This window comes from Photorhabdus sp. S10-54 (assembly GCF_963878145.1).
Classification (GTDB): Bacteria; Pseudomonadota; Gammaproteobacteria; order Enterobacterales; family Enterobacteriaceae; genus Photorhabdus; species Photorhabdus kayaii.
This window is the reverse complement of record NZ_CAWNXG010000001.1, coordinates 115,343-173,013: the sequence shown is the minus strand read 5'-3', so window position 1 is coordinate 173,013 and position 57,671 is coordinate 115,343. Positions and strand designations below refer to the sequence as shown.

Sequence of the window (57,671 nt, the reverse complement as noted above, 5' to 3'; positions counted from 1 at the left end):
GCACTACGTTGGCTGGCGCGGTCCAGATATCTTGCTGATTATCATTACGCTGGATAACAGCCGCCACCGCAGCGGTAGGCGAAAGGATGATATGTTTACCACTTTCTTGGTATGTGGTTTTCAATCCCGGCCAATATACCGCGCCCCATTGCCGATCACTTGAGGAAAACTGCTCTAAACATGTAGCGGCCAGTACCGGATCATCCGGGGCATCCAGCAATCCCATGATGCCGCGCCGACTCTTGCAAAGGTTGAGTACTGATTGCCAAAACTGTAGCCAAAGATCTATGTTGGCACCGGATTCACTCATCTGACTAAAGCGGACAACATCAGGGACTACAATCAGCGTGATAGCACTCTCTGCGGCAATCACCTGTTTAAGCCAATCCTGTTGCAGTGCGGTGATCAATGATTGAAAATCGTTCAGTGGAGAGTCTAGCGACAATACATAGGTTTGTTGGCCGCCATTTTCAAAAAAGTGACGTACAGAGTAGTACATTAATCCTGACTCTCGAAATGTTAGGGTAAAATCGGTCAGGCTGTTCAATTTAACCGCGGTTTTATTGCCCGCCCTTCTTGGAATATAACCAATAAAAACCGGTATACCAACAAATGCATCATCTGGCTTCTGGGATATTAGGTTCTCCGTTACTGTGACGCCAGGCTGTTTTATTTCCATTATCGTTTCCTCTACAGGACAGGCGCGGCAAACCGCGCCCCAGTATGGTTACTGTGCTACTTTTTGCGAAAATTGCAGGATAATAAATTCAGCCGGACAGACCGCCGCCATCCCAACCTTGACGATCATTCTTCCTTGCCTAATATCGCTCTCGGACATGGTGATACCTTGGCCAATTTGCACAAAATAGGCTTCCTGTGGACTATTGCCAACCAGTGCCCCTTGCTGCCAGAGTTGGTGGAGATAGTTGTCAATGGCTGACCTTACTCGCTCCCAAGTCGGTTGGCTATTGGGCTCAAAGACGGCAAATCGCATGGCCTGTTTGATATCCCGTTCCGCCGCATTAAATAGACGCCGTACCGGAATATAGCGCCAGTTGTCATCATCTTTCAGGGTACGTGAGCCCCACACGACAAACCCTCGATTATTGAAATAGCGGATAGCATTGATACCTTTTTGATTCATGGTACCTTGCTCATCTTCGGTGAGCCGTTCTTCTACATCACTAATGCCATTCAAAACAACATTAGCCGGCGCTTTCCAGACACCACGACGGGTATCAATGGCACAATAAACACCAGCCATCACTGCACTGGCGGGAATCATTCTATTTATATTTTGTATTGCATAAATAGCTTGCTGATAAACATCCGGGTTTTTCTCTTTGAGTTCCGTCAGATTGGTAACCCTGTTTTTTTCTGCATCCTGATAACCTGAAACAACTACAAGACTCTCTTCCGTTTGCATAGGCTGTGAGACTTTCACCGCTGGATAATACGTTGCGGTTTGTGAAGGCGAGTTAACACTGATGGCGGTTGCTTTATCTTGGTTATCAGCGATAAGGAAATAGCCGGCATTCAATAATGAAGATGTCAGGCTGTTATATATCTGACTCTGATAACCAGAATCCTGTTCAGAACAGACGATCAAGGTAATTTCTAAAGCCTGCTCAATTAACTCAGGGATTAAAGCCAGAGTTTTAGCATCTTTTGAATCAGCAATTGGCAAGATATAGCAAGGTCCACCGCCATTTTGGAAATAAAGTTTTAAAGCATCACTGCTTGTCGTGTAGTTAACTTCCACCTTGTAAGTGTAATCGGTTTTTTCTTCTTCTTTTCCATTTGTATCGTCATTAACTACTTCATTATTTTCAACTGATATATCACCTTCAACTTTTTTAGATTTTTTAGGGACAGGCGGAGGGGGAGATGGAGGTGTTGATTTGATAGCTATCGACATAACACAACCTACATGAAATAGGTTAGTGAAATCCAACCAGCTACTAACCCGTGTCACTTGTGGCGTTGAGCTGGTTTTCTTAGGTGAGAAGCGGCCAATAAAAACAGGGATTGCCGTGTTCCCTTGACTAATAGAAAGCGCCAGTGATGCATCTTCTTCAATATAGACGCCCGGATAAGTTGGTGTTATTGGCATATGGCCTCCAATTATTGTGCGACGCTCTGCGTAAACTGCAAGATAATAAACTCGGCTGGACGAACCGCCGCCATACCCACTTTGACAATCATTTTGCCCTGTTTAATCTCGTCATCAGTCATAGTGATATTTTTACCTATTTGAACAAAATAAGCCTGATCAGCTTTATTTCCTACCAATCCACCTTGTTGCCAAAGAGAATAAAGATAATTATCAATAGCCCGACGCACAGCTTCCCAAGTAGGTTGGCTATTAGGTTCAAAAACCGCAAAACTCATAGCATTTTTAATGTCTCGCTCCGCACTGTTAAACAGGCGGCGAACCGGGATGTAACGCCAATTATCGCTGTCCTCAAGCGTGCGAGCTCCCCAAACCAATGTGCCGCTTTTAGGGAAGTTACGGATCATATTCAGTGCCTTACCTTGGTTATATTGTCCTTGCAGGTCGTCTGTCACCGGGTATTTAGGCTGTAGTCCTCCTTGAATAGCTACGTTAGCAGGTGCTTGCCAAACACCTCGGTTGTTATCAACACTGGCATAAATACCGGCCATCACCGCACTGGGTGGAATATCAACAAGCGTTTTATTTTCCCCCCATTCAGCGGTCAGCCAAGGATAGTAAACCGCGCCATAGGGGGTAGAAGGATAAGAGTCGAGTATATTTTCTGGTTCTTTTATGTTAGTGGTATCGTTTCGGTGTTTAGGTTTAGAAGCGCCATCTTCTTTCTCTTTCGCGATATCAACGTCTGGACCATCAAAAATAGCAAATAATCCTTTACCCGGTTTGCAAAGTTCCGCTACAGCGGTAGTAATATTTTCTCCAGCAGCAACCAACAATGTGACATCATCCAGTGTTGGAACTTGGCCTACTAAGTCTTTAATTTTCACGAGATAGCAATATCCACCACCGTTAATAAAATAGGCCCGTAGTGAAATATCAAGCTTATCATCAGGATTAAATTGCTCACCTTTTCGTGTCAAATAATCCAGCCAACTACTGATACGAAGATGAGCATCTGTGAATAAAAATTTATTAGTATCTGCAACCGCAAAAATAGGAACCGCCGTTGCACTTGTACGAACAGAAAGCGCCAATGAAGCATCTTCTTCAATATAGACACCCGGATAAGTTGTACTAATTGTCATAATATTCGCCTTTAAACAGTACTGCATTGAATTGATATGTCAGATTATTCCTGACACCAAACAGTATATTAATGAAATTCAACAGTCACCCGATCGGCTTTCAAACTCATTTCCTGCACCGCAACTTCATTACTGGTAGCATCAAAACTGGGTGCCGTCAGTTTTTCTGGGAAAGCATTAGCAATATTCCAAGTAATTAGCAAATTTGAACCTGTTTCATCGGTGAGACTAATAGAAATATCTTTCTTCTCTATCTGATTAAGCGAAATAGAATTAATCCAATCGTACAATTTAGATTGCCCTTTAAAAATACCGCGCTTCAAGGTAATTGTTGGCCTCTGACGCTGACCGGGCATTTGTAACCAATTACCAATTCCATCACGATATTCAATGGTGTCATAGCTAATATCTAATCCCGATACACTTTGGAAAGACATTTGCTCATCACCAACGGTCACGACAAAACGGTGAGTTGGAATGGGGTATTGAACAGCAATTTGATCGGCAGTTGTAGACATTGTTATTTCCTTAAGAGTTAAATTCATAACCGGGTTAGAATACACATCATTTTAGGTACGCTACCGCCCTTAGGTATCATGCCTAATGCCTTACTTGTGTATTCACCGTGCTTTAATATCCAAACCCTCATTCAAGAATGAGGCGATCTGACTACTGACTAACGTAAGTTAATACGTGATAAACATCACACTGTTGGAGCTTTAAACTATTCATCGAAACAGTAATACCTCAATACCGCCAAATAAAAGTTAAAAATAAAAAATAATTATTTTTATCTCTATTTTTACTTATAATTCAATATGATAAATAATATCATTCAACTAATAGGGTTATTGTTTGTAGACACCTATTTATCAATTTTCACAAAACGAGTTTATAAACCACAAATAATACCTAAAAATATTTTATCTATATTTCTAAATCTTCCATCACGTCATGGACAATAGAGTTAGAATCATTGCAAGTATAAATAAAACTAATAGTTAGTTATTATTAGTTTTACTTCTTAATAAAAAACAGAAAAATAACCCATATGAAAAAATAAAATAAAAATTTTTAAATCATTTATTTTCTTGCATTACTCATGCAGAAGCTATATAAATTCTAACAGGCATAAGCCTAATTGAGCCCTCCTGGCTATAGAGAATAGACAAACACTAAACAGAGGCAGAGAATGCGTTATGTTGAAAATAACTAGAGATGTTTATTTAGACTGTGACTCAAACAAAATAATTCATGGTAAAAATATATTTATCATTACAGAAAAAGAGAAACGCCTGCTACTCGCACTGTGGGAACATGCCTCACAAGGGAATACATTAAACCGGGAACAACTTATCCCTCTGGTTTGGCCTGAACGCAAAAATGGAGTAGCAGAAACCAATTTATTGCAATTAATCTGTAAGTTACGCCGCACATTACGCTATTGTGATCTAGGTGAAGCCATACACACAGTATACCGACAAGGTTATCGTTTTATCCTGCCATTTCAAGATAACGAACCAGATAATCGTCAACCCCAAAATACTAAATTACCTATTCCCACTGATATACCTCCAAAGCCATTTTATTGGCGTTTCACCAGAATGATTGTTATGTTTATCACCGCAATCATCTGGATATCAACTATCCTATATACAGCCCCTTTTCTGGCTAAGAAATAATGATGGCTTTTATTTACAAAACGGTTAAATCCCCGTCAATGGAGGTCCATTAAATTAAACAGCATATAATCTGGTTATCCACTTCTTCTTTGCGGCTCATTTCAGCAAGTTATGGGCCGCTTTGTCGCTATTATCCCAATGAATATTATACTCATTTGTTTTTAATAAGATTTTATTCCCAAATTATAGAGATAAATGAGTACCAAGAGGCGGGAAATAATTACCAATTAATCAATAAAATAACGTTGTGATGTTAAATAAATTCATAAAGCAATGGAACTATCTGCCTTGTTAAGTGGTCATAAGCCTGTTGCTCATTCCCCTACAATTAAGGATGGAAATAATAATGGTGCTAAAACAACTCATCCCAGTTACTCTGATTTTTAGTTTATTGCCAACCGCAGCCCTCGCAGGAAAACCACAAAACTATCTCTACACTTCATCCGATGAGCTCGATCAATTACGTCCTCTGTTAGCACGTCAAGATATTGACGGTGTACAAGTTGTTTATAGCTGGAAACAATTGGAGGGTGCATCAGGGAAATATGATTTTTCCGCAATCGAAAAAGATTTGTCGTTGCTTGACAGAATAAAAAAGAAGCTGTTTATTCAGATCCAGGATCGCTTTTTTGAGAAAAATGCCCGCTATATTCCATTTTATCTCCAACAAGGCACAAAATACCAAGGCGGTTTAGTTGCTCAAGTTGATAATCCCGGTGAAGGCAAAGCACAAGGTTATGGTTGGGTTGCTATTCAGTGGAATACAGCGTTGCGCAAACGCTATCAGGATCTGCTTTCTGAGCTGGCAAAAGAGCTTGATGGTCGTATTACCGGGATTAATCTACCAGAAACCGCCGTTGATATTGACATGAAACAGGATAAGACCGGTTTTAGCTGTGACCGCTATTTTGCCGCCGAACTTGATAATATCAAATTTGCCCGCCAGGTATTTAAAAAATCCTACGTAGTACAATATGTTAATTTCTGGCCATGTGAATGGGATAACGATCATCAGTATATGTCTCGCTTTTTTAATTTCGCGTCGAAAAATAAGATCGGTCTCGGTGGCCCCGATATCGTGCCATATCAATCTGCTCAGATGAAAAACGCTTATCCCTTTTTCAATCGTTACAAAGGCAAACTGGATTTGGTGACAATGGCAGTTCAAGAACCAACACTGACCTACACCAACCCAAAAACTAAAAAACCCTTCACTAAGGAGGAGTTTACTAATTTTGCTGAAAACTACTTGGGGGCTAACATTATTTTTTGGAGTACCACAACACCATGGCTAAAGCAGTAAAGCAAAGGCCATGCAGATTTGTGCATGCACAATGGGCTGTGCCAAACACCAGACGAGGATGAATAGATAATGTCGAGCTTGTAGTACAAGTTGCTCCAAAAGGCGAGGAACAGTCCATTTTTCCTCACCACGACCAAACATTCACTCGGAATATTCAAATAAGAATTATATACCCGTTATCTTTCAAGTTGCCTCTTTGTTGGCTGCACTCACTCACCCCGGTCACATAGTTATCTATGCTCCCGGGGATTCGCTCCCTTGCCGTCGCGATGCATCTTGAAATCCATAGGGTATAAATATAAATTTATCATTTAGGTACAGTGAAAAATCTTTATGATTATCTCCACATAATAACAACGCGGAGCTTACAATAATCCTCTCCGCGTAGATAAATTTTAACTCATGTCATTAACTGAATCGATAAAACGATTAAGAACACTTGAGTGTGATTTAGACTTATAAATATAACATTGATTTGCTGCACCAGGTTTTTCAATGGGAACAAAACTCAAAGCATCTCCTCCTTCCAATTCATCAGGATGAGAATCTGTAATAAATATATAATCTCTGGAATAAATGAAATTCATGCAGCATCCCATATTATCCATCTGACGCATATTTACTTTTCCACCACTTTGAATAACTTCTTCTTCCAAGTTTTTAATGAAGCTACTTTTATAAAGTACAGGATCGCATAGCCAAGTATTACTCTTTAGTAATTGCATCACATCGCCATTAGCAATATCTAATAACTCTTTTCGGCAGCAAATTCCCAATTCAGGCCCTTTTATTTTGCGAATGAGAAGAAAACGGTCACTTAGTATCTTTTCTGAGCTCAGAATGAGCGTATTGCCGTCATAATCCACTATTTCTTCAATGTTATCATAACTAAACCGGAATATATTTACCTGTGAGCTATTTCTGTCAGCTGCCTTATATAAATAAATAAGATGTTTGTTTTTCCCCCAATCGTAATAAATATTAACTATGTTACATATACTACCACTGATATGTTTTTTAGTTATTTCTTTTTCTTGTAAATAAAGATCTTTAAGATCATTATATAATTCTAAACCATCTTTAGTCAGACTCATCCCAAATTTCTCCCTTTTGAAAAGGCGCTTCCCTAATGTTGCTTCGAAGTCTTTGATTGATTTAGCTACTGGAGGAGTTGTACGGTTCATCACTCTTGCCGCTTTACTTAAAGAACCATTTTCCACCACTGCCATGAATGCTTCTAATTTACGAGAAAAAAACATAATTCACCGTTCCTATATAACTTGTGGCTAAAATAATTTCTTTGAAATAGCCTTCACCAAATGACAGCTAAATCAAGTTTGATACTGTGAAGGCATAAATTTTGTACAAAAAAACAAATACTTCTCAAACATATACCACATAAAAAAAGCGTATGTTCAATACATAGGTGGCTCAATAAACTCTATTATTCATGTTTATCATGGTTCAAAAATTAATCTCAACCAATCAACCATTAGAAAATATAAACATTACTAACGAGCTCAATTTTCTATCAAAGATTAGGATAGGGTTCTACATTTTTCAGTAATCAATTTTTGTAACACTAGAGATAAAAACGGTCTAACAGAGGCTCTTTCTCACTACAAATTATTATATTTTTCACAACAAATTATAATATTAGGGGATCCGTTACTATTTCGTGCTGACCATTGTCAATAGTTACTTTTTAAGATCCATCTGTTATTATTGTTCCTGTGTCTTTTTACTGGATGGCTGTAAAAGATGAAATTTATCTCTTTTAATATTAATGGATTACGTGCCCGCCCCCATCAGTTAGCTGCGATCATCGAGCAACATCAACCCGACGTTATCGGTCTACAGGAAACAAAAGTCCATGATGACGCGTTTCCTTTAGGAGAGGTTGGGGAGCTTGGCTATCATGTATTTTATTACGGCCAGAAAGCCCATTACGGCGTTGCTCTGTTAACGCGCCAGAAGCCTCTTGCGGTGTATCGTGGTTTTCCAGGGGATGATGAAGATGCTCAACGCCGTGTTATCATGGCAGAAATGGAAACCCCACACGGGTTATTGACCGTTATTAATGGCTATTTCCCACAGGGAGAAAATCGTGAACATCCAGTGAAATTTCCGGCAAAAGAGAAATTTTATCAGGATCTGCAAAACTACCTGGAGCAAAACTTAACCCCTCAATCACAAGTGATTATCATGGGTGATATGAATATCAGCCCGACAGATATGGATATCGGAATTGGTGAAAACAACCAAAAACGCTGGTTAAAAACAGGTAAATGTTCTTTTCTGCCAGAAGAGAGAGATTGGATGGATCGCCTGAAAAATTGGGGTCTGGTTGATACATTCCGGCATCTCAATCCTGAATGTAATGACCAATTTTCCTGGTTTGATTATCGATCCAAAGGGTTTGATGATAACCGCGGATTGCGGATTGATTTACTGCTTGCAAGTAAACCCTTGGCAGAGCGCTGTATCGCAACAGGCATTGATTACAAAATCCGTGAGATGGAAAAACCGTCAGATCATGCCCCAGTTTGGGCAGAATTTGAAATTTGATATTCCGTTAACACCGAATATCAATCGTTTTTTTAAAATAATGCAATAATTGCTGCGCTCTATGGCGCAGCTGTTTTGGCATTTTTCGTTGCTTTTATTTTTTTCCCCTTTTTATCTTTCACTGGAAGTGGTGGTAAGTCACGAAAAGCAGTTAAATTACGGTTCTGTTTGGCCTGCAAAATTAATTGCTGCAATGTCTCCTCAAGTGGCCCCATGAAATCTTGATAGCGGAACTGTTTTTCACTGATTTGCGTTAACCGAGACTCCCAATGGGCGGTCATATCCGGTAAAGCGGCCATATCAGGCAATACATGGATCAATGCCCTACCCGCAGGTGTTGCATGAATATGACGCCCTTTTTTATAAAGAAACTCCCGTTTAAACAACAGTTCGATAATGCCAGCCCGCGTTGCTTCCGTTCCCAACCCATCTGTTGCACGAAGGACTTTTTTCAGCTCTTTATCCTGTACAAAACGGGCAATTCCGGTCATAGCAGAAAGGATAGACGCATCAGTAAATGGCTTTGGCGGTTGGGTTTGGCGCTCTACCACCTCTCCTCTTTCACACAATAATTCATCACCTTTAGCAACAACGGGTAATGGCGTTCCGTCATTCTCTTCATCACGCTCTTTATTACCAAGTAACGTTCTCCAACCTGCCTCAGCAAGAAAACGGGCTTTAGCAATAAATTTTCCACCCGCAATTTCCAATTCAATAACACATTTACGGAATATGGCATCCGGGAAAAATTGCATCAAATATTGTCGGGCAATCAAACCATAAATATTAGCCTCGTTATCCGTCAGATTTATATGGCTACTTCGAGCTGTAGGAATAATTGCATGGTGAGCATCAACCTTTTTATCGTCCCAACAACGATTCTTTCTATCTATTTCCAGTAACTCTTGTGGCAACAGATTTGTTGCGTGAATAGATATCGCATTAAGCACTGCATGACGACCAGCAAAGTGTTCATCCGGCAAATAACGGCAATCAGAACGGGGATAAGTAATTAGCTTATGTGTTTCATACAATCGCTGACAAATATCCAACACTTGCTGCGCATTTAGGCCAAAACGTTTAGCGGCTTCAATTTGCAAAGAAGATAATGAAAAGGGCAAAGGAGCGACTTCAGATTCCCGTTTATCCTGATAAGAGATCACATAGGCTGGTTGACCGGTTATTCTGGCAACAACATGTTCAGCCAGAGGCCGGTGTATCAATCGTCCTTCTTCATCTAAAAAATCGATACAAGATTCACTTGGTTGCCAGATAGCGATAAAACGTTCATCTTTCGGCGTAACAATATGCGCTTTTACCTCAAAAAAATCTTTGGGTACGAAATGCTCAATCTCTTCATCCCGGCGAACCACTAAACCCAAAACCGGCGTCTGAACTCGCCCAACTGATAATACCCCCTGATACCCCGCATTGCGGCCAAGCAAGGTATAAGCACGGGTCATATTAATGCCATAAAGCCAATCAGCCCTAGCTCTGGCGAGAGCTGAAACACATAGCGGAATAAAATCCCGGTTATCTCTTAACCGATCAACAGCTCTGGTTACCGCTTGTGGATTTAGATCACTTATCAAGCAGCGGCGAACATTTTTCCGCCTCACAGCATCCAGTTTCAAAAAATCCAAAACCTCATCCACCAACAGTTGCCCTTCCCGATCTGGGTCACCGGCATGCACTATTTCATCGGCTTTTTCCAACAATGTCTGGACAATGTTGAGCTGTTTCTCAACAGAAGGTCGCGGTTTTAACTGCCATTTTTCAGGAATGATTGGAAGATCAACCAATGACCAACGAGCAAAACGACTGTCATAGGCATCAGGTTCCGCCTGTTCCAGTAAGTGCCCAATACACCAAGTAACAAACTGGTTATCTCCACAAGCGATAAAGCCATCGCCACGGCGATGCGGTTTTGGTAGAACATCGGCAATCGCCCTGGCTAGACTTGGTTTTTCTGCAATAAAAAGCCGCATGGATATTATTCATTAACCTCAATGAGTACTCTGCCTGACTGTTGCTCAGACAATTCACCAATCGCGGTCAGTTCGATGCCATGACATTGTGCAATCGCTTTCACTTCATCTATAGCTTCTGGTAGAACAGCCAACAGCAGGCCACCGGATGTTTGCGGATCACATAACAGTTTGCGCTGAAGTTCTGTCATTTCACCAATAAGATGACCGTAACTATCAAAGTTACGCCCAGTTCCCCCCGGAACACAACCCTTTTCAATATAGGATCCTACTTCCGGCAGTTTAGGCACTTTTGCAAAATGGAGAGTTGCCTGAACCCCCGATCCTACACAAATTTCACTTAAATGCCCTAAAAGACCAAACCCGGTTACATCGGTCATTGCTGTAACGCCAGCCACCTCGGCAAAATCCATCCCCAAGTTATTTAAGCGGCACATGGTTTCTATCGCAATTCCCTGATGTTCAGGTAACAGCAAGCCTTTTTTCTCCGCCGTGGCCAATACGCCAATTCCAAGTGGCTTTGTCAGAAATAGCTGGCTTCCCGCTTTCGCGGCACTGTTCTGTTTCACTCGGCCAATATTAACGATACCGGTTACAGCCAAACCAAAAATAGGTTCAGGCGCATCAATAGAGTGCCCTCCCGCCAGTACAATCCCAGCCTCTTTACACGCAGCCCGGCCACCTTCAATCACCTTACGGGCAATTTCCGGCGCCAATTTATCAATAGGCCATGCCAAAATAGCTATCGCCATAATAGGTTTACCGCCCATCGCATAAATATCGCTGATAGCATTTGTGGCAGCAATGCGCCCAAAATCAAATGGATCATCGACAATCGGCATGAAAAAATCTGTCGTACTGATAATGCCGGTACCATTGCCAATATCATAAACCGCAGCATCATCACGGGTTTCATTACCAACCAGTAAGTGAGGATCAAGAAATTTTTCCTGCTCACTATGCAGAATGGTTTCCAAAACTTTTGGTGAAATTTTACAACCGCATCCAGCACCGTGGCTGTATTGGGTAAGACGAACTTCTGTTGACATAACAGACCCCGGTTACAAGTAGCTGACAAAATTGGTCATATCAGGCGCAGTAACCTTATTTGGTGCTTTTAGCGCAGGCGTTCCAAGGTAGAGAAAACCCACTATTTTGTCATGTTCATGACAACCCAAACCGGCACGCACGGTATTATCATCAGTCCATGAACCCGTACGCCAGATACCACCAAACCCTTGAGCCACAGCAGCCATTTGCATCGCATGCACCGCACAACCAGCTGAAACCACCTGCTCCCATTCAGGTATTTTGGAATTCTCAGCCACTTTTGCAATAACAGCGATGATTAATGGTGCACGATAAGGCGCATTTTTCGCTTTTTCTTCCGCCTCAGCACCAAGCTGACTATCAATGGCTGCTTGATGGAGTAATCGACTGAATCGCTCAATTCCTTCATCCTGCATGACAATAAAGTGCCACGGACGTAATGCGCCATGATCAGGTGCTCTCATTGCCGCCGCCAGAATATGCTGTAATGCTTCACCTTGAGGTGCGGGGGTTGTTAAACGTGATACTGAACGTCTGTTCAACAAAAGTTCTAGTGCATCCATCTTTTCTCTCCTAAGTAATGTATTTTGGTATAAGCTAACATTTTCTGTTTATTTGTTAACAAATAAAAGCCCTAAAGCCGTCTTTTCAGGCAATATGCCACTATTTGAAGCTGACATTTACATGCCTGATCATTAGGATAGCTTCACTTGATCCTATTTTTGGAGATGATATGCGTATTTTATGGAAGTTGATCGCAAGATTATTTAAATGGAGTTGGCGACTATTAAATTTTATTCGAGAAGTCATTTCAAACCTGATTTTTATCATGCTAATTCTGATTGTGGTTGGTGGTTTTCTGATTTACCAACAGACAAACAAAACGGCAGATAGTTATCAAGGAGCATTATATGTCAATCTCACCGGTATCATTGTGGATCAGGTCTCCAGCCGTACTCCATTGACTCAATTAGGCCGTGAGTTGTTTGGTACATCCAGCAATAAATTCCAGGAAAACTCCCTGTTTGATATTATTGATAGCATTCGCCAAGCAAAAACCGATAACAAAATCACCGGTCTGGTGCTGAAACTTGATGATTTCATCGGCGCCGACCAGCCATCTATGCAGTATATCGGTAAGGCAATTAATGAGTTTAAAGCTTCCGGTAAACCGGTTTATGCTATCAGTGATAGTTATAATCAATCACAATATTATCTGGCTACCTTTGCCGATAAAATCTATCTATCGCCACAAGGAACGGTTGGCCTTTATGGCTATTCAACCAATAACCTGTATTACAAATCCCTGTTGGATTCACTGAAAGTCACCGCGCATATTTTCCGCGTCGGGACGTATAAATCAGCCGTTGAACCGGTTATGCGTGATGATATGTCTCCCGCTGCCCGCGAAGCTGATAGCCGTTGGATCAACGGTCTGTGGGATAACTACCTCAATACTGTCGCTGCCAACCGCAAGCTTTCTGTTCATCAAGTATTCCCAGGCGCTGATGAGATGATTGCTAACTTACGTGCTGTTGGCGGAGACAATGCGCAATATGCACTTAAATACAAACTGGTCGATTATGTTGCGCCACGCAATGTCATTGAAAATGATATGACAAAAGCCTTTGGTTGGGACGAGAAAAACCGTCACTTCAATGCTATCAGCATTTATGATTATGCACCGCAATTAGTAGAAGGCAGGTTATCATCTAAAGGTAATATCGCCGTTATTGTCGCACAAGGTGCAATCATCGATGGGCAGCAGACTCAAGGTATGGTTGGCGGTGACACGACCGCCGCGCAAATCCGTCAAGCTCGTCTGGATGATAATATCAAAGCCGTTATTCTGCGGGTAAACAGCCCTGGTGGCAGTGTGAGTGCTTCTGATGTTATCCGCACTGAACTGGCTGCGCTACGTGCAACGAATAAACCTGTGGTGGTTTCTATGGGGGGAATGGCCGCGTCCGGTGGCTATTGGATCTCTACCCCGGCTAATTACATCATCGCAAACCAAAGTACGTTGACGGGTTCTATCGGTATCTTCGGTGTCATTACCACTTATGAAAACAGTCTGGAACATATTGGTATCCACACCGATGGCGTTTCTACCACACCACTCGCGGGCATTTCTGTTACTAAAGGACTCAGCAAAGAGTTCTCAGCACTGATGCAACTTAATATTGAGAACGGCTATAACAACTTTATTGGCCTTGTTGCTGCTTCACGCCATAAAACACGTGAAGAAGTCGATAAAATTGCTCAGGGGCATGTGTGGACGGGTAATGATGCGAAAACCAATGGATTGGTCGACCAATTAGGGGATTTCGATGATGCGGTCACCAAAGCGGCTGAATTGGCGAAATTGGATAACCCTGAGCTTGACTGGATGCAACCTGAAATGTCATTCAGTGAGTTGCTGATGAACCAGTTGACAACAACCGCACAGGCTATCGTGCCGGAAGCAGTTCAAGCCTGGCTACCCGCTCCATTGGTGCAGGTAGCTCAGGAAGTGAAACAACAGAGTGAGTTCTATCGCCATCTGAATGATCCACAAAATCGTTATGCATTCTGTTTAAATTGCGGAGATGTTCGCTAAACAACCTATACCCAATGGATTTCAAGATGCATCGCGACGGCAAGGGAGTGAATCCCCGGGAGCATAGGTAACTATGTGACCGGGGTGAGCGAGTGCAGCCAACAAAGAGGCAACTTGAAAGATAACAGGTATAACAATGCATGATTCTAGTAATAACTCGATTAATTTAGCCTGACAGATGCCCTGTCAGGCTTTTTTTATTCTGCAATACTCCTATAATCCTGCTGATCTTTTTATGAGGTACAGTCATGCAGAAGAAATCTATTTATGTCGTCTATACTGGTGGAACCATTGGGATGCAACGCTCATCTCAGGGATACATCCCCGTTTCCGGGCATTTACAACGCCAATTAACAAAGATGCCCGAATTTCATCGACCGGAGATGCCGACATTCACCATCCGTGAACATCAACCATTGATCGATTCTTCTGATATGACTCCAGAAGACTGGCAATTTATCGCTGATGATATCCGAGAAAATTACCATGATTATGATGGGTTCGTGATCCTGCATGGCACGGATACAATGGCATTTACGGCATCGGCCCTCTCCTTTATGTTTGAGAATCTGGGTAAACCAGTCATTGTCACCGGGTCACAAATCCCATTGGAAGCACTGCGCTCTGATGGGCAGACAAACTTGTTGAATGCGCTTTATCTTGCCGCTAATTACCCGGTTAACGAGGTCAGCCTGTTTTTCAATAATAAACTGTTTCGTGGGAACCGGACCGTCAAAGCACATGCCGACGGTTTCGATGCTTTTGCTTCACCAAACTGTTCTCCATTAATGGAAGCCGGTATTAATATTAAAACCTTCAATACAGATTCCACCTTTGCTAGTCACGGTAAATTTATTACCCATCAGATTACCCCTCAGCCCATTGGCGTAATCACCATTTATCCCGGCCTTTCCAGTCAGATTGTGAATAATATTTTGATGCAACCAGTTAAGGCTCTCATCCTGCGCTCATATGGCGTCGGAAACGCACCTCAACACCCTGAATTATTAAAAGAGCTAAAACAGGCAACAGAGAGAGGGATCGTGGTCGTTAATTTGACTCAATGCATTTCTGGCCGAGTAAATATGGAAGGGTATGCAACGGGCCATGCTCTGGCTGAAGCGGGGGTGATAAGCGGCTACGATATGACTTTTGAAGCAACTTTAACCAAGTTGCACTATTTACTCAGTCAACCCTATGGCAATGAAAAAATTCGTTATTTAATGCAACAAAATTTACGTGGTGAATTAAGTTATGCTGATAAATAATCAAGGAAAGAGATGAAAACGACCCTATTACTTATTGATCTACAGAACGACTTCTGTACCGGCGGTGCTTTAGCCGTAGAAGAGAGTGAACAAGTCATTGCTGCGGCAAATCAGGCGATTGCTATTTGTCTGAAACACAATATCAGCATTATTGCCAGCCAAGACTGGCATCCTGCTGAACATATGAGCTTTGCCGTAAATTCCGGCCAGAAGATCGGCAATATCGGTCTATTAAACGGTATTCCACAAGTATGGTGGCCGGTACACTGCGTTCAAAGTCAGCATGGCGCTGATTTCCATCCACAGCTAAACAAGCAAGCAATTGTTGAAATTTTCCACAAAGGAGAAAATCCACAGATCGATAGTTACAGTGCTTTCTTTGACAACGGCCATCAGAATAAAACCCGACTTGATGACTGGTTACAAACACAGCAAATTGAACGCCTGTTTATTATTGGGATTGCCACTGACTATTGTGTGAAATTTACCGCGCTAGATGCGCTGGCATTAGGTTATGAAACCTGGGTCATTACGGATGGCTGTCGAGGGGTTAACCTTAGTCCAAATGATAGCCAATCAGCCTTCAAAGAGCTAAAAGAGCAAGGCGCTATATTGATAGAACTTGATCAACTAGAAGATGCTCTTCTCTGATATCAATCCAAGGTCAGGCTGAGTCTTACACACTCAGCCTTTTCATATCTAATTTGCCAAAGATTATGGCTTGAATGTTGCCACCATTTTAGACTGAAAGATCGCTTTCAGTTCTTGTTTACTCTTCATCACCAACTGACCATCAGTACCAATCGTCATATGCTGCGGATCATGGTTATGCCTTGATTGCCATAGCATAATCATTTGCAAACTATGCTCTTTCTGTTCTACCGTTAAAGGCACACCATCCTGCCATTTACCCAGTTCTACTGCCTGAACCAGGCGTTGATATATTTCTGGTGTCATTACAGATAACAGATCATCCAGTTCCATTGATATTTCCTCATTATTTTCCAGAATTAGCTGAAACGATTTTTTACGTAAACTAAGATTATGTCCGCAATAATAAAAACGATTAACCTACTGTTTTTTCGCCTGTATTTTCATCAGTAAAGCTTAATGCAACCGAGTTGATACAAAAACGCTCTCCTGTCGGCTGCGGTCCATCAGGGAACACATGCCCCAAATGAGCATTACAATGACCGCAACGAACCTCAATACGATGCATATTGTGACTATCATCATCAAGATACTGCACTGCATCATGAGTGGCAGGCTGGTAAAAACTCGGCCAGCCACAACCAGAATCAAATTTAGTGTCGGACATAAATAACGGCTGCTCGCAGCACAAACAATGATACACGCCACTTTTCTTATTATGTAGCAATTTCCCTGAAAATGGCGGCTCTGTCCCGGCATTCTGGGTTACGTGACGCTGAATATCAGTTAGTTCTTTATAAAGGGAAACATCAGGATTCTTAGTCATAACGACCACCTTAATAATAAGACTCATGTTCTCAATAAAATTGATTAATAATAACAAAAAATTAACATTACATCAGTGGAATTTATTTTAAGTGGTTAACTGAATCTGTCTATACCCTATGGATTTCAAGATGGATCGCGACGGCAAGGGAGCGAATCCCCGGGAGTATAGGTAACTATGTGACTGGGGTGAGTGAATGCAGCCAACAAAGAGGCAACTTGAAAGATAACGGGTATATCCTACTATTTGTGATGTGACTCGCATATCTAACCAATTAACTTTCAATATCTGTCTGCACCTTGATAATGATGGGCGGCTCGATTGCCAGTACCCTATAGCAAGCGTCTAAATGATGAACTCAAAGCTAATGTTTTTCAGCTATTGACACGATTCCGCTTGACGGCTGGCAAGGTTTTGGTAACTTTAGTAATAATTTTTAATTCACTAAAAAATAGCTGGTGGAACACTATGACTATCAAAGTAGGTATCAACGGTTTTGGTCGTATTGGCCGTATTGTTTTCCGTGCTGCACAAGAACGTTCAGACATCGAAATCGTTGCAATCAACGATTTGCTCGACGCCGAATACATGGCTTACATGCTGAAATACGATTCAACTCACGGTCGCTTCAACGGCACTGTTGAAGTAAAAGACGGCCGCCTGATTGTTAACGGCAAAGCTATCCGCGTTACAGCAGAAAGAGATCCAGCTAACCTGAAATGGAATGAAGTAGGTGTTGATGTTGTTGCAGAAGCAACAGGTATCTTCCTGACTGACGAAACTGCACGTAAGCACATTGCCGCTGGTGCGAAAAAAGTTGTTCTGACCGGCCCATCCAAAGATGACACGCCTATGTTTGTTATGGGAGTTAATCACAAAACTTATGCAGGCCAAGAGATCGTTTCCAATGCTTCCTGTACCACTAACTGTCTGGCACCGCTGGCTAAAGTTATCAATGATAAATTCCGCATTGTTGAAGGTCTGATGACCACTGTTCACGCAACAACGGCAACTCAGAAAACAGTTGACGGTCCTTCTGCGAAAGATTGGCGTGGTGGTCGTGGCGCTGCTCAGAATATTATCCCATCATCTACCGGCGCAGCTAAAGCTGTGGGTAAAGTTATCCCTGAACTAAATGGTAAGCTGACTGGCATGGCTTTCCGCGTTCCTACTCCTAACGTATCTGTTGTTGACCTGACTGTACGTCTGGAAAAACCAGCGACTTATCAACAAATCTGCGATGCAATCAAAGATGCGGCTGAAGGTGAACTGAAAGGCGTTCTGGGTTACACCGAAGATGATGTCGTATCTAACGATTTCAATGGCGAAAAACTGACTTCTGTATTTGACGCAAAAGCAGGTATCGCTCTGAACGACAACTTTGTAAAACTGGTTTCCTGGTACGACAACGAAACCGGTTACTCTAACAAAGTTCTGGATCTGATTGCTCATATCTCCAAATAACTGAGTAATTACTTTGTCTGAAAAGAGCTGCCTTCCCCCGGCAGCTCTTTTGTTTCAATCTGTGTACAACATGCGTTATTCTTGGGCTATTGCCATTAGCCCGGCTTTGGTTCTACAAGGTTATACGGATGAACGATAAAATCTTTTCATTACCGGTTGCAGAACAGATTTCTCCTGCTATTAGTCAACGAAATATAGATGGCTTTCCACTGATAGTCGTCTCTCATCCTAAAGTTCGTGGTGCAATCAGCTTACAAGGGGCGCACCTTATCGCCTGGCAACCCAGTGGTGAAGAACCGGGGTTATGGCTGAGCAAGAAAACCGCATTTGCAGCAGGTACCGCTATCCGCGGTGGTATACCTATTTGTTGGCCTTGGTTTGGTGTCTCAAGAGCACCAAGTCATGGCTTTGCCAGAATTCTTCCTTGGGAATTTAGCGCACATAATGAACATGAAAATGGCGTCATATTAACTTTCACACTGAAAGACAATGAATATACCCATAAATTGTGGCCTTATGACTTTACCTTGATTGCCCGTTTCAAACTGTGTGAAACCTGTGAAGTGGAGCTAGAAACCTATGGTGATTATCAAGCAACTTGTGCCCTGCACACTTATCTAAATATAGGCGATATTAATCAGGTTTCGATTAGCGGTTTAGGTAAACATTTTATTGATACGGTTGCTGACAAAGAGCAACACATCACAGCAGAGCATCTTATTTTCAATGGTCGCACTGATCGCATTTATACCGAGCCGGAAGATTTCAATTTGATAAGGGATAAATCGCTGAAACGGACTATTGAAATTCACCATTATCATCACAGTGATGTTGTATGCTGGAATCCAGGTGCCCAATTGTCAAACAGTATGAAAGATATGTGCAATGAAGGTTATAAAAATATGATTTGTGTAGAAACAGCTCGCATCAATAAGCCACTAATCTCTAAAGATGATAGCCCAGCCCATATTTCGGTGTTAATCCGTTGCCGGAAAGACTACCAATAAATATATCACTCATTCACATTAAAAAGACTGAATACTATCCCATGAATTCAGTCTCTATTCGATATTATCGCCGTGAGTAATTAAAAACTATATGTAACACCTGTCCAAACAATACTTGAATATGACTTATTAACCATTGGGCTATCTTTAATTTCACTCGGTAAACGCTCAACGCGCCCCATCATAAATACAGACCATTCCTGGTTAAATTTATAATTAGCAGATAATTCCAGATAGGGAGTCCAACTATCATCTGGCGTATATTTTTCTAGTCCGCTATGGCGTGATTCACTATCTTTAATACCATATTCATAACGATTTTGTTTTTTACTATTCCAAACCACACCTAATCCTGGTTGTAATGACCAATCATCACTTTTAAATTCATATAAATAAGCCAGGTCAATCGTTATGCCTTTACTTTTACCCAAAGTATCCGCAGCAAAAGTGCTACGCAACGTTCCCCAATCTTCAATATGACGATAGCTAAAACCCCCCATCATGGTATCATCGCGACGATCCAGCTTTTTCATCTGCTTATCTTCATTATCTTTTGGGCGAAAATTTTGAGGATAGTAATAGACATCTAAAGATAGCTGATCTTTTGGTTCATTCCACAAATAATACCCAGCGGCTAAAGTATGAAAATAGAAATTGTCACTTTCATAATTAACCATTGGAACAAACAACACTTTATCTTTATTCTTTACCCCTTTATAAGGTGATGCCTCAGCCAAAACAGAGGCACCAATTGACCACTGCCCCGCATAAGCCAAAGATGAAGAAAGACAAAAAGTGACGACTGTGGCTAAAACTTTAGCTTTGTTGATCATGATTAACTATTTCCTTTAAAACAATTATGCGATTAGCTATATCAAGTGTAAAAGATCATCTCCCTTATTTCCAAGTAATAACGTCCTATTTTGCCTTAAAAAGCACGATATGTTTAGTACCCGCCTAATTATTCTGACAAAAATAGGCAGATTATAGAAAACAAAGATATATTAATTTAGCGAAAACGGTAACTTATTTCCTGTAATAATACCAGAAACTAACGACTATTTAACACGCTACCTGGTATTTAACGACATATATACCCGTTATCTTTCAAGTTGCCTCTTTGTTGGCTGCACTCGCTCACCCCGGTCACATAGTTTGCTATGCTCCCGGGGATTCTCTCCCTTGCCGTCGCGAAGCATCTTGAAATCCATTGGGTATAGATACCGGGACCCGATCTGCCAATGCGCACAATAATTCATAGCCAATTGTTCCAGAGCTCTCCGCCACATCATCCACCGGCAAATTTTGCCCCCACAATTCAACAGAACTACCAATTTGGGCCTGCGGACAAGGCGTTAAATCCACCGACAACATGTCCATTGATACTGTACCTAATACTTGAGTCTTAACGCCATCAACAATAATCGGTGTTCCTGTCATTGCACGACGGGGATAACCATCAGCATAACCACAGGCAACGGTACCGACTCGCATAGGGCCTGACGCGGTATATTTACTGCCATAACCAATTTTATCTCCTGCCTTGAGATTCTGAATAGCAATAATCTCACTTTGCAGACTCATCACTGCTTTCAACCCGATATCGGCAATATCTTTCCACTTTCCACTCGGTGAGGCACCATAAAGCACGATACCGGGACGTACCCAATCTCTATGAGTTTGTGGATACCACAAAGAAGCAGCTGAATTAGCCAAACACTGAGAAATATCCAATTCCTGATTGACCGAATTAATAACGTCAAGTTGTTCAGTAACGCCAATCTCCTTATTATCCGCATTCGCAAAATGTGACATTAATGTTATTTTCCCAATTTGCCGGATACCTCTTGCTAATGATAAAACCACGCTATATTGATTCGCAGGAAATCCCAATCGATTCATACCGCTATTGAGTTTGAGATAAATATTGATGGGTCTACTCAAATTGGCCGCTTCTATTGCTTCAAGTTGCCAATGGCTGTGCACTACCGTTGTCAACTGATATTCATCAATTATTGGCAAATCTTCGGGTTTGAAAAACCCTTCCAATAGCAAGATTGGCCCCTGCCACCCCTGCTCCCGCAATAAAATCGCTTCATCAAAATCAAGTAAAGCAAATCCATCAGCCTGATCGAGATGCCGCCATATACAACGCAAACCATGCCCATAAGCATTTGCTTTAACAACCGCCCAAATTTTACTATTACCGACCCTATTACGAATAATCGCCAAATTATTTTCCAATGCATCAAGATGGATCGTTGCCGAAATCGGACGTGGCATATTATATTAGCCTCTCAGTTCAGTGTGTAATTGATGGCTAAATGGCACCAATTTTGTATTAAAACCATTAATATAACGAAATACTGATAAATCATCAGATGCAATGGCAGGCTTTTTACCCGAAATAATATCAGCCAGTAACTGACTAGAACCGCATGCCATTGTCCATCCCAATGTACCATGCCCGGTATTTAGATAGAGATTGTGATATTCAGTCGGACCAACAATTGGCGTACCATCTGGTGTCATTGGACGTAATCCTGTCCAAAAATGAGTCTGAGTAATATCGCCACCGCCTGGATAAAGGTCTTGCACCACCATTTTCAATGTTTCATAACGTGCTTTAAGCAGATTCAAATTGAAACCGACAACTTCTGCCATTCCACCCACACGAATACGGTTATCAAACCGGGTAATCGCAATTTTGTATGTTTCATCCAATGCAGTAGATACCGGAGCCCGTTGTGCATCGACAATAGGCATAGTTAATGAATAACCTTTCAGTGGATATACTGGAATTTTGACAAGACCTTTCAGTAATTCAGTGGAATAAGCGCCCATTGCAACAACATAGTTGTCTGCTGTCATAACACCATCTTCGCACTGGACGCCGGTAATCCGATGCCCTTCCACCAATAACTGTTTGACCTGTTTATTAAACAGAAACGTTACGCCTGCCGCTTCTGCCATTTTTGCCAACTCTTTAGTAAAAAGCTGACAATCACCCGTTTCGTCGTTCGGTAATTGTAAGCCCCCCGTCAGTTTGTAAGCGACATGTGCTAATGCCGGCTCTACTGTCGCTAGCTTATCTGCCGTTAATAAATTGTAAGGAACACCTTCCTGTTCAAGAACGGCGATGTCATTCACGGCATTATCAAACTGCTTATTGGTGCGGAATAACTGAAGCGTGCCCCCCTGCCGCCCTTCGTATTGAATACCCGTATCTGCCCTCAATTGTTTGATACAGTCACGACTGTACTCTGCCAGTCGTACCATCCGGCTCTTATTTATCGCATAGTGACTTGCATCACAATTACGCAGCATCTGCCACATCCAGCGTAACTGAAACAGCGATCCATCCGGGCGAATAGCCAATGGAGCATGACGTTGAAACATCCATTTAATCGCTTTCAATGGAATACCCGGCGCTCCCCATGGGGTCGCGTATCCCGGCGAGATCTGCCCGGCATTAGCCGCACTGGTTTCTTCAGCAGCACTTCCCTGGCGATCAATGACAGTGACTTCATGACCTTGCTGTACCAAATACCAGGCACTGGTTACACCAATAACACCACTACCTAAAACAAGGATTCTCATCATGGCCCCCGGACGATTTAAAATTTTAGGCAAGCATAATATGCTGATTATAAAAAACCAATATAGAACAATCATCGGTCACGTCAATAATCTACATTTATGATTTAGGTCACAATTAGATTACATTTATGCAACAGACTTATTTGTGATTTATACATACCCAACTTATGAAAATTAATATTAAAATCATAAAATTAAGATAATAATGACGATATGAACCACATGCTAATTATTTCATATCAAGTCATTATTCTGAGTTTTTCGGTGAAAAAAATGAATCAATTAAACAACCACAAGATACCAATAACCATCAATTAATCGAAATAAAAACCCAAATAAAAACCAAAAAATCAGAATAACATTCTGAAATAGAGACATTAACGATTAGCTTGAGATTGAATGAGAAAAAAGAAACAAAACGCCCGGTACAAAGCATTCTGCACCGGGTCAATTCAAAATAATTTTGATTTGAAACTACTAGATCGGATAAGGCCTGGAATTAAGTAAAAATACTAACGAGATATCAGCGACGCACTTCAGACAAATCACTTGGCATCGTACTTTGCATACTGTGCCAAATGACACCGCTATCTTTACCATAGTTACGTACACATTCCATGACGTTATCGTAAGATTTATCACGACATAATATCACCAGTTGCTGATAAAAATTCAGCGCCAATTTACGCGCCTCAGGATTAGAGAAGTAATAACGCCCTATACGGGTATATAACCCTTTCAACCCATTGATAATAAGGCCGTAAATTGGATTACCTGAAGCAAAAGCTAAACCACGGAAAATATCATAATCTAGCATACTAAATGAATCTGAGTTATCTTCCACATGCTCTTTTTCTGCCAGTACTTCCAATGATTTCCCCGGATTATGCTTAAAAGCCGTGCGAATAAATATCGCCGCAATATTCGTTCTCACCGCCAGTAGGTTATCAATCAACTCAGGAACGCGATCGTGATCAAGACGGGCCAGAGTCTCTAAAATATTAAGACCCGATGTTTCCCAAAAGTTATTCACTTTTGTTGGTTTGCCATGCTGAATTGTTAACCATCCATCACGTGCCAAACGCTGCAATACTTCACGCAGGGTGGTCCTTGTCACACCAATTAACTCAGATAATTCACGTTCTGCCGGAAGAATGGAGCCTGGAGGAAAACGGCCGTTCCATATACTCTCAATAATATACTCTTCCGCAAAACCTGCGGGACTTTGAGCCTTAATGACCATATTTTTATTATTCCAACGTGATTTTTTCAACTAATAATAGATGAAATTATATCAGAATACGCAACTTCAATATAGCTATACCCGTTATCTTTCAAGTTGCCTCTTTGTTGGCTGCACTCGCTCACCCCGGTCACATAGTTTGCTATGCTCCCGGGGATTCTCTCCCTTGCCGTCGCGATGCATCTTGAAATCCATTGGGTATATGTAGTCTAGAAAGCGTAAAGGCGACCATGAAAAAAAGCGTACTAATGCTTAATTATACCTCATTTCCCTTAAAACATTCTGTATTAAAGCGTATTATTGTTTAAAGAACACAATTTTACGAATTTAGAGGAACTTTAATTGCAATGGAAACCAGTATCCTAAAAACAGCGGTAAAAAACTTTCTCGGCAACTCGCCAGATTGGTATAAGCTCGCTATCATCATCTTTCTCATCACCAACCCATTAATATTCTTCTTTATTAATCCATTTGTCGCAGGCTGGCTGCTTGTTATCGAATTTATCTTTACTTTAGCAATGGCACTTAAATGTTACCCGCTACAACCGGGTGGCCTGTTAGCAATTGAAGCGGTCATTATCGGCATGACCTCACCTCAACAAGTTGGTCATGAAATTGCTAATAACTTGGAAGTTGTACTGTTGCTGATATTTATGGTCGCAGGAATTTACTTTATGAAGCAATTACTATTATTTGCTTTCACTAAACTCCTGCTCTCCATAAAATCTAAGCGTATGCTTGCCTTAGCATTCTGCCTAGCCAGCGCATTCCTGTCAGCATTTCTTGATGCCCTGACCGTTATCGCGGTAGTTATTAGTGTTTCCCTTGGTTTCTACTCTATCTACAACAACTTCATTACGGATCAGCATGATGTAATTAACGCTAAATATGAAAATGATGCTGATATAGCAAAAAAGAAACAAACTCTTGAACAGTTTCGCGCTTTTTTGCGCAGTCTGATGATGCATGCAGGTATAGGTACTGCACTCGGTGGTGTAATGACGATGGTAGGAGAACCACAAAATCTGATTATCGCCAAAAACGTTAATTGGGATTTTGTCACCTTCTTTATTCGCATGGCGCCAATTACCCTACCTGTCTTTCTCTGCGGGCTGCTAGTCTGTTTTCTGGTCGAACACTTTAAATTGTTCGGTTATGGTACAGAATTGCCAGAACGCGTCCGACAGGTATTGGAAGATTACGATAAAAAAACCAGCGCAAAACGAACACGTAAAGAAAAAGCACAGCTTATTGCTCAAGCGCTAATAGGTATATGGCTCATTGTCGCGCTGGCATTTCATCTGGCAGAAGTTGGTCTAATTGGCCTTTCAGTCATCATTCTAACCACGTCGTTCTGTGGTATTACCGAAGAACATGCACTGGGTAAAGCATTTGAAGAGGCACTACCGTTCACGGCATTACTGACTGTATTCTTTTCTATCGTTGCAGTCATTGTTGACCAGCAACTGTTTACGCCATTTATTCAGTTCGTATTACAGGTTTCTGAAACTTCTCAACTTTCCCTGTTCTATCTGTTTAATGGCCTGCTTTCATCAGTATCAGATAACGTGTTTGTCGGTACGGTTTATATCAATGAAGCAAGAGCTGCTATGCAAGAGGGCCTGATTTCACATAAACAATTTGAATATCTGGCTGTTGCGATTAATACCGGCACTAACCTGCCTTCCGTTGCAACACCTAACGGACAAGCCGCATTTCTGTTCTTGTTGACTTCGACATTATCACCATTGATTCGTTTATCTTATGGCCGCATGGTGATAATGGCATTACCTTATACCATTGTCATGACGCTGGTCGGTTTGCTGTGTGTAGAATTTCTGCTAATTCCAGTCACTGACATGATGGTTCATTGGGGCTTAATTGCTTTGCCATAACCAACCAATGCCGTATTGAGCAATGATTACGCTCAATACGGTTTTATTTTTCCTCGAAAAAACCAGATTGACCTTAATTGACTTTTTTTGTTACCTGTAAATCGGCAAAATAGGCGCTCAATTGTTTATCTTAATCTGCATGGAAAAACGGAAATGATGCGATTTTTGAACCACTGTTCTCAAGGACGAAGCGCATGGCTGTTAATGATTTTGACAGCCCTGATACTAGAAAGCTCGGCATTATATTTTCAACATGCGATGAAATTACAACCCTGCGTGATGTGTATTTATGAACGGGTTGCTCTGTTTGGTGTGTTGGGCGCTGGGATATTAGGTGTAATCGCACCAAAAACGCCGTTACGCTGGCTGGCTATTATTTTGTGGGCCTACAGTGCCTGGAGTGGCCTGCAACTCGCATGGGAACATACTATGATGCAGTTGCACCCTTCTCCATTTAATACCTGTGATTTCTTCGTAAACTTCCCTTCATGGTTGGCGTTAAACCAATGGCTTCCTTCTGTATTCGAAGCTACAGGTGATTGTTCAGTAAGACAGTGGCAATTCCTGACATTAGAGATGCCACAATGGCTGGTGGGTATTTTTGCCGCTTATCTGGTTATTGCTACGCTCGTATTAATCAGCCAATTTTTTATTCGTAAATAACTACCAACTCAGACAGGTGAAAATGATTGTCTTATGAATCAAATATATACCCTATGGATTTCAAGATGCATCGAGACGGCAAGGGAGTGAATCCCCGGGAGCATAGCAAACTATGTGACCGGGGTGAACGAGTGCAGCCAACAAAGAGGCAACTTGAAAGATAACGGGTATAGTCGCAGAATCATGCCTAAGGTTGCCTATAACCGGATATCCGAACGGCATGTTCCTGCTTGCTTAATTTCTACCTCAAATTGATGCACAGGAACCCTGCAATAATGCCCTTTCATCACAACGCTTACCATTTGCCAACTGGCAAACAGGTATTTGCGCCCCATTTAATTGTATTGCTAATGCAGGCAGACCACCTGCATAAAGACAGATTGCTCTAACATTATCTCTAAGAACAACTTCCGATTGAGAGTATTGTATCCCTTGATATAGGGTAGATGTTTTCCCTGCCTGGCTACTGCAACCCGCTAATACAGCAATGCCCAAGAACACGCCTAATAAGACTATCTGGAATCCTTTCTTATTACTGGCATTTAACATATTTTTTCTCCAGAAAACGATTCAGGGAAAACAGGAACACCGTTAATTGTTAATTAATGTGCACTGCTGTTAGAAAGCAGATTTATTACCATCACACCGGCAACAATAAGAGCCATACCTAAAATAGCCGCCCAATCCAGCTTCTGCTGATATAAAAATATCGCGGCAACAGAAACCAGCACAATACCCAAGCCAGACCATATGGCGTAAGCAATTCCTAGTGGCACAACTTTGACCACCTGGGATAGCCCCCAGAAAGCGATGCCGTATCCAACAATGACCAGTATAGACGGGAATAATTTACTGAACCCATCAGAGGCTTTTAACGAAGCCGTTGCTATAACCTCAGCAACAATTGCCATTGCTAAATATACAAATCCATTCATATCCTTACTCTCTATAGTAGAAAAAACAAAGCGACCAAAATTAATAGACAAAAACGGATTGAATCTATCACAAACGCTTTAAGGTGTAACGTAACAAAATTGATATATTTCGTTCCTTAAATCCAATTCAAACCTTATTTACCCCCAGTTCAAGAAGTACCGCTCAGGCAGGAAAATCGCTGGGGAGATTTTACAGAGAATATGGAAAAGTGCTAACGATAGGTTCCAGCTTTGAGATTTAGATCAGAATCATTCGTACGATAACCTTTAGGATTTGTAAGAAAACATAGCACTGTAGAATTAAAAACGTGTACATTTATAAGATAAAAATAATCTTATCATTTGATTAAGCAATGATGGTGATGAAATGATAAGAAAGTTACGTTGTCCAACGTTGAGTCAACATGTTAAACACCACTACGGAAGCAAATAGAGTATATGAAAAGAAACATTCAACCCAGTTTCTGTATCGTACAACAACCCAGAGGATTAGTCGCTATTTACAAGATAAATTAGCGTAACATCAATAAAATCATTGAATTATATACATGCTATTAACTGGAAAAAATTAACCTGATAATAAATACATGCACCAATAATCTTACAGTTTTATGCAAAGTTTATCTTCCAGTTTAATTCATTGAATAAAAATATATTTCATTACCATTAATATAGGTGGGACACGCTTTTTTATATCAATGGCAATGTAGTTATTTGAAAAATACACTTACATTCCAACAAAAATATAAGCGTATAAACTGTATTTATCAATAAACCATCTCATCCCAAATGAGATATCCTGATGTTCCCGCCATATGATGTCGACAAGTAATATTAGCATACTGAACTGAAACAACCTCCTCCGGCTGACCATTATTATCATTAATAACATGCGGATAATTAACATTTAAATCACAAATTCTTGTCCCAGTGAGCAAGATAGAATAAAAAAGTTCTTGTGAACCTATTGAAGAGGTCCGATAAATATCAAATGTCAGTTCCAGCTTTTCACGGTTAGCAGCCGCTATCATTAGCAATGGGGAAGATTTATCTAATAATTTAATAAAGTTTACCGGCTGATAATTGACATGCTGAGCAACTGTCAGTCCATGATTGAATTGCAACACCATAATTTTATTTTCAAATCCATTCTGATACCGGTTACCAATAGAATCTAAAGTTGAACATCCTTGAGAAATAAGCCCCTGAGATTCACCTTTTATCGTCACATAAATCATATTTGCCATATTACACCTTAATTAACTTACCTTAATTAATTTACCTTATGTTCAATTCCCCATTTTGAGTTATTTTTCTTCGATTTCAATAAGAGAATTGTAATGAATCGTTAAGTATCTTATATAAATGTAAATATTGAAGGCTCGTAGTCAGGCCAAAGATAATAAAAAATTTTCATCACTATTTCTATCCTTTAGTAAAGAAAAAAACGTAAATTAATCAATATTACCAGACAAAACCAGATTGAATTTATACATCACTTAACCCCCTATAAATTCTTACTCCGTAGAGATTAGAAACCCGTTTGCTATATGTTGAAGATAATCCGATTATCTGATTAAGTTATGTCATCTAACGTCAGGCCAACATGTTAAAAGCTACCACAGGAACAAATAGAGTATTATGAAAAGAAACATTCAACCCGGTTTCTGTGTCGTACAGCAACCTGGAGGATTGAGTTTTCAGGCAAGTCTGTTATTCAGCCATTCAAATAGCGAAGCGGCCCGGTATTTTATGGCATTAAATGCAAATTACCGATTCCTGCAACCGGGACAAATCCTGCTGGTTGCAGATCCAGATTCCTATAATCCGCCACACATAATACAGCTATTAAAGCAATCTCAGTATGAAGTAAACCGATCCATTTCAAGTTTACCCAATGAATACGCGGCATTTTTGCATCGTCATTTTGGTCTGTTTCACTATGTGCTGGATCAGGGAGGAACTTTGGTTGGTACCGCTTCATCTCTGGGTAACTCTTATTTCTCCCAAATTAAAAAAAATCTGTCAAAATTACAGAAGCTTTATCAAAAAGAATATCGGCTAAATGGGCTAAACCGAAAATATGTCAGTCCCGAGTTTTATGTAGAAAGACAATTGATTATGGGTAACCTAAAGGGATTATTGAATAAAGTTGGCCGACTCTCTTTGAAAATCGACCAACATCCTAATCTAAAGCATGCGCTAAAGTTATCAACTAAAGCCATTGCTCATCAATGGGATAAAGTCGGAGTTGGCGCAATAAAGGGATATAGTCAAACAATTATGCAAAGTGAAAAAATGGTTAAATGGATGAAATATGGTGGCTGGGTTGCAATCGGCTTAGATTTTACTGATACCACCGGGCAAGTTATTGATGCCTGTAATTATGGGCAAACAGGGAAATGTGAGAAAGTAGCTATCAAAGAATATAGTAAATTTGCTGGGAGAACTGGAGGAGGAATTATAGGGGGAATAGGTGCTGGAACAGCAGCAGGTGAAATTTGTCTAGCATTGGGTATAGCATCAGCTCCTGCCGGAGGCGCCGTTGGATGGATATGCGTAGCTGTCGGTAGTGTAGTAGGTGGAGTTGCTGGAAGCACCGCAGGAGAGTTTTTAATCGATAAAATAGTAAGTGAATAACATGAGTATCCTAATTAATACAATTAACTTTCTCATGATTTCTTTATTTTTAGTTAGTCTGTTTTTGCTACTATTTTTATTCTTTTTTTATGGGATAAAGAAAGCATTCTTCGCAGAAATCAGAGAAAAATATACACAAAAAGGATTTTTTATACCACAAATTATATATGTAATATCGTTTTCTGGTTTTTATGGTAGTTATTATTTGTCCTGTTTCTTTTACCAAATAATAACCAAAAAAAAGACTATAATATCTCGTGCTTATATAGGTAATTCCATACCGGAAGAAGCATATGAGTTTGCAAACAGTATACCTAAAAAACTTGCTTCAATAATAATTATATATTATTATTTATTTTCTATTTCCATATTTTCATTCACCTTAAGCAGTATACTTATCTTGTTATACAAGTATTTAACGAATACATAAAACACACCCTATTAATTAAAATACCAATAGGAAATTAACATGAACAGATCAACTATTGCCATCATGCTTATTTTTTATATTTTATTTATTATTTTCTTAGTTGTATCAATAGCCATTTATAAAATAAACCAAAGAAAGATGGACAAGATCATTGAATTATATATAGAAGAAGGATTTTATTTACCAATAGGAATAACAATACAACGCTTCGGAAAGATGCGTGATCAGTTTCAAGTCGTTATGTTTTTCTACAGGTTGTTAACTGGAAAAAAATGAAAACAAATCATCCTGATAACAAATATATGCACCAAGAATCTTATGATTTTATTCAAAATCTACCCTCCAGCTTAACACATTGGATAAAAATATATATCATTACCACTTATATAGGTGGAGCATTTTCTCTCATATCAACAATAATAATCTTAATTCAAAAAGATTATTAATCGTGCTAAACCTATTTAAGAGTTTCAATAAACATTGAATATCAGTTCCAGTTTTTCACGTGTTAGCATCCGCTATCATTAGCAATGGAGAAGATTTATCTAATAATTTAATGAAGTTTACCGGCTGATAATTGACATGCTGAGCAACTGTCAGACCATGATTGAATTGCAACACCATAATTTTATTTTCATGTCCATTCTGATACCGGTTTACCAATAGAATCCAAGGTTGAACATCCTTGAGAAATAAGCCCCTGAGATTCACCTTTTATCGTCACATAAATCATATTTGCCATATTACATCTTAATTAATTTACCTTATGTTCAACTCCCCATTCTGAGTTATTTTCCTTTGATTTCAATAAGAGAATTGTAATGAATCGTTAAGTATCTTATATAAATGTAAATATTGAAGGCTCGTAGTCAGGCCAAAGATAATAAAAAATTCTCTCTGCTATTACTATCCTTTAGCACAGAAAAAACCGTAAATTAATCAATATTAATAGACAAAATCAGATTGAATTTATACATCATACCTCCTATGAATTCTCACTCTGTAGAGATTAGCAACCCATTTATCTACATATTGAAGATAATCCGATTATCTGATTAAGTTATGTCATCTAACGTCGGGCCAACATGTTAAAAGCTACCACAGGAACAAATAGAGTATTATGAAAAGAAACATTCAACCCGGTTTCTGTGTCGTACAGCAACCTGGAGGATTGAGTTTTCAAGCAAGTCTGTTATTCAGCCATTCAAATAGCGAAGCGGCCCGCTATTTTATGGCATTAAATTCAAATTACCGATCCCTGAAACCGGGACAAATCCTGCTGGTTGCAGATCCAGATTCCTATAATCCGCCACACATAATACAGCTATTAAAGCAATCTCAGTATGACGTCAACCAATCCATTTCAACTTTACCCAATGAATACGCGGCATTTTTGCATCGTCATTTTGGTCTGTTTCACTATGTGCTGGATCAGAGAGGAACTTTGGTTGGTACCGCTTCATCTATGGGTGACACTTATTTCTCCCAAATTAAAAAAAATTTGAAAAATTTACAGGAACTTTATCAAAAAGAATATCGGCTAAATGGGCTAAACCGAAAATATGCCAGTCCCGAGTTTTATGTAGAAAGACAGTTGATTATGGGTAACCTAAAGAGATTATTGAATAAAGTTGGCCGACTCTCTTTGAAAATCGACCAACATCCTAATTTAAAACACGCGCTAAAGTTATCAACCAAAGCCATTGCTCACCAATGGGATAAAGTCGGGGTTGGCGCAATAAAGGGATATAGTCATATAGTTACCCGCAGTGCCAAAATGGTCAAATGGATGAAATATGGTGGCCGAATTGCCATTGGCCTGGATTTTATTGATACCACCGGGCAGGTTATTGATGCCTGTAATTATGGGCAAACAGGGAAATGTGAAAAAGTGGCTATCAAGGAATATAGTAAATTTGTTGGCAGAACAGGTGGCGGGATGGGTATAGGATATTATAGCGGTCTAGCAGCAGGAACAGCATGTATTGCTCTTGGGGCTGCAACTGATGGCTTAACTGCCGGACTTTGCATGGCGGGCGGCGGCCTTGCCGGTGGTTATGCCGGTAGTAAAGGTGGAGAATGGTTCCTCGAACTTATTGTTGAATATTCAATGGGCTTTTAATATGAATAGAGTCACTTTTATCATTTTACTTGTTTCTTTTTCTTCTTTTCTTATTTCTCTTGCTATATCAATAGCCATTTACAAAATAAATCAGAAAAAGATGGATAAAATTATTGAATTATATATAGGAAAAGGGCTTTTGTTATCAACAGGCGTGAACATTGGTCGTTTTATCGGTGTTTATGGTCAGTTTCAGGTTGCTACATTTTTCTACATGTTATTGACGGGAAAAAGAATGAGAATAAATAAACCTGACAGTAAATACATGTATCAAGAATCTTATGATTTCATTCAAAATTTACCTTCCAGTTTAACTCATTGGATAAAAATATATTTCATTACCATTAATATAAGTTTTATATTCTTCTTTATATCAACAGTAACGGCTTTATGTCATAAATACTCTTATATTTTCAACTGAATTCAACTAAAAATACGTACTAAAACCTGGAGATCACATTAGGAATAAAAATGGAGAATGCAATGGGTAAATCTTCTATTAAATATTTTCCCGGAGATTAATATGCACAGGACAATTACTCTTATTGTTATTATCTCTTAATCAGTTTATTATCTTTCGCTATTGGGATAGTATTTCTTACATATGATAAATATATCTTGCCGTTTTTTAATTAGGAATTTTTCAGAAGAATGCTTAATTAGAAAAGCTATAGGCAGCTATGGATTTGAGAAAACCGAGGAATTTATTGTAGATTTGTTTATAGGAAATTAATTATGAACATGTTAGATTTGATAATGACAATATGTCTTTCCTTATCTCTTTTATTTTTGATTATATCAATAGCCATTTACAAAATAAATCAAAAAAAGATGGATAAAATTATTGAATTATATATAGAAGAAGGATTTTATTTACCAATAGGAATAACAATACAACGCTTCGGAAGGATGCGTGATCAGTTTCAAGTCGTTATGTTCTTCTACAGGTTGTTAACTGGAAAAAAAATGAAAACAAATCATCCTGATAGCAAATATATGCACCAAGAATCTTATGACTTTATTCAAAATCTACCCTCCAGCTTAACGCATTGGATAAAAATATATATCATTACCACTTATATAGGTATAGCATTTTTTCTCATATCAACAATAATAATCTTAATTCAAAAAGATTATTACTCGTGCTAAACCTATTTAAGAGTTTCAATAAACATTGAATATCAGTTCCAGTTTTTTACGTGTTAGCATCCGCTATCATTAGCAATGGAGAAGATTTATCTAATAATTTAATGAAGTTTACCTGCTGATAATTGACATGCTGAGCAACTGTCAGCCCATGATTAAATTGCAACACCATAATTTTATTTTCAAATCCATTCTGATACCGATTACCAATAGAATCTAAAGTTGAACATCCTTGAGAAATAAGCCCTTGATTTTCGCCTTTTATCGTCACATAAATCATATTTTCCATACTACACCTTAATTAATTTACCTTATATTAAATTTCTCATTCTGAGCTATTTTCCTTTGATTTCAATAAAATAATTGTAATGAATCGTTAAGTATCTTATATAAATGTAAATATTGGAGGCTTGTAGTCAGACCAAATATATAAATAAATCTCTTCCACTATTACTATCCTTTAGCATAGAAAAAACCGTAAATTAATCAATATCAACAAACAAAATCAAATTGAATTTATACATCATACCTCCCATGAATTCTCACTCTGTAGAGATTAGCAACCCATTTATCTACATATTGAAGATAATCCGATTATCTGATTAAGTTATGTTATCTAACGTCGGGCCAACATGTTAAAAGCTACCACAGGAACAAATAGAGTATTATGAAAAGAAACATTCAACCCGGTTTCTGTGTCGTACAGCAACCTGGAGGATTGAGTTTTCAAGCAAGTCTGTTATTCAGCCATTCAAATAGCGAAGCGGCCCGCTATTTTATGGCATTAAATGCAAATTACCGATCCCTGAAACCGGGACAAATCCTGCTGGTTGCAGATCCAGATTCCTATAATCCGCCACACATAATACAGCTATTAAAGCAATCTCAGTATGAAGTAAACCGATCCATTTCAACTTTACCCAATGAATACGCGGCATTTTTGCATCGTCATTTTGGTCTGTTTCACTATGTGCTGGATCAGGGAGGAACTTTGATTGGTACCGCTTCATCTCTGGGTGACACTTATTTCTCCCAAATTAAAAAAAATTTGAAAAAATTACAGGAACTTTATCAAAAAGAATATCGGCTAAATGGGCTAAACCGAAAATATGCCAGTCCCGAGTTTTATGTAGAAAGACAGTTGATTATGGGTAACCTAAAGAGATTATTGAATAAAATTGGCCGACTCTCTTTAAAAATCGACCAACATCCTAATTTAAAACACGCGCTAAAGTTATCAACCAAAGCCATTGCTCACCAATGGGATAAAGTCGGGGTTGGCGCAATAAAGGGATATAGTCATATAGTTACCCGCAGTGCCAAAATGGTCAAATGGATGAAATATGGTGGCCGAATTGCCATTGGCCTGGATTTTATTGATACCACCGGGCAGGTTATTGATGCCTGTAATTATGGGCAAACAGGGAAATGTGAAAAAGTGGCTATCAAGGAATATAGTAAATTTGCTGGTAGGACAGGAGGAGGAGCAGGTTTTGCGTATGCTGGTGGAATTGCCGCGGGCGCAGCATGTGTTGCTCTTGGTGCTGTAACTGATGGCTTAACTGCCGGACTTTGCATGGCAGGCGGCGGTCTTGCCGGTGGTTATATTGGCAGCAAAGGAGGAGAATTGTTCCTCGAATTTATTGTTGAATATTCAATGGGGTTTTAATATGAATAGAGTCACTTTTATCATTTTACTTATTTCTTGCGCTTCTTTTATTGGTTTTTTCATTATATCAGCAGCTATTTACAAAATAAATCAAAAAAAGATGGATAAAATCATTGAATTATATATGGAAAAAGGGTTTTGTTTATCATCAGGAGCATATATAGGGCATTTTATGGGTATTCACGGTCAATTTTATACTGCCGCATTTTTCTATAGATTATTAACAGGAAAAAGAATAAGAATAAATAAACCTAATAGTAAATATATGCCAAAAGAGTCTTACGATTTTATTCAAAATTTACCCCCCAATTTAACTCACTGGATAAAAGCATGTTTCATTACCATCAATATAAGTGTTGCATCCTTCATTATATCAATGGCAATATACTTATTTCAAAAATACGTTTAACTATATAGGTGGAATATTCCTCTTTATATCAATAGCAATGTTCTTATTTGAAAAATACATTTAAATTTAAACCTAACTAAAAATACGCGATAAGATTTGGAGGTCATATTGGGAATAAAAATAGAAAATAAATGGGCAAATCTTTTCCCGGAGATTAATATGCACAGGATAATTCCTCTTATTGTTATTATCTCTTAATCAGTTTATTATTTTTCACTATTGGGATAGTATTTCTTACATATGACAAATATATCTTGCCGTTCTTTAATTAGGAATTTTTCAGAAGAATTCTTAATTAGAAAGGCTACAGGCAGCTATGGATTTGAGAAAACCGAGGAATTTATTGTAGATTTGTTTATAGGAAATTAATTATGAACATGTTAGATTTGATAATGACAATATGTCTTTTTTTATCTCTTTTATTTTTGATTATATCAATAGCCATTTACAAAATAAATCAAAAAAAGATGGATAAAATTATTGAATTATATATAGAAGAAGGACTTTATTTACCAACAGGCATAATGATACAACGCTTCGGAAGGATGCGTGATCAGATTCACGTCGTTTTGTTCTTCTACAGGTTGTTAACTGGAAAAAAAATGAAGATAAATCAGCCTGATAGTAAATATATGCACCAAGAATCTTATAACTTTATTCAAAATCTACCCTCCAGTTTAACGAATTGGATGAAAACATGCATCATTACCACTTATATAGGTGCAGCATTTTCTCTCATATCAACAATAATAATCTTAATTCAAAAAGATTATTAATCGTGCTAAATGGATATGCGTGGCTGTCGGTAGTGTAGTAGGTGGAGTTGCCGGAAGCACCGCAGGAGAGTTTTTAATCGACAAAATAGTAAGTGAATAACATGAATATCTTAATTAATACAATTAACTTTCTCATGATTTCTTTATTTTTAGTTAGTCTGTTTTTGCTACTATTTTTATTCTTTTTTTATGGGATAAAGAAATCATCCTTAGAATAAATCAGAGAAAAATATACACAAAAAGGATTTTTTATACCACAAATTATATATAATATCGTTTTCTGGTTTTTTTGGCAGTTATTATCTATCCTGTTTCTTCTACCAGATAATAACTATAAGAAAGACTATAATATCTCGTGCTTATATAGGTAATTCCATACCGGAAGAAGCATATGAGTTTGCAAAGAGTATACCTAAAAAACTTTCTTCAATAATGATTATATATTATTTTTTGTTTTCTATTTCTATATTTTCATTCACCTTAAGCAGTATACTTATCTTGTTATACAAGTGTTTGACGAATACATAAAACACATCCTATTAATTAAAATACCAATAGCATGAAAAGATCAACTCTTGTCATCATGCTTATTTTTTATATTTTATTCTCTTAGTTGTATCAATAGTTATTTATAAAACAAATCAGAGTAAGATGGATGAAATTATTGAATCATATATAGAAAAAGGACCTTATTTATCAGCAGGCGTAAAACTGGACCGTTTTTTGGGTGTTTATGATCAATTTCAAATTGCTTTATTTTTTACCAATTGCTAATCGGTAAAAAAATGAGCGGAGGCTCTGCTCCGCTTTTCGCTTAACCTGTCCATTACCTGTATATTTTACTATTTTAATGGTCAAACCCATTCGAATTCATCACAAATAAATCTTTTCATCATCTCCCCCTCTCTTATTCAGCAGATACCAATAAAGGTTCACATAATAACAACCCCATTTGTCATGGGTACATGGCTCACTGGTTTTTTATCAAATTGATGTCATTTAACATGATATCAATTTATATCATCTAACGTGATAATAGTTCGATTGAGCCCCTAGTTCAACAAATTTAACAACCAGCTATCCCTAGTTTTACAGCAACAATAATAGCCTTGATTCAAAAACTTTATTCATTGTACTAAATCAAGAAGCTCGATCTAAATAACAGTTAAACCATGATTGAATTGCAACACCATAATTTGATTTTCATCTCCATTCTGACACCGGTTACCAATAGAATCCAGAGTATGCACGCTCTTCATCTTCGACAACAGAAAAAGCTATCAATTCATTAGCATTAACAGGTAAAAACGAGCGGAATCTATCGCAAACTCTTTTAAGGTGTCAGGTAATAAAAATGGTATACTCCACCCCCTAAATCCCATTTAAACATTATCTACAGAGTGTCCGTGGTGGATCAGAAACAACAATATAATCTGAACAAATTACAGAAGCGTTTACACCGTGATGTCGGTCAAGCAATCGCTGATTTCAATATGATTGAGGAAGGCGATCGTATTATGGTCTGCCTTTCTGGTGGTAAAGACAGCTATACCCTGCTATCTATCCTGCAAAATCTGCAAAAAAGTGCTCCGGTTAATTTTTCACTTGTTGCAGTTAATCTGGATCAGAAACAACCCGGTTTTCCTGAGCATATCCTTCCCGCTTATCTGGATGAACTGGGTGTCGAATATAAAATTGTCGAAGAAAATACTTATGGCATAGTGAAAGAGAAAATACCCGAAGGTAAAACAACGTGTTCACTCTGTTCGCGTCTACGCCGTGGCATCTTATATCGTACAGCCACTGAGTTGGGCGCAACGAAAATTGCATTAGGCCATCATCGTGATGATATTTTGCAAACTTTATTTCTCAACATGTTTTACGGTGGCAAACTAAAAGGTATGCCGCCAAAGTTGATGAGTGATGATGGTAAACATATTGTCATTCGCCCTCTTGCCTATTGCCGTGAGAAAGATATTGAGCGCTATGCAACCGCCAAAGCATTCCCAATCATTCCTTGTAATCTCTGTGGTTCACAACCCAACCTGCAACGTCAAGTTATCAAGGATATGTTACGGGAATGGGATAAGCGTTATCCGGGCAGAATTGAAACCATGTTTCGTGCGGTACAAAATGTCGTTCCATCGCATCTCAGCGATTTTAATCTATTCAATTTTAAAAATATCACTCACGGCAACGAAGTGATTGATGGTGGCGATCTCGCTTTTGACCGCGAAGAATTACCCATACAACCCGTTGTTGATATAGAAGATCAACCCGATTATCAATCAGAACGGCTGGATATCATTGAAGTCAAATAGTTATACCCTATGGATTTCAAGATGCATCGCGACGGCAAGGGAGTGAATCCCCGGGAGCATAGATAACGATGTGACCGGGGTGAGTGAGTGCAGCCAACAAAGAGGCAACTTGAAAGATGACGGGTATATTCTTAACCATACCGCTCTGGATATATCTCAGAGCGTTAATTTCTGCTTCTCTTTCACTTTCGTCTTGATTTTTATTTATTTTCCTAAAGCAACAAATGAAAAATAAAAAAAGCCGACATTAGAAATTAATATCGGCACAAGAATGGGCAATTATTCTGTATAAAGACTTATGTGAGAAAAACTACAATTACGGAGAACAACGTTCATCGCTTAACGTTGTTTTCACCTGCGAGAGTTATCATGCCTCAATGACGACTGGTGAATATTGATATATCTCAAATTAAGGGCTAGTTTTAGTAACACTTCTCCGTAGTTATGTTTCATATCTCCAAATAACTATTTAATTTTCATAGCCATTTACTTCTTTTTAACCACCAAGCAACAAATATAATCAATCCCAATAACAGCAAACAAAAAATACTAAAACCCAGATGGTTTTCATTACCAGGAATACCGCCAAGGTTGACACCAAATAATCCAGTCAGGAATGTTGTCGGTAAAAAAATCATGGCAAATAATGACATAGTATAAGTACGACGGTTCATCGCATCCGCCATCATAGATGTAATTTCATCTGAAATAATCGCTGTGCGAGCAATACAACCATCCAAATCATCCAACTCTCTTCCCAAGCGGTCAGCTATTTCCTGCATTCGATGACGATCTTCATCACTCATCCAGAGTAATCTTTCATTGGCAAGACGAGCAAATACATCTCTTTGAGGAGCCATATAACGGCGCAGAATAATCAATTGTTTACGCAGTAAAGCCAACCCACCCCGCCCCGGTATCCGTTGCTCAAGAATCATATTCTCAAGCTCAATAAGGTTGTCATGAAGATCTTCAATAAAATTACCCACTTCATCGGTTATTGCATCAGCTATTTCAACCAACCAGTGCCCGGTCGTTTTCGCGCCTATCCCATTCTGTAAATCACTCAGTACCTGCTCAAGTGAATGAACTTTACGATGGCGACTGGAAACGATAATTTCAGAATTAATATAAATACGGAACGTTACCAGTTGATCGGGACGTTCACTTTTATTGCTATTAATTGTCCGCAGCGTGATCATCGTACCATCTCCGGTACGAACTATTTTTGGTCTAAAACTCTCTCCGGCCAGCCCCTTTTTGACTGTTTCTGGTAACAGATCCGTGTCCATTATCCAGCGATAACTTTTGGGATTGTGGTAATCCAGATGTTGCCAGAAAGGTTGAGCTGGTGTGGCTAATCCATTCATGTCAATCGGCGTCATGCCGCCTTGACCATCAAACTGACAAGCATAGACTGCATCAGCCTCTTTCAATGATGAACCATAAATGGTCTCCACATCCAACTCCTTACCCTTAGTGCTTAATTATGTACATAGTATGGCTATATGCCACGTCTTCAGGATTGGTGATCGGGTATCCTTTTAACCAAGGTTTTATCAACCTGCCGTTAGTGTATTGATAAATCGGTGCAATAGGCGCCTGTTCAGCAATCATTTGCTCCGCTTTGTTATAGTCATCGTTTCTTAAAGCATCATCTGTTCGCAAACTAGCAGATTTTAGTAATTTGTCATAATTTGCCTGATGGAATTTCGCAATATTGCCACTATGCGTTGACGTTAACAGGCTTAGAAATGTAGAAGGTTCGTTATAATCACCCACCCAAGATGCACGAATAACATCAAAATTACCCGTGTTACGGCTATCAATATAAGTTTTCCATTCCTGATTCATCAAACTTACTTGCACCCCCAGTTTTTTCTTCCACATAGAGGCAATAGCAATCGCAATTTTCTGATGGTTTTCGGAATTATTATAGAGCAGAGAAAGTTTCAGTGGATTGTTCGGCCCGTAACCCGCCGCTTGTAACAAAACTTTAGCCTGTTGGTCCAGTTCTGCCTGTGTATGTTGTTCCATGTCACTAAGCACAGGATGGAAACCCGCGGTCACATCCGGCGTAAAATGCCAGGCAGGTTTCTCTCCTGTCGCCAAGACTTTTTCCGCAATGACTTTACGGTCAATTGTCATAGAAAGCGCTTTACGCACTCTGGCATTATTCGTTGGCGCACGTTGGGTGTTAAAAGCGTAATAATAGGTCCCCAACTGATCCGGCGTATAGACTTGCCCAGGTAATTCATGCTGCAATTTTTTATACATATTTTTCGGAAAAGATTCGGTGATATCCAAATCATCCGCTAGATAACGTTTAGTCGCGTGTGATTCCTGATTAATTGGTACAAATGTGACTTTGGTCAGGACGGTTTTTTTATGATCCCAGTAATAAGGGTTTGGTGTCAGAACGATTTTTTCATTAACAATTCGATCATGTAATTTGAAAGCGCCATTCCCCACCAAATGACCAACTTTTATCCACTCTTTCCCATATTTTTCTACTATTTTCTTATTTACCGGATAGAGACTGAAATTCGCCGTCAGATTGGGAAAATAAGGCACAGGCCGGTTTAATGTCACCTTTAATGTGTGCTTATCAATGGCCTCAACACCCAGTTTTGCCGGAATTAATTTACCATCAATAATTCCCTGAGCATTCTCGATACCCGCTAGTGCGGCAAACCAAGCAAAAGAAGAGGTATTAGCCGGCGTGACCAACCGCTGCCAACTATACACAAAATCTGTCGCAGTAACGGGTTCGCCGTTTGACCAACGAGCATCAGAACGCAAGGTAAAAAACCAAGTTTTGTTGTCTGCGGTTTTCCACTCTGTTGCGACGCCGGGAATGGCCTTGCCATACGCATCCTGATTCACTAACCCTTCAAACAGATCACGCTGAACTTGCGCTTCTGTCAAACCCACGGCATTCATCGGGTCTAAGGACGCCGGTTCGTCTTTTAGATGACGCACCAATTCCTGTTTGTCATTAAGCTGAGTGCCAGCAGGAACTTCTGCAGCGAAAACAGAAACGGAGATAAGAGAACTATTGATAAGTAGTGCACAAGAAATCAGATTCAAATAACGCATAAGATAATAATCTGCCCTGTTATAAAATAAATATCCCAATACTAAATTATAAGCCATTGTCGAAATGACACAATCAGACAATTTTACTCTCACAAGCACTATTTTTGATGGGCAAGCGCCAAATATTCTTCTACACTGGGCAATCGTGGTTCATTTATCAGAGGAAGAAAGCTATGACACAAACAGTAAAATTTCAAGGCAATGATATCGCCGTAAGCGGCCAGTTCCCAAAATCAGGGGAAAAAGCGAAAGATTTTACTCTGACAGCCAAAGATCTCTCCGATGTCTCTCTTAGCCACTATGCCGGAAAAAGTAAGGTGCTGAATATTTTCCCAAGTATCGATACCGGTGTTTGTGCGGCATCAGTACGTAAATTTAATCAGGTAGCGAATGATTTGGAAAATACCGTCGTACTGTGCATTTCTGCCGACCTGCCTTTTGCTCAGTCCCGTTTCTGTGGCGCGGAAGGGTTATCAAATGTCGTCACGCTGTCTACCTTGCGTGGCGGTACTTTCAGTGAAGATTATGGCGTTGCCATCAGCGATAGTCCTCTGAGTGGTCTCACAGCCCGTGCAGTCATTGTGCTTGATGAAAGCGATAACGTGATTTATAGCCAACTGGTTGATGAAATCACTAATGAGCCAGATTACGATAGCGCACTGGCCGCACTGAAATAAATCCCATGATTTGTATAATGCCCACTTCCGGTGGGCATTATTTTATTCATCACCATCCGGCTCATATTCAGTAGCATGCTTCCTGCTACTCAGACCATATTCTCTCAATTTATTGGCAATCGCAGTATGCGATACCCCAAGACGTTTAGCCAGTTTACGCGTGCTGGGATAGTGCCGATAAAGACGCGTTAACACCGAACGTTCAAAACGTTTACTGATTTCATCCAGAGAACCATTGAACACATCTTCACTAAAAGAAACCTCTGTTTCAAACTCTGGCAGTTGTATATCCCGCGGCGTCAGCTCCATATTTTCAAGCTGAGTCAGCGCCCGATAGATGGCATTTTGTAACTGCCTTACGTTACCGGGCCAACTGTAACTCGTCAGAAAGTGGGGAAGTTCAGGGGACAATTTCGGTTTCAGTACTCCCTGTTCTTCAGAAAAACGCTCAATAAAATACTCCACCAGCGGCATAATATCTGCTTTACGATCACGCAACGGCGGGAGTGTAATCGCCAACACATTAAGACGATAATAGAGATCTTCGCGAAATTCCCCTCGCTGCACCAATTCAACCAGATTTTTTTGTGTAGCACAGATAACTCTGACATTCACTTTGACTTCATTTTCTTCCCCTACTCGGCGGAAAGTACCATCATTCAGAAAACGCAGTAGCTTAATTTGCATCTGTGGCGACATTTCACCGATTTCATCCAGTAAAACAGTGCCTCCATTAGCCTGCTCGAAGAAACCTTTCTTTCCTTCAATCGCATTCGGATAAGCGCCGGCAGCATAGCCAAACAGTTCACTTTCTACTACATCATCCGGCATCGATGCGCAGTTCAACCCCAAAAAGGGCTGTTTTCCGCGTAAGCTGTGAAAATGACAGGCTTTTGCCAGAATATCTTTGCCAGTTCCTGTCTCACCAATCAGCAACAGTGGCGCATCCAGCATCGCCATTTTACGGGCCTGCTCAATAATCTGAGTCATTTTTGGGCTAACAGCGATAATCGCCTTAAACTCACTACCATCATTGACAGTCAGTTTTTTCAGCTGATTCCCTATTCGAGCGGCAGATTTGAGCATAATCACTGTGCCAACACATTGCATTTTCTGCTTTTCATCCATCAGCTGAATAGGAGTAATATCCATCAGGTAGTCCAGACCTTTGAGAGTTATCCTTTCCACTCGTTGCTGGATATTTTTATTTTCAAACCAGCGCGAAAAGTTATAACCGCTGATAAACTGCCCAATAGGTTTTTGATAAGTTTGTTCCTCACTAACACCAAACAGCTTAAACACCGCGGAGTTAGCAAGCTCAATATTTCCTTTCAGATCAACTGAAAAAACAGGCTCAGGCAAGGATTCCAACAGTGCACACATCGCTTTGTGTTCTCTTTCTGAAGGCATAAAAGAGACGGTACGAACATCAATAACACCATTAATACGGCGAATTTCTGCCATCAATTTACGAAATACATTGAAATCAACTTGTGAAAAATTAAGGTAAATCCGGCCGATTTGAGATATTTCTATCCCTTTTAAATCAATATTCTCTAATACCAGTAGATCGAGCAGTTCACGGGTCAGCCCAATTCGATCATGGCAAGCAACTTCTAAGCGCATCTGTTTTGACCTTATTTACACTAATGCATATAATTTTTTAAAATACTACTCTCTACAATTATGCATATGAAGCATTCTGTCAGTAAAAATTGACCAGACTCCAGTTTTTTAATGTCGCAAATAACACAGTATTTGAAACTTTCACTAAAATAAACAAATCCTAAGATTGATTATAAAACAAATTAATAAAATAACGTAAAATATTGTCATTATCTGGATATTTTGTGCGTTCATATAGAATTAAAGTATATATCATTTAATTAACTATATTCTTAGACTTATTTGGCAGGATATTCTTAAGTTGAGTGATTAGCTGACGACGGAAATCTCCTAATTTAGGTTTATCACCTTCTATCCAAGGTAATGGCCTACATAATTCCATCGCTTTAATACCCAACCGGGCGGTCAGTAAACCTACACCGATCCCTTGAGCGGCTCTGACAGAAAGACGCGCAGCGATATCCTGCGATAACCAATCCATACCCACTTCCCGCACCACTTCTGAAGCACCAGAAAAAACAATATTCAGTAGAACAAGACGGAAGAGCCGAATACGACTGAAATATCCCAGTTCAATACCATATAGAGCTGCAATACGATTAATTAGCCGGATATTACGCCAGGCAATAAATGCCATATCGACAATGGCCAACGGGCTAACTGCTATCATTAATGCCGATTCCGCAGCACAGCGGCTGATTTCAGCCTTGACTTGAGAGTCCAAAACAGGTTGAACCCATTTACTGTACAACACCACCACTTCACGATCGTTATGTGTATCATGTAAAGCGGCCCGCCAGCGCTGTAACGCCGGATTATGCTGTTCGATACCCGCCTGACTTGCCAACTTCTCACAAAATTCCCGCCCTTTACCCACGCCATGATGCTGCAATAACGCTCTTGCCGTATCGCGTTCCTCAGACCGCATTCTTAGCCGATAAAGACGATGCCACTCATTGACAAGAGAACCTATTCCCGCAAAGACAATCATGCCCCCGGCTGCCGCTACACCTAATGCACTCCAATCCTGTTGCTGCCATGATTGATAAATCCACTGCACAAACTGAGCAACAGCACTCACCCCCAATAACATCAGAGAACCATATACCATTCTACGCCAGCAACTACGCTTAGGTTTCAGTGCTGCATTAACTATCCCTTCTACCTGACCTTCGCGTTCTTCAGCCTCAAGTTCCGGTGAAGCAGGACAAAAATTCGCTGTGTCTTTTTCATTAAAGATCTGAGCAGGCTTTAAAACCGGCTCTTGTGGCCCCGATAAGGATTCTGCAAAGTCAATTCTTGGCTTCAAGGGTTCCGTCATTTCACTTTATCTCCCACTAAAAATTCCAGCACGGTATCCAACCGGATATGAGGCAATGGTGTATCAACATTTACCGGACAAGGGCTAAACTCTTCGAAAGAGAAACCCTGTTTTTGCCAGAAGTTATCCTCAGGTAAACGCCGTGGCACCTCTCCGGGAAAAAATGTCAGCGGTTTACCATCTGTAAGCCGATATCCTTTCAACGCCGGAATACTTTCACCATTGTGTTCAATCACGCCACTTTCTGTCGCTCGTACCGACGCCAAGCCAACACAATCCATGCTGATACCTTCAAAAACCGCATTTTGTCTGGCTTCCTGAATCAATTGCTGGAGTAAAGAAACCAAATTAGCATGCTGATCTGCGGTAACGTGATCGGCTTTACTGGCAGCAAACATTAATTTATCAATGCAAGGGGAAAACAGGCGACGGAAGAGCGTTCGTTTACCATAATGAAAACTTTGCATTAATTGTGTCAGCGCCAAACGCATATCATTAAATGCTTGTGGTCCACGGTTTAATGGCTGTAAACAATCTATCAACACAATCTGCCGATCAAAACGTAGAAAATGCGCTTTATAAAACCCTTTCACCACCGACTGGCAGTAATATTCAAAGCGCTGACGCAGCATACCGATATTCGTGTGTCTATCTGCCTGAGCAAATCGTGACTCAGTGATATTGTTGATATCCGGCCACGGGAAAAATTGTAAAGCCGGAGCACCCATCATATCACCGGGCAGAACAAATCTCCCCGGCTGAATAAAATGTAAACCTTGCTCTTTGCATTTAGCCAAATATTCCGTATAAGCCTGAGCAATAGCAGCCAACAGATTCTCATCTGCGGGTGCCAGTGGATCGCACTGTTTACAAAGTTCCAACCAAGGTTTTGCCCATACAGCTCTTTGTCCCTGCAATAAGCTATTCATCTGGTGTGACCATGTTAAATAACTTTGCGCCAACATCGGTAGATCCAACAGCCATTCGCCGGGATAATCCACAATTTCCAGATATAACGTGGCAGTTTCTTTAAAATGGCGCAGCAGAGAATCCCCAGAACGGTAACGAAGTGCCAGACGGATTTCACTGACACCCCGCGTCGGAGTCGGCCAGGCTGGCGGTGTGCTGTAAAGTGCGGTCAACCCTTCATCATAAGTAAAGCGAGGAACGCCCAAATCACGTTGTGGAACCCGTTTTACACCCAACAAGCGACCGTCACGCACAGCAGAAAATAGCGGCAACCGGGCACCGCTATGGAGGTTAAGTAACTGATTAACCAAAGATGTGATAAACGCTGTTTTACCACTATGACTTAATCCTGTTACAGCTAACCGTAAATGGCGATCCATCCCACGATTAACCAACGCAGTTAATTCATTTTGTAGCCGTTTCATGTCTCTCCTGTGATAAATATGACGATCAGGCAATACCCGTTGCATCATTTAACTTTTCCTGCAACTCGTGCTGGCAGGGCTTCACGCTGACGCTACATCTCTTGTTTAGCCAACTTATGAGAAACCCAAACCGTGTTAGGATCATCGGCTTCATTGAGGCCCTGTTTCACTTGTTCCCAGAACCAATTATCGTGTTCCGCCGCTTCATGAGTTCGTTTCAACACTAATGACCCCACAATTAGCCCAAGGCCTCCCTTAATTATTATCAAAGCTGCCTGAAACGACTGCGAACGCTGAACGTTTCTGAGGTGATATAACGCTCCATTTGGCGCAGACGAATCTCTCCCGATTTCAATTGATAATCGATTTCATTCAGCAAGTTTTGTACTGAAAAATGGTCCTCTTCGATATAACCCGTAGGTGCCGGATCAAGGACGAAAACCAGTACAATATAAGCAACAACCACAAAACCAAACAGGCCAAAGAAGAGTGACAATACCGCGATGACACGAATCAAACGTACTGGTACATCAAAATAATAGGCCAACCCAGCACAAACACCTTTAATTTTGCCCTTTTCGGGTATTCGATACAGTTTCCGGCGGTTACCATTCGACATTATGATTGCCTCCAATCAGGATGTTCCGCATCCAGAATATCTTCCAATGTTTTGATTCGTGCCTGCATATGTTGTACCCGCTCTGCCAGACGCTGAATTTCATTCTGATCTAACTGGCTTTGGTTTGAATTCCGGCTGTTATAATGCAACCACAACCAGATGGGTAACACAAAAAGTACAAAAATAGTCAGCGGAATGCCAAGAAATATAGAGCCCATCACTTTTCCTTAAATGGTTAGTTGAGTGCGCCAACACTTAATGTTGTTCTTTATTAGCATTTATTTTAGCCTTCATTGCCGCTAACTGCGCACTGATTTCATCGTCTGCTTTTAATTCAGCAAACTGTTGATCCAGCGATTTTTGTTTTCCCATGCCCACGGCTTCTGCTTCCGCTTCCATATGATCGATACGGCGTTCAAATTGTTCGAAGCGAGCCATTGCCTGATCAATTTTACCGCTGTCTAGATGATGACGAACCTGTCGGGAAGAGGCGGCCGCCTGATGACGCAAAGCCAATGCCTGTTGTCTTACTCGGGTTTCGCTAAGTTTGTTTTCAAGCTCAACAATCTCCCCTTTCATTCTCTCAAGTGTCTCTTCCAGTATGGTTAATTCATGTTTCAATGTATCCACTAAAGCAGCCACTTTCTGCTTTTCAAGCAGGGCTGCCCGTGCCAAATCTTCTCTCTCTTTATTCAACGCCAGTTCCGCTTTTTCCTGCCAGTCGTGCATTTGTTGTTCACCTGCGGTAATGCGGCGAGATAACTGCTTTTTCTCTGCCAAAGCACGGGCGGAAGTTGAGCGAATTTCAACTAAAGTGTCTTCCATTTCCTGAATCATTAGACGAATCATTTTCTGCGGATCTTCCGCTTTATCCAGTAATGAAGAGATATTGGCATTCACGATATCAGCAAAACGAGAGAAAATACCCATAACAAATTATCCTCTTTGGTTAAGGTTGGTTAATACTATTCATGTCACTTCTATCCTATCAAGAGTCATGCCAACTTTTCATTTACTTTATTTCCATGAAATATAAAGAAATTTTTTTATTTAACTTTTTATCACAACGTAATAAAGTGGCTAAAATAACCAATTATCGGTGAAAATAACCATGAATGACGCCACAGAAAACCTATTGGGTGAAGCAAACAGCTTTATTGAAATTCTGGAGCAGGTATCCGCGCTGGCAAAATTAAACAAACCCGTTATCGTTATTGGGGAACGCGGAACCGGCAAAGAGCTGATTGCCCGCCGTTTGCATTATTTATCTCCCCGCTGGCAAGGCCCATTTATCTCCCTAAACTGCGCGGCTCTGAATGAAAATTTATTAGATTCAGAGTTATTTGGTCATGAAGCTGGCGCATTTACCGGTGCGCAAAAGAGGCACCAAGGAAGATTTGAACGTGCTGATGGAGGAACACTATTTCTTGATGAATTGGCAACCGCACCAATGCAAGTTCAAGAAAAGCTGTTGCGTGTCATTGAATATGGGCATCTTGAACGCGTTGGCGGCAGCCAATCATTACAAGTTGATGCTCGACTGATATGCGCGACCAATGATAATCTGCCCGCAATGGCAGCTAAGGGGCAATTCCGCGCTGATTTGCTCGATAGGCTGGCTTTCGATGTGGTTAAAATCCCACCATTGCGGCAAAGACAGCAGGATATCATGTTGTTAGCGCAGCATTTTGCTATTCAGATGTGCCGCGAACTTGATTTACCACTATTTCCCGGGTTCACTGACCAGGCAAGACAACAGTTACAGGATTACACGTGGCCCGGTAATATTCGTGAACTGAAAAATGTTGTGGAACGATCGGTTTATCGTCACGGCGAAAATTCTGCTCAACTTGATAATATTATTATTAACCCATTCGCCTCCACACCACATTTTATAGCCAATGATGATAGTAATGATTTATCTTCACAACTTCTGCCTTCACTACCAGTTAATTTGAAACAGTGGCAACATGACAGCGAACGACAATTAATAGCATTATCATTAAAAGAGAGCAGATTTAACCAAAGAAAAGCAGCAGAGAAACTACGACTGACCTATTATCAATTACGAGGCTTAATGAAGAAACATGATATCAACGCCGGCGATAAGTGATCCGGATTACAGATAAAAAAAAGCCAGCACCCGAGCTGGCTAAAAAACACTGGAAGCAATGTGAGCAATGTCGTGCCTTTCCTGAGATACAAAAACTGTTCCCCGGAAGTGCGATACAGATGATAATGGTTATCAATACGTTTTGTAAAGCACTTTATTGAGAATTTTTCTCATTATCATCCCCTCAGCGTTTTTTTGGGCTCAAGAGCGAATTGAGATACAATGTGTCAATTCTAATTAATAACAGATGCCTTATATGCGCAGTTTGATTTATTGGATCATATTATCCCTTTCAGCTCCTGCTATTGCAGAAACAATAGCTATGCCTGAAAAAAATCCCCACGTTCCGACTGACATTCAGCAACAAGGGCTTATTTATTGCGTTAATGGCAATCTGAATACCTTTAATCCCCAACTGGCTAGCAGCGGCTTAACTGTCGATACACTGGCAGCACAACTCTATGAGCGCCTACTAGATGTAGACCCCTATACTTATCGTTTACTCCCTGAATTAGCCTCCCATTGGGAAATACTGGATAATGGTGCTACCTACCGTTTTTATTTGCGCCATAATGTCTCATTTCAATCAACAGACTGGTTTACTCCGACCCGTAACATGAATGCTGATGACGTCATTTTCAGCTTTAAGCGTCTGTTTGATAAGCAACACTATTATCACAACGTCAATGGCGGGCATTATCCCTATTTTGACAGCCTCCAACTGGCCGATTCTATTCAAAGTATCCGTAAACTTAATGAATATACGGTGGAGTTTCGCTTGAACGAACCAGATGCTTCTTTTCTTTGGCATTTGGCAACCCACTATGCCCCAATACTTTCACAAGAATATGGGCAACAATTGCATCAAATGAATCGCCATGAACAAATTGACTGGAAACCTGTCGGCACAGGCCCGTTTATGTTGGAAGATCATCGGACCAGACAATTTATTCGTCTGGTTCGTCATGATAAATACTGGAAAGGCAAACCACAAATGCGTCAGATAGTTATTGACGTCGGCGCCGGCGGCACCGGCAGGATGTCTAAACTTTTAACCGGTGAATGTGATGTATTAGCGTATCCCGCTGCCAGTCAGCTTACAGTTTTACGAGATGATCCTCGCCTGCGTCTGACTTTACGCCCAGGAATGAATATCGCTTATCTGGCTTTCAATACCAGCAAGCCACCACTTGATAAGCTACAGGTCCGGCAAGCCATTGCTTACGCTATTAATAACCAACGGCTGATGCAATCCATCTATTATGGTACGGCGGAAACAGCCTCATCAATTTTACCTCGGGCGTCATGGGCTTATGATAATCAAACTGAAATTACGGAATACAACCCAGAAAAATCCCGTAAAATGCTTAATGACCTCGGATTAAATGGCTTGCAATTGAGCTTATGGGTACCTTCCGCCTCTCAATCATATAATCCAAGTCCACTCAAAATGGCAGAACTGATTCAGGCCGATTTAGCACAAGTTGGTATTACCATGAGTATCAAACCTGTTGAGGGCCGCTTTCAGGAAACCAAACTGATGGATAAATCTCACGATATGACATTATCAGGTTGGTCAACTGACAGTAATGACCCAGACAGTTTTTTCCGTCCACTGTTAAGTTGTGCTGCTATCGCTTCACAGACAAATTTCAGCCATTGGTGTGAGCCAACGTTTGATAAAATTTTGCGGGAAGCTTTGATTAACCAGCAATTATTATCCCGAATTAAGTATTATCATGCGGCTCAACAAGTCCTTGAGCAGCAATTACCTATATTACCATTAGCCTATTCTCTGCATTTACAGGCCTACCGTCATGATATTAAAGGGCTGGTACTCAGCCCATTTGGTAATACCTCTTTCGCTGGCGTTTATCGGGAAAAAGAGACTAATCGAATGAATCAGAAGGGTGACAAATGATTATTTACACTCTCCGTCGTCTGCTATTGCTGATTATTACCCTGTTTTTCCTGTCACTGATAAGCTTTAGCCTAAGTTACTTTACCCCCAATGCTCCACTCAGCGGGGCATCCCTATTTGATGCTTATATATTCTATTTCAACAGCTTATTACTATGGGATTTTGGCGTATCCAGCATTAATGGTGAACTTATCAGCGGACAACTACGGGAAGTGTTCCCCGCCACAATGGAGCTCTGTATTCTGGCTTTCTCTACCGCCTTACTAGTCGGCATCCCACTCGGGATTATTGCGGGAGTATGGCGTAACAAACCAGCAGATACTGTTATCATCTCCATTGCTTTAGTCGGATTTTCCATCCCGATTTTTTGGCTAGCATTATTACTGACTCTATTTTTCTCTCTTTATCTCGGCTGGCTACCCGTCTCCGGGCGCTTTAATCTGCTATATCAGATTGAACCTGTAACAGGTTTCTCATTAATTGATGCCTGGTTATCAAAATCACCCTATCGTAATGAGATGATCATTAGTGCCATGCAACACTTGCTGCTACCCGTTATTACACTCGCCGTTGCACCGACAACCGAAGTTATCCGGTTGATGAGGAACAGCACAGAAGAAGTTTTTGGTGAAAACTATATTAAAGCCGCCGCAACCCGTGGTTTATCAAGGCTGACAATTATCCGTCGTCATGTATTACACAATGCGTTGCCCCCTATCATTCCGAAACTAGGATTACAATTTTCCACCATGCTGACACTGGCAATGATGACAGAACTCGTATTTAACTGGCCGGGACTTGGTCATTGGTTGGTCAGTGCCATTCGTCAGCAAGATTATTCCGCCATTTCTGCCAGTGTTATGGTGATTGGCACACTGGTGATTTTTGTCAATGTTCTGTCTGATATTATTGGCGCAATGGCTAACCCTCTGAAGCATAAGGAATGGTATGCCCTTAGATAATTTTTATCGTGAAAAGAAAATGCCGTCACCGATAAAGGTCATCTGGCGCTTTTTCTATTCTGACATGTTGGCAATGATGGGGTTTTATGGGGTGCTGATTCTGATCGCCCTAAGTCTGTTTGGTAGCTATCTGGCCCCCTATAAGCTCGATCAACAATTTCTTGGTCATCAGTTGCTGCCACCTTCATGGTCATATCACGGTAATATCGCATTTTTTCTAGGTACCGACGATCTTGGACGCGACATTCTCAGCCGATTACTAATAGGTACAGCCTCTACATTCGGTTCAGCTCTGTTAGTCACTTTAGCAGCCGCTTTATGTGGTCTGATTATTGGCTGTCTGGCAGGCATGACACGAGGACTGAAATCCGCGGTGCTCAATCATATTCTCGATACATTACTCTCTATCCCATCACTATTGTTGGCAATCATTGTCGTCGCCTTTGTGGGCGCCAGTTTGCAGCATGCAATAATCGCTATTTGGTTGGCGCTATTGCCACGTATCGTTCGCACAGTTTACAGCGCCGTTCACGATGAGCTAGATAAAGAATATGTTATTGCCGCTCGCCTGGATGGCGCCTCTAATTACCACATTCTATGGTATGCCGTATTACCAAACATTACCGCCGCCTTGGTCAACGAGCTAACACGTGCCCTTTCTATCGCCATACTTGATATCGCTTCACTTGGTTTTCTTGATCTTGGCGCCCAACTTCCCTCACCCGAATGGGGAGCCATGTTGGGCGATTCACTGGAGCTAATCTATGTTGCGCCCTGGACCGTTATGTTGCCCGGCGCGGCAATTATGTTCTGTGTCTTGTTAGTCAATTTATTAGGTGATGGATTACACCGAGCAATTAATTCCGGGGTGGAATAATGCCATTACTCGACATTCGCAATCTCACTATTGAATTTATGACTGCCAAAGGGCCAGTTAAAGCGGTTGATCGCGTCAGTATGTCACTGACAGAAGGCGAAATACGTGGTCTGGTTGGTGAATCCGGCTCAGGTAAAAGCTTGATTGCCAAAGCAATAAGCGGAGTCACTAAAGATAATCTCAAAGTGACGGCTGACCGTTTTCGCTTCGATGATATTGATCTGCTCCGTCTGACTCCACGTCAGCGCCGAAAAGTGATCGGCCACAATATCTCAATGATTTTTCAGGAGCCACAATCCTGTCTTGATCCTTCTGAAAATATTGGTCGTCAACTCATTCAAGCCATTCCCTGCTGGACATACAAAGGCCGTTGGTGGCAACGTTTCAAATGGCGAAAACGCCGGGCTATTGAATTACTCCACCGTGTGGGAATTAAAGATCATAAAGACATTATGAATAGCTTCCCTTGCGAGTTAACGGAGGGAGAGTGCCAAAAGGTCATGATTGCTATCGCATTGGCTAACCAACCACGCCTGCTGATTGCAGATGAACCAACCAATGCGATGGAACCGACCACACAAGCTCAGATTTTTCGTCTGTTAGCACGATTGAATCAGAACAACAACACCACCATTTTACTGATAAGTCATGACTTGCAAGTCATGAGCAAATTGGTGGATCGCATTAATGTTCTGTACTGTGGTCAAACGGTCGAAAGCGCCGTTCCCGATGAATTACTGGTAACACCACACCACCCTTACACACAAGCGTTAAGCCGCGCTATCCCTGATTTTGGTAGCTCTTTGCCTCATAAAAGCAGGTTAAACACCTTATCAGGCGCTATTCCATCCCTTGAGCACTTACCCATCGGCTGCCGTTTAGGTCCGCGTTGTCCTTATGCGCAAAAAACGTGTATTGAAACACCGCGGTTGCGGGTGATTAAAAACCACGCTTTTGCCTGCCACTTTCCACTGAATCTGGAGGAACAGTAATTGATTAATACTCTGCTAGAAGTCAGGAACTTGGCTAAAACTTTTCGCTATCGAACGGGTTTTTTTCATCGTCAACATCTCAATGCGGTAAAACCCGTTAGTTTTACCTTAAAAGCTAAACAGACACTGGCGATTATTGGTGAAAACGGTTCTGGAAAATCAACACTGGCAAAAATGCTTTCAGGCGTCATCGAGCCAACTGCCGGTGAAATCATGATCGAAGGCCATAAACTCACTTACGGTGATTACAGTTATCGCAGCCAACGCATTCGCATGATATTTCAGGACCCAAGTACGTCGCTAAATCCTCGTCAGCGTATTGGTCAAATTCTTGATATTCCCCTTCTGCTTAATACAGCGCTCAATACAATGGAGCGGGAAAAACGGATCAACCAAACATTGCGACAAGTTGGCCTGTTACCGGACCATGCCAATTATTATCCACATATGTTAGCCTCAGGCCAGAAACAGCGGGTAGCACTGGCGCGCGCATTGATATTACAACCTCAGATTATTATTGCTGATGAGGCATTAGCATCACTCGATATGTCTATGCGATCTCAAATCATTAATCTGATGTTGGAATTACAGGAAAAACAAGGTATTTCTTACCTCTATGTCACCCAGCATCTTGGCATGATGAAACATATCAGCGATCAGGTGCTGGTCATGCATCAAGGGGAAGTTGTTGAGCGGGGAAATACAGCAGAAGTGTTGGCTTCTCCTCTGCACGATATGACCCGCCGTTTAATCGCTAGCCATTTTGGTGAAGCACTCACCGCTGATGCCTGGCGGCAGGATATTCCTTAACATATAGAAAACGATAATCACTGCTCGGAGCAGAACGCAAAATACAGCATATTTCTCTCTAGCGTGATAGAATTACTGGGTTTATTAACAATAAAACGTCATATTGATATTGTCTCTGTGAGCAATTTTAATCCATGAATATCATTACCGGCGTTATCACACAAGGATACTGTTATGGGTTTTATGACCGGCAAGCGCATTCTGATCACTGGCGTCGCCAGTAAACTCTCCATCGCTTATGGTGTTGCAAAAGCAATGCATGACCAGGGAGCTGAGCTGGCTTTCACTTATCAAAATGACAAGTTGAAACCTCGTGTTGAAGAATTTGCTGCTTCCCTAAATTCTACTATCGTTCTGCCTTGCGATGTAGCTGAAGACGAAAGCATTGAAGTCCTGTTCACCGAGCTGAGTAAAATTTGGCCAAAATTCGATGGTTTTGTTCACTCCATTGGCTTTGCACCTGCTGATCAACTGGATGGTAACTATGTCAGTTCCGTTACCCGCGAAGGTTTTAGAATCGCGCACGACATCAGCTCTTACAGCTTTGTTGCTATGGCAAAAACTTGCCGTGAAATGCTGAACCCAAATTCTGCTTTACTAACTCTCACCTACTTAGGAGCAGAGCGCTCAATCCCTAACTATAATGTAATGGGTCTGGCAAAAGCATCTCTGGAAGCTAACGTCCGTTATATGGCTAACGCCATGGGCGCTGAAGGTATTCGTGTTAACGGTATCTCTGCCGGGCCTATCCGTACTTTGGCTGCGTCTGGCATCAAAGATTTCCGTAAAATGCTGGCTCACTGTGAATCCGTTAACCCAATTCGCCGCACTGTAACAACTGAAGATGTTGGTAACGCTGCGGCATTCTTGTGCTCGGATCTGTCCGGCGGTATTACCGGTGAAATCCTGCATGTTGACGGTGGTTTCAGCATTGCCGCAATGAATGAACTGGAATTGAAATAATCTGATTAATAATCAGTAAATTTCAACTCACAAAACAAGGCCCGAAAAGCTAGTTTTTCGGGCCTTTTATTATCAATAAAATAATAGATTAATCACTTCATTAAATCATCACTAATAGGTAAAAATTAATTTTAAATTAAAATATAAAAAACAATTGGAGAGAATTATTAAAACCTTTGTAATTAAATAGTTAAACGATATTACCTTATATACCCGTCATCTTTCAAGCTGCCTCTTTGTTGGCTGCACTCACTCACCCCGGCCACATAGTTATCTATGCTCCCGGGGATTCATTCCCTTGCCGTCGCGATGCAACTTGAAATCCATAGGGTATAATTGTTTTACCGAAATAAAAAATATTATCTCGTTTCCTTGCACTAATCAGTAATATGTCCTTTAATATAATCAACAACTTAATTTCATATAATTGATTATTAATGCAATATTTTATTTTTATTATCATTTTAATCTTTTAGGTTTAATATTATATTTCATACTTTTATACAATTTAATGATATTTATTATTTTAGCAAGGTGAATAAAATGAAAAATGATTTTTTAATTATATCCAATATGTTTAAATCAATTACCAATATAAAATTGCCAGAATGCCTGAAAAATCATGATCTATCTCAAGAAATTGCAACTTCTTGGAATAAGTTTAGTGAATCATTATATCACTGGCCATCAGCGCTGGAAGATTATGAATATGCATATAATTCCGATGAACAAGATATTGATAGAATCATTAAAAATATACACAAAGCAACAACTTATTTAGGTT

Annotated in this window: 55 protein-coding genes and 1 pseudogene (2 of these 56 running past the window's edge); 28 read left to right on the top strand and 28 right to left on the bottom strand. The window is 40.4% G+C overall.

Annotation, left to right across the window (positions count from 1 at the left end; all coding sequences use genetic code 11):
* From AACQ83_RS00850 to AACQ83_RS00835, 4 genes are all read right to left on the bottom strand, one after another.
* A protein-coding gene (locus AACQ83_RS00850; RefSeq protein WP_112875835.1) for a phage tail sheath family protein crosses the window boundary here: on the bottom strand, nucleotides 1-679 show its 5' portion. The gene continues 497 nt to the left of window position 1, outside the view; 679 of the gene's 1,176 nt are visible here — the first part of the coding sequence; it begins with the start codon at nucleotides 677-679; its stop codon lies beyond the left edge, outside the window.
* Nucleotides 680-727: 48 nt separating this feature from the next.
* A complete protein-coding gene (locus AACQ83_RS00845; protein WP_112875834.1) occupies nucleotides 728-2,113 on the bottom strand; it encodes a phage tail sheath family protein in 1,386 nt (461 codons plus the stop codon).
* Nucleotides 2,114-2,124: 11 nt separating this feature from the next.
* Nucleotides 2,125-3,258 carry a phage tail sheath family protein gene (locus tag AACQ83_RS00840; protein ID WP_112875833.1) on the bottom strand — a complete coding sequence of 378 codons (1,134 nt, stop codon included), beginning with the start codon at nucleotides 3,256-3,258 and terminating at the stop codon, nucleotides 2,125-2,127.
* Between the two features lie 68 nt (nucleotides 3,259-3,326).
* On the bottom strand, nucleotides 3,327-3,776 hold the full coding sequence (locus AACQ83_RS00835; protein WP_112875832.1) for a phage tail protein: 450 nt from the start codon (nucleotides 3,774-3,776) through the stop codon (nucleotides 3,327-3,329).
* A gap of 681 nt (nucleotides 3,777-4,457) precedes the next feature.
* Here AACQ83_RS00835 and AACQ83_RS00830 point away from each other — a divergent pair.
* Nucleotides 4,458-4,940 carry a winged helix-turn-helix domain-containing protein gene (locus AACQ83_RS00830; RefSeq protein ID WP_240000664.1) on the top strand — a complete coding sequence of 161 codons (483 nt, stop codon included), beginning with the start codon at nucleotides 4,458-4,460 and terminating at the stop codon, nucleotides 4,938-4,940.
* 346 nt (nucleotides 4,941-5,286) lie between these two features.
* The gene (locus tag AACQ83_RS00825; RefSeq protein ID WP_112875831.1) at nucleotides 5,287-6,243 is read left to right on the top strand and encodes a hypothetical protein; all 957 of its coding nucleotides are present in this window, start codon (nucleotides 5,287-5,289) and stop codon (nucleotides 6,241-6,243) included.
* Between the two features lie 395 nt (nucleotides 6,244-6,638).
* On the opposite strand, the gene AACQ83_RS00820 is transcribed toward AACQ83_RS00825, so the two are convergent.
* Entirely contained in the window at nucleotides 6,639-7,502 is an 864-nt protein-coding gene (locus AACQ83_RS00820) for a helix-turn-helix domain-containing protein (RefSeq protein ID WP_112875830.1), read from the bottom strand.
* Between the two features lie 502 nt (nucleotides 7,503-8,004).
* Between AACQ83_RS00820 and xthA the strand changes: the two genes are divergently transcribed.
* Nucleotides 8,005-8,811: an exodeoxyribonuclease III gene (gene xthA / locus AACQ83_RS00815; protein ID WP_112875829.1), complete on the top strand. Its 807-nt coding sequence runs from the start codon at nucleotides 8,005-8,007 to the stop codon at nucleotides 8,809-8,811.
* A gap of 59 nt (nucleotides 8,812-8,870) precedes the next feature.
* Here xthA and AACQ83_RS00810 read toward each other — a convergent pair whose 3' ends face one another.
* From AACQ83_RS00810 to AACQ83_RS00800, 3 genes are read right to left on the bottom strand one after another with little or no spacing between them, the layout of a single operon-like run.
* Nucleotides 8,871-10,799: a DNA topoisomerase III gene (locus tag AACQ83_RS00810; protein ID WP_112875828.1), complete on the bottom strand. Its 1,929-nt coding sequence runs from the start codon at nucleotides 10,797-10,799 to the stop codon at nucleotides 8,871-8,873.
* A 5-nt stretch (nucleotides 10,800-10,804) separates the two neighbouring features.
* Nucleotides 10,805-11,848 carry a selenide, water dikinase SelD gene (gene selD / locus AACQ83_RS00805; RefSeq protein ID WP_112875827.1) on the bottom strand — a complete coding sequence of 348 codons (1,044 nt, stop codon included), beginning with the start codon at nucleotides 11,846-11,848 and terminating at the stop codon, nucleotides 10,805-10,807.
* Nucleotides 11,849-11,860: 12 nt separating this feature from the next.
* Complete coding sequence (locus tag AACQ83_RS00800) at nucleotides 11,861-12,412, bottom strand: NAD(P)H nitroreductase (protein ID WP_112875826.1); 552 nt, start codon at nucleotides 12,410-12,412, stop codon at nucleotides 11,861-11,863.
* 170 nt (nucleotides 12,413-12,582) lie between these two features.
* On the opposite strand from AACQ83_RS00800, the gene sppA reads away from it, so the two are divergent.
* The 3 genes from sppA to pncA all read left to right on the top strand — a co-directional run bounded on the left by sppA (nucleotide 12,583) and on the right by pncA (nucleotide 16,367).
* The gene (gene sppA / locus AACQ83_RS00795; RefSeq protein ID WP_112875825.1) at nucleotides 12,583-14,448 is read left to right on the top strand and encodes a signal peptide peptidase SppA; all 1,866 of its coding nucleotides are present in this window, start codon (nucleotides 12,583-12,585) and stop codon (nucleotides 14,446-14,448) included.
* A 248-nt stretch (nucleotides 14,449-14,696) separates the two neighbouring features.
* Nucleotides 14,697-15,716, top strand: a complete 1,020-nt coding sequence (ansA, locus tag AACQ83_RS00790; protein ID WP_112875824.1) for an asparaginase — start codon at nucleotides 14,697-14,699, stop codon at nucleotides 15,714-15,716.
* A 12-nt stretch (nucleotides 15,717-15,728) separates the two neighbouring features.
* The gene (gene pncA, locus AACQ83_RS00785) at nucleotides 15,729-16,367 is read left to right on the top strand and encodes a bifunctional nicotinamidase/pyrazinamidase (protein WP_112875823.1); all 639 of its coding nucleotides are present in this window, start codon (nucleotides 15,729-15,731) and stop codon (nucleotides 16,365-16,367) included.
* 63 nt (nucleotides 16,368-16,430) lie between these two features.
* Here pncA and AACQ83_RS00780 read toward each other — a convergent pair whose 3' ends face one another.
* Both AACQ83_RS00780 and msrB read right to left on the bottom strand, forming a co-directional pair.
* The gene (locus tag AACQ83_RS00780) at nucleotides 16,431-16,700 is read right to left on the bottom strand and encodes a YeaC family protein (RefSeq protein ID WP_112875822.1); all 270 of its coding nucleotides are present in this window, start codon (nucleotides 16,698-16,700) and stop codon (nucleotides 16,431-16,433) included.
* A gap of 82 nt (nucleotides 16,701-16,782) precedes the next feature.
* A complete protein-coding gene (gene msrB / locus AACQ83_RS00775) occupies nucleotides 16,783-17,193 on the bottom strand; it encodes a peptide-methionine (R)-S-oxide reductase MsrB (protein WP_112875821.1) in 411 nt (136 codons plus the stop codon).
* Nucleotides 17,194-17,661: 468 nt separating this feature from the next.
* Between msrB and gapA the strand changes: the two genes are divergently transcribed.
* Both gapA and AACQ83_RS00765 read left to right on the top strand, forming a co-directional pair.
* The gene (gene gapA / locus AACQ83_RS00770) at nucleotides 17,662-18,657 is read left to right on the top strand and encodes a glyceraldehyde-3-phosphate dehydrogenase (RefSeq protein ID WP_112875820.1); all 996 of its coding nucleotides are present in this window, start codon (nucleotides 17,662-17,664) and stop codon (nucleotides 18,655-18,657) included.
* A 128-nt stretch (nucleotides 18,658-18,785) separates the two neighbouring features.
* Nucleotides 18,786-19,664: a D-hexose-6-phosphate mutarotase gene (locus AACQ83_RS00765; protein WP_112875819.1), complete on the top strand. Its 879-nt coding sequence runs from the start codon at nucleotides 18,786-18,788 to the stop codon at nucleotides 19,662-19,664.
* 80 nt (nucleotides 19,665-19,744) lie between these two features.
* Here AACQ83_RS00765 and AACQ83_RS00760 read toward each other — a convergent pair whose 3' ends face one another.
* The 4 genes from AACQ83_RS00760 to fadR form a co-directional block, all read right to left on the bottom strand.
* Nucleotides 19,745-20,497, bottom strand: a complete 753-nt coding sequence (locus tag AACQ83_RS00760; RefSeq protein WP_112875818.1) for a MipA/OmpV family protein — start codon at nucleotides 20,495-20,497, stop codon at nucleotides 19,745-19,747.
* Between the two features lie 325 nt (nucleotides 20,498-20,822).
* Nucleotides 20,823-21,947: a catabolic alanine racemase DadX gene (gene dadX, locus AACQ83_RS00755; RefSeq protein ID WP_112875817.1), complete on the bottom strand. Its 1,125-nt coding sequence runs from the start codon at nucleotides 21,945-21,947 to the stop codon at nucleotides 20,823-20,825.
* Between the two features lie 6 nt (nucleotides 21,948-21,953).
* Complete coding sequence (locus AACQ83_RS00750; protein ID WP_112875816.1) at nucleotides 21,954-23,264, bottom strand: D-amino acid dehydrogenase; 1,311 nt, start codon at nucleotides 23,262-23,264, stop codon at nucleotides 21,954-21,956.
* Between the two features lie 523 nt (nucleotides 23,265-23,787).
* A complete protein-coding gene (gene fadR, locus AACQ83_RS00745) occupies nucleotides 23,788-24,507 on the bottom strand; it encodes a fatty acid metabolism transcriptional regulator FadR (RefSeq protein WP_112875815.1) in 720 nt (239 codons plus the stop codon).
* A 347-nt stretch (nucleotides 24,508-24,854) separates the two neighbouring features.
* Here fadR and nhaB point away from each other — a divergent pair, with 347 nt between their 5' ends.
* Together nhaB and dsbB are read left to right on the top strand one after the other, a co-directional pair.
* Nucleotides 24,855-26,402 (top strand): sodium/proton antiporter NhaB, encoded by a 1,548-nt coding sequence (gene nhaB, locus AACQ83_RS00740; protein WP_112875814.1) that lies wholly within the window; start codon nucleotides 24,855-24,857, stop codon nucleotides 26,400-26,402.
* Nucleotides 26,403-26,555: 153 nt separating this feature from the next.
* Entirely contained in the window at nucleotides 26,556-27,065 is a 510-nt protein-coding gene (gene dsbB / locus AACQ83_RS00735) for a disulfide bond formation protein DsbB (RefSeq protein WP_112875813.1), read from the top strand.
* Between the two features lie 246 nt (nucleotides 27,066-27,311).
* Here dsbB and AACQ83_RS00730 read toward each other — a convergent pair whose 3' ends face one another.
* The 3 genes from AACQ83_RS00730 to AACQ83_RS00720 form a co-directional block, all read right to left on the bottom strand.
* Nucleotides 27,312-27,614 (bottom strand): putative hemolysin, encoded by a 303-nt coding sequence (locus tag AACQ83_RS00730; RefSeq protein ID WP_112875812.1) that lies wholly within the window; start codon nucleotides 27,612-27,614, stop codon nucleotides 27,312-27,314.
* A 53-nt stretch (nucleotides 27,615-27,667) separates the two neighbouring features.
* The gene (locus tag AACQ83_RS00725; protein ID WP_049581354.1) at nucleotides 27,668-28,000 is read right to left on the bottom strand and encodes a DMT family transporter; all 333 of its coding nucleotides are present in this window, start codon (nucleotides 27,998-28,000) and stop codon (nucleotides 27,668-27,670) included.
* A gap of 767 nt (nucleotides 28,001-28,767) precedes the next feature.
* Nucleotides 28,768-29,247: an Hcp family type VI secretion system effector gene (locus AACQ83_RS00720; protein WP_112875811.1), complete on the bottom strand. Its 480-nt coding sequence runs from the start codon at nucleotides 29,245-29,247 to the stop codon at nucleotides 28,768-28,770.
* Between the two features lie 505 nt (nucleotides 29,248-29,752).
* On the opposite strand from AACQ83_RS00720, the gene AACQ83_RS00715 reads away from it, so the two are divergent.
* Both AACQ83_RS00715 and AACQ83_RS00710 read left to right on the top strand, forming a co-directional pair.
* Nucleotides 29,753-30,640 (top strand): hypothetical protein, encoded by an 888-nt coding sequence (locus AACQ83_RS00715; protein ID WP_146748303.1) that lies wholly within the window; start codon nucleotides 29,753-29,755, stop codon nucleotides 30,638-30,640.
* Between the two features lie 469 nt (nucleotides 30,641-31,109).
* Nucleotides 31,110-31,346, top strand: a complete 237-nt coding sequence (locus AACQ83_RS00710) for a hypothetical protein (RefSeq protein WP_112875809.1) — start codon at nucleotides 31,110-31,112, stop codon at nucleotides 31,344-31,346.
* Between the two features lie 231 nt (nucleotides 31,347-31,577).
* On the opposite strand, the pseudogene tssD (AACQ83_RS00705) reads toward AACQ83_RS00710, so the two are convergent.
* Nucleotides 31,578-31,812, bottom strand: a pseudogene (tssD, locus tag AACQ83_RS00705) (type VI secretion system tube protein TssD); the annotation flags it as partial.
* A 378-nt stretch (nucleotides 31,813-32,190) separates the two neighbouring features.
* Here tssD (AACQ83_RS00705) and AACQ83_RS00700 point away from each other — a divergent pair.
* The 3 genes from AACQ83_RS00700 to AACQ83_RS00690 all read left to right on the top strand — a co-directional run bounded on the left by AACQ83_RS00700 (nucleotide 32,191) and on the right by AACQ83_RS00690 (nucleotide 34,341).
* The gene (locus tag AACQ83_RS00700; protein ID WP_112875808.1) at nucleotides 32,191-33,192 is read left to right on the top strand and encodes a hypothetical protein; all 1,002 of its coding nucleotides are present in this window, start codon (nucleotides 32,191-32,193) and stop codon (nucleotides 33,190-33,192) included.
* Between the two features lies 1 nt (nucleotide 33,193).
* Nucleotides 33,194-33,613 (top strand): hypothetical protein, encoded by a 420-nt coding sequence (locus tag AACQ83_RS00695; protein ID WP_112875807.1) that lies wholly within the window; start codon nucleotides 33,194-33,196, stop codon nucleotides 33,611-33,613.
* 314 nt (nucleotides 33,614-33,927) lie between these two features.
* Nucleotides 33,928-34,341, top strand: a complete 414-nt coding sequence (locus tag AACQ83_RS00690; RefSeq protein WP_112875806.1) for a hypothetical protein — start codon at nucleotides 33,928-33,930, stop codon at nucleotides 34,339-34,341.
* Between the two features lie 46 nt (nucleotides 34,342-34,387).
* On the opposite strand, the gene tssD (AACQ83_RS00685) is transcribed toward AACQ83_RS00690, so the two are convergent.
* Complete coding sequence (gene tssD, locus AACQ83_RS00685; protein WP_112875805.1) at nucleotides 34,388-34,627, bottom strand: type VI secretion system tube protein TssD; 240 nt, start codon at nucleotides 34,625-34,627, stop codon at nucleotides 34,388-34,390.
* A gap of 378 nt (nucleotides 34,628-35,005) precedes the next feature.
* Here tssD (AACQ83_RS00685) and AACQ83_RS00680 point away from each other — a divergent pair, with 378 nt between their 5' ends.
* The 4 genes from AACQ83_RS00680 to ttcA all read left to right on the top strand — a co-directional run bounded on the left by AACQ83_RS00680 (nucleotide 35,006) and on the right by ttcA (nucleotide 39,513).
* Entirely contained in the window at nucleotides 35,006-36,007 is a 1,002-nt protein-coding gene (locus AACQ83_RS00680; protein ID WP_112875804.1) for a hypothetical protein, read from the top strand.
* Between the two features lies 1 nt (nucleotide 36,008).
* On the top strand, nucleotides 36,009-36,416 hold the full coding sequence (locus AACQ83_RS00675) for a hypothetical protein (RefSeq protein ID WP_112875803.1): 408 nt from the start codon (nucleotides 36,009-36,011) through the stop codon (nucleotides 36,414-36,416).
* A 371-nt stretch (nucleotides 36,417-36,787) separates the two neighbouring features.
* Nucleotides 36,788-37,192: a hypothetical protein gene (locus AACQ83_RS00670; RefSeq protein WP_112875802.1), complete on the top strand. Its 405-nt coding sequence runs from the start codon at nucleotides 36,788-36,790 to the stop codon at nucleotides 37,190-37,192.
* A 1,391-nt stretch (nucleotides 37,193-38,583) separates the two neighbouring features.
* Nucleotides 38,584-39,513, top strand: a complete 930-nt coding sequence (gene ttcA, locus AACQ83_RS00665) for a tRNA 2-thiocytidine(32) synthetase TtcA (protein WP_192880956.1) — start codon at nucleotides 38,584-38,586, stop codon at nucleotides 39,511-39,513.
* A 476-nt stretch (nucleotides 39,514-39,989) separates the two neighbouring features.
* Here ttcA and zntB read toward each other — a convergent pair whose 3' ends face one another.
* Nucleotides 39,990-40,973, bottom strand: a complete 984-nt coding sequence (zntB, locus tag AACQ83_RS00660; RefSeq protein WP_112875800.1) for a zinc transporter ZntB — start codon at nucleotides 40,971-40,973, stop codon at nucleotides 39,990-39,992.
* 16 nt (nucleotides 40,974-40,989) lie between these two features.
* The gene (locus tag AACQ83_RS00655) at nucleotides 40,990-42,612 is read right to left on the bottom strand and encodes a peptide ABC transporter substrate-binding protein (protein ID WP_112875907.1); all 1,623 of its coding nucleotides are present in this window, start codon (nucleotides 42,610-42,612) and stop codon (nucleotides 40,990-40,992) included.
* A 173-nt stretch (nucleotides 42,613-42,785) separates the two neighbouring features.
* On the opposite strand from AACQ83_RS00655, the gene tpx reads away from it, so the two are divergent.
* Nucleotides 42,786-43,289, top strand: a complete 504-nt coding sequence (tpx, locus tag AACQ83_RS00650; protein WP_112875799.1) for a thiol peroxidase — start codon at nucleotides 42,786-42,788, stop codon at nucleotides 43,287-43,289.
* A gap of 42 nt (nucleotides 43,290-43,331) precedes the next feature.
* Here tpx and tyrR read toward each other — a convergent pair whose 3' ends face one another.
* The 7 genes from tyrR to pspA all read right to left on the bottom strand — a co-directional run bounded on the left by tyrR (nucleotide 43,332) and on the right by pspA (nucleotide 49,179).
* Nucleotides 43,332-44,915, bottom strand: coding sequence for a transcriptional regulator TyrR (gene tyrR / locus AACQ83_RS00645; RefSeq protein WP_112875798.1), 1,584 nt, complete (start codon nucleotides 44,913-44,915; stop codon nucleotides 43,332-43,334).
* Between the two features lie 256 nt (nucleotides 44,916-45,171).
* Nucleotides 45,172-46,236: a YcjF family protein gene (locus AACQ83_RS00640; RefSeq protein WP_112875797.1), complete on the bottom strand. Its 1,065-nt coding sequence runs from the start codon at nucleotides 46,234-46,236 to the stop codon at nucleotides 45,172-45,174.
* Entirely contained in the window at nucleotides 46,233-47,630 is a 1,398-nt protein-coding gene (locus AACQ83_RS00635) for a YcjX family protein (protein ID WP_112875906.1), read from the bottom strand. The genes AACQ83_RS00640 and AACQ83_RS00635 overlap by 4 nt, the downstream gene beginning before the upstream one ends.
* 92 nt (nucleotides 47,631-47,722) lie before the next feature.
* Nucleotides 47,723-47,854, bottom strand: coding sequence for a hypothetical protein (locus tag AACQ83_RS00630; protein ID WP_255566824.1), 132 nt, complete (start codon nucleotides 47,852-47,854; stop codon nucleotides 47,723-47,725).
* A gap of 41 nt (nucleotides 47,855-47,895) precedes the next feature.
* Entirely contained in the window at nucleotides 47,896-48,249 is a 354-nt protein-coding gene (pspC, locus tag AACQ83_RS00625; protein WP_112875796.1) for an envelope stress response membrane protein PspC, read from the bottom strand.
* Complete coding sequence (gene pspB / locus AACQ83_RS00620) at nucleotides 48,249-48,467, bottom strand: envelope stress response membrane protein PspB (protein WP_011146806.1); 219 nt, start codon at nucleotides 48,465-48,467, stop codon at nucleotides 48,249-48,251. The genes pspC and pspB overlap by 1 nt, the downstream gene beginning before the upstream one ends.
* 37 nt (nucleotides 48,468-48,504) lie before the next feature.
* Nucleotides 48,505-49,179 carry a phage shock protein PspA gene (gene pspA, locus AACQ83_RS00615; protein WP_112875795.1) on the bottom strand — a complete coding sequence of 225 codons (675 nt, stop codon included), beginning with the start codon at nucleotides 49,177-49,179 and terminating at the stop codon, nucleotides 48,505-48,507.
* Nucleotides 49,180-49,360: 181 nt separating this feature from the next.
* Here pspA and pspF point away from each other — a divergent pair, with 181 nt between their 5' ends.
* The 8 genes from pspF to AACQ83_RS00575 form a co-directional block, all read left to right on the top strand.
* Nucleotides 49,361-50,362 carry a phage shock protein operon transcriptional activator gene (gene pspF / locus AACQ83_RS00610; protein ID WP_112875794.1) on the top strand — a complete coding sequence of 334 codons (1,002 nt, stop codon included), beginning with the start codon at nucleotides 49,361-49,363 and terminating at the stop codon, nucleotides 50,360-50,362.
* 256 nt (nucleotides 50,363-50,618) lie between these two features.
* Nucleotides 50,619-52,283, top strand: coding sequence for an ABC transporter substrate-binding protein SapA (sapA, locus tag AACQ83_RS00605; protein ID WP_112875905.1), 1,665 nt, complete (start codon nucleotides 50,619-50,621; stop codon nucleotides 52,281-52,283).
* Nucleotides 52,280-53,245, top strand: coding sequence for a putrescine export ABC transporter permease SapB (gene sapB, locus AACQ83_RS00600; RefSeq protein WP_112875793.1), 966 nt, complete (start codon nucleotides 52,280-52,282; stop codon nucleotides 53,243-53,245). The genes sapA and sapB overlap by 4 nt, the downstream gene beginning before the upstream one ends.
* Complete coding sequence (gene sapC, locus AACQ83_RS00595; RefSeq protein WP_112875792.1) at nucleotides 53,232-54,122, top strand: putrescine export ABC transporter permease SapC; 891 nt, start codon at nucleotides 53,232-53,234, stop codon at nucleotides 54,120-54,122. The genes sapB and sapC overlap by 14 nt, the downstream gene beginning before the upstream one ends.
* On the top strand, nucleotides 54,122-55,114 hold the full coding sequence (gene sapD / locus AACQ83_RS00590; RefSeq protein WP_112875791.1) for a putrescine export ABC transporter ATP-binding protein SapD: 993 nt from the start codon (nucleotides 54,122-54,124) through the stop codon (nucleotides 55,112-55,114). The genes sapC and sapD overlap by 1 nt, the downstream gene beginning before the upstream one ends.
* The gene (gene sapF, locus AACQ83_RS00585; RefSeq protein ID WP_112875790.1) at nucleotides 55,115-55,924 is read left to right on the top strand and encodes a putrescine export ABC transporter ATP-binding protein SapF; all 810 of its coding nucleotides are present in this window, start codon (nucleotides 55,115-55,117) and stop codon (nucleotides 55,922-55,924) included.
* 174 nt (nucleotides 55,925-56,098) lie between these two features.
* Complete coding sequence (fabI, locus tag AACQ83_RS00580) at nucleotides 56,099-56,887, top strand: enoyl-ACP reductase FabI (protein WP_011146814.1); 789 nt, start codon at nucleotides 56,099-56,101, stop codon at nucleotides 56,885-56,887.
* A 543-nt stretch (nucleotides 56,888-57,430) separates the two neighbouring features.
* Nucleotides 57,431-57,671: the beginning of a hypothetical protein gene (locus AACQ83_RS00575; protein WP_112875789.1), read on the top strand. It continues 518 nt past the right edge of the window; only the first 241 of its 759 coding nucleotides appear in the window; the start codon lies at nucleotides 57,431-57,433; its stop codon lies off the right edge, out of view.

Excerpts from the sequence above, each read along its gene's own strand:
- AACQ83_RS00845 (WP_112875834.1), bottom strand. The coding sequence starts at position 2,113 with ATGCCAATAACACCAACTTATCCGGGCGTCTATATTGAAGAAGATGCA.
- AACQ83_RS00840 (WP_112875833.1), bottom strand. The coding sequence starts at position 3,258 with ATGACAATTAGTACAACTTATCCGGGTGTCTATATTGAAGAAGATGCT.
- AACQ83_RS00835 (WP_112875832.1), bottom strand. The coding sequence starts at position 3,776 with ATGTCTACAACTGCCGATCAAATTGCTGTTCAATACCCCATTCCAACT.
- AACQ83_RS00830 (WP_240000664.1), top strand. The coding sequence starts at position 4,458 with ATGTTGAAAATAACTAGAGATGTTTATTTAGACTGTGACTCAAACAAA.
- AACQ83_RS00825 (WP_112875831.1), top strand. The coding sequence starts at position 5,287 with ATGGTGCTAAAACAACTCATCCCAGTTACTCTGATTTTTAGTTTATTG.
- AACQ83_RS00820 (WP_112875830.1), bottom strand. The coding sequence starts at position 7,502 with ATGTTTTTTTCTCGTAAATTAGAAGCATTCATGGCAGTGGTGGAAAAT.
- xthA (WP_112875829.1), top strand. The coding sequence starts at position 8,005 with ATGAAATTTATCTCTTTTAATATTAATGGATTACGTGCCCGCCCCCAT.
- AACQ83_RS00810 (WP_112875828.1), bottom strand. The coding sequence starts at position 10,799 with ATGCGGCTTTTTATTGCAGAAAAACCAAGTCTAGCCAGGGCGATTGCC.
- selD (WP_112875827.1), bottom strand. The coding sequence starts at position 11,848 with ATGTCAACAGAAGTTCGTCTTACCCAATACAGCCACGGTGCTGGATGC.
- AACQ83_RS00800 (WP_112875826.1), bottom strand. The coding sequence starts at position 12,412 with ATGGATGCACTAGAACTTTTGTTGAACAGACGTTCAGTATCACGTTTA.
- sppA (WP_112875825.1), top strand. The coding sequence starts at position 12,583 with ATGCGTATTTTATGGAAGTTGATCGCAAGATTATTTAAATGGAGTTGG.
- ansA (WP_112875824.1), top strand. The coding sequence starts at position 14,697 with ATGCAGAAGAAATCTATTTATGTCGTCTATACTGGTGGAACCATTGGG.
- pncA (WP_112875823.1), top strand. The coding sequence starts at position 15,729 with ATGAAAACGACCCTATTACTTATTGATCTACAGAACGACTTCTGTACC.
- AACQ83_RS00780 (WP_112875822.1), bottom strand. The coding sequence starts at position 16,700 with ATGGAACTGGATGATCTGTTATCTGTAATGACACCAGAAATATATCAA.
- msrB (WP_112875821.1), bottom strand. The coding sequence starts at position 17,193 with ATGACTAAGAATCCTGATGTTTCCCTTTATAAAGAACTAACTGATATT.
- gapA (WP_112875820.1), top strand. The coding sequence starts at position 17,662 with ATGACTATCAAAGTAGGTATCAACGGTTTTGGTCGTATTGGCCGTATT.
- AACQ83_RS00765 (WP_112875819.1), top strand. The coding sequence starts at position 18,786 with ATGAACGATAAAATCTTTTCATTACCGGTTGCAGAACAGATTTCTCCT.
- AACQ83_RS00760 (WP_112875818.1), bottom strand. The coding sequence starts at position 20,497 with ATGATCAACAAAGCTAAAGTTTTAGCCACAGTCGTCACTTTTTGTCTT.
- dadX (WP_112875817.1), bottom strand. The coding sequence starts at position 21,947 with ATGCCACGTCCGATTTCGGCAACGATCCATCTTGATGCATTGGAAAAT.
- AACQ83_RS00750 (WP_112875816.1), bottom strand. The coding sequence starts at position 23,264 with ATGAGAATCCTTGTTTTAGGTAGTGGTGTTATTGGTGTAACCAGTGCC.
- fadR (WP_112875815.1), bottom strand. The coding sequence starts at position 24,507 with ATGGTCATTAAGGCTCAAAGTCCCGCAGGTTTTGCGGAAGAGTATATT.
- nhaB (WP_112875814.1), top strand. The coding sequence starts at position 24,855 with ATGGAAACCAGTATCCTAAAAACAGCGGTAAAAAACTTTCTCGGCAAC.
- dsbB (WP_112875813.1), top strand. The coding sequence starts at position 26,556 with ATGATGCGATTTTTGAACCACTGTTCTCAAGGACGAAGCGCATGGCTG.
- AACQ83_RS00730 (WP_112875812.1), bottom strand. The coding sequence starts at position 27,614 with ATGTTAAATGCCAGTAATAAGAAAGGATTCCAGATAGTCTTATTAGGC.
- AACQ83_RS00725 (WP_049581354.1), bottom strand. The coding sequence starts at position 28,000 with ATGAATGGATTTGTATATTTAGCAATGGCAATTGTTGCTGAGGTTATA.
- AACQ83_RS00720 (WP_112875811.1), bottom strand. The coding sequence starts at position 29,247 with ATGGCAAATATGATTTATGTGACGATAAAAGGTGAATCTCAGGGGCTT.
- AACQ83_RS00715 (WP_146748303.1), top strand. The coding sequence starts at position 29,753 with ATGGCATTAAATGCAAATTACCGATTCCTGCAACCGGGACAAATCCTG.
- AACQ83_RS00710 (WP_112875809.1), top strand. The coding sequence starts at position 31,110 with ATGAACAGATCAACTATTGCCATCATGCTTATTTTTTATATTTTATTT.
- AACQ83_RS00700 (WP_112875808.1), top strand. The coding sequence starts at position 32,191 with ATGAAAAGAAACATTCAACCCGGTTTCTGTGTCGTACAGCAACCTGGA.
- AACQ83_RS00695 (WP_112875807.1), top strand. The coding sequence starts at position 33,194 with ATGAATAGAGTCACTTTTATCATTTTACTTGTTTCTTTTTCTTCTTTT.
- AACQ83_RS00690 (WP_112875806.1), top strand. The coding sequence starts at position 33,928 with ATGAACATGTTAGATTTGATAATGACAATATGTCTTTCCTTATCTCTT.
- tssD (WP_112875805.1), bottom strand. The coding sequence starts at position 34,627 with ATGGAAAATATGATTTATGTGACGATAAAAGGCGAAAATCAAGGGCTT.
- AACQ83_RS00680 (WP_112875804.1), top strand. The coding sequence starts at position 35,006 with ATGAAAAGAAACATTCAACCCGGTTTCTGTGTCGTACAGCAACCTGGA.
- AACQ83_RS00675 (WP_112875803.1), top strand. The coding sequence starts at position 36,009 with ATGAATAGAGTCACTTTTATCATTTTACTTATTTCTTGCGCTTCTTTT.
- AACQ83_RS00670 (WP_112875802.1), top strand. The coding sequence starts at position 36,788 with ATGAACATGTTAGATTTGATAATGACAATATGTCTTTTTTTATCTCTT.
- AACQ83_RS00655 (WP_112875907.1), bottom strand. The coding sequence starts at position 42,612 with ATGCGTTATTTGAATCTGATTTCTTGTGCACTACTTATCAATAGTTCT.
- tpx (WP_112875799.1), top strand. The coding sequence starts at position 42,786 with ATGACACAAACAGTAAAATTTCAAGGCAATGATATCGCCGTAAGCGGC.
- tyrR (WP_112875798.1), bottom strand. The coding sequence starts at position 44,915 with ATGCGCTTAGAAGTTGCTTGCCATGATCGAATTGGGCTGACCCGTGAA.
- AACQ83_RS00640 (WP_112875797.1), bottom strand. The coding sequence starts at position 46,236 with ATGACGGAACCCTTGAAGCCAAGAATTGACTTTGCAGAATCCTTATCG.
- AACQ83_RS00635 (WP_112875906.1), bottom strand. The coding sequence starts at position 47,630 with ATGAAACGGCTACAAAATGAATTAACTGCGTTGGTTAATCGTGGGATG.
- pspC (WP_112875796.1), bottom strand. The coding sequence starts at position 48,249 with ATGTCGAATGGTAACCGCCGGAAACTGTATCGAATACCCGAAAAGGGC.
- pspB (WP_011146806.1), bottom strand. The coding sequence starts at position 48,467 with ATGGGCTCTATATTTCTTGGCATTCCGCTGACTATTTTTGTACTTTTT.
- pspA (WP_112875795.1), bottom strand. The coding sequence starts at position 49,179 with ATGGGTATTTTCTCTCGTTTTGCTGATATCGTGAATGCCAATATCTCT.
- pspF (WP_112875794.1), top strand. The coding sequence starts at position 49,361 with ATGAATGACGCCACAGAAAACCTATTGGGTGAAGCAAACAGCTTTATT.
- sapA (WP_112875905.1), top strand. The coding sequence starts at position 50,619 with ATGCGCAGTTTGATTTATTGGATCATATTATCCCTTTCAGCTCCTGCT.
- sapB (WP_112875793.1), top strand. The coding sequence starts at position 52,280 with ATGATTATTTACACTCTCCGTCGTCTGCTATTGCTGATTATTACCCTG.
- sapC (WP_112875792.1), top strand. The coding sequence starts at position 53,232 with ATGCCCTTAGATAATTTTTATCGTGAAAAGAAAATGCCGTCACCGATA.
- sapD (WP_112875791.1), top strand. The coding sequence starts at position 54,122 with ATGCCATTACTCGACATTCGCAATCTCACTATTGAATTTATGACTGCC.
- fabI (WP_011146814.1), top strand. The coding sequence starts at position 56,099 with ATGGGTTTTATGACCGGCAAGCGCATTCTGATCACTGGCGTCGCCAGT.